This window comes from Streptomyces sp. NPDC079167 (assembly GCF_040686735.1).
GTDB lineage: Bacteria > Actinomycetota > Actinomycetes > Streptomycetales > Streptomycetaceae > Streptomyces.
The window spans coordinates 340,164-394,412 of sequence record NZ_JBFBLO010000005.1 but is presented as its reverse complement, the minus strand read 5'-3'; the positions used below and the strand labels follow the sequence as shown (position 1 = coordinate 394,412).

At 69.9% G+C, this 54,249-nt stretch carries 57 protein-coding genes and 2 pseudogenes (2 of these 59 running past the window's edge); 35 read left to right on the top strand and 24 right to left on the bottom strand.

The window, feature by feature from the left end; genetic code table 11:
- Positions 1-160, bottom strand: partial view of a recombinase family protein gene (locus AB0P41_RS13800; RefSeq protein WP_365932012.1) — the 5' end (the start) only. Its footprint begins 341 nt before the window's first position; the window shows 160 of its 501 coding nt (coding positions 1-160); the start codon lies at positions 158-160; the stop codon falls past the left edge of the window.
- Between the two features lie 348 nt (positions 161-508).
- Positions 509-1,414 carry a LysR family transcriptional regulator gene (locus tag AB0P41_RS13795; protein ID WP_365932010.1) on the bottom strand — a complete coding sequence of 302 codons (906 nt, stop codon included), beginning with the start codon at positions 1,412-1,414 and terminating at the stop codon, positions 509-511.
- Positions 1,415-1,540: 126 nt separating this feature from the next.
- Here AB0P41_RS13795 and AB0P41_RS13790 point away from each other — a divergent pair, with 126 nt between their 5' ends.
- The 3 genes from AB0P41_RS13790 (at position 1,541) to AB0P41_RS13780 (ending at position 3,042) form a co-directional block, all read left to right on the top strand.
- A complete protein-coding gene (locus AB0P41_RS13790; protein ID WP_365932007.1) occupies positions 1,541-2,047 on the top strand; it encodes a nuclear transport factor 2 family protein in 507 nt (168 codons plus the stop codon).
- A gap of 99 nt (positions 2,048-2,146) precedes the next feature.
- Positions 2,147-2,647 carry a cupin domain-containing protein gene (locus AB0P41_RS13785; RefSeq protein WP_365932005.1) on the top strand — a complete coding sequence of 167 codons (501 nt, stop codon included), beginning with the start codon at positions 2,147-2,149 and terminating at the stop codon, positions 2,645-2,647.
- Positions 2,644-3,042: a VOC family protein gene (locus AB0P41_RS13780; protein ID WP_356706804.1), complete on the top strand. Its 399-nt coding sequence runs from the start codon at positions 2,644-2,646 to the stop codon at positions 3,040-3,042. The genes AB0P41_RS13785 and AB0P41_RS13780 overlap by 4 nt, the downstream gene beginning before the upstream one ends.
- A 544-nt stretch (positions 3,043-3,586) precedes the next feature.
- On the opposite strand, the gene AB0P41_RS13775 is transcribed toward AB0P41_RS13780, so the two are convergent.
- Positions 3,587-4,270 carry a hypothetical protein gene (locus AB0P41_RS13775; RefSeq protein ID WP_365932003.1) on the bottom strand — a complete coding sequence of 228 codons (684 nt, stop codon included), beginning with the start codon at positions 4,268-4,270 and terminating at the stop codon, positions 3,587-3,589.
- A 269-nt stretch (positions 4,271-4,539) separates the two neighbouring features.
- Here AB0P41_RS13775 and AB0P41_RS13770 point away from each other — a divergent pair, with 269 nt between their 5' ends.
- On the top strand, positions 4,540-5,076 hold the full coding sequence (locus tag AB0P41_RS13770; protein WP_365932001.1) for a hypothetical protein: 537 nt from the start codon (positions 4,540-4,542) through the stop codon (positions 5,074-5,076).
- Between the two features lie 56 nt (positions 5,077-5,132).
- Here AB0P41_RS13770 and AB0P41_RS13765 read toward each other — a convergent pair whose 3' ends face one another.
- Complete coding sequence (locus AB0P41_RS13765) at positions 5,133-6,068, bottom strand: MBL fold metallo-hydrolase (protein ID WP_365932000.1); 936 nt, start codon at positions 6,066-6,068, stop codon at positions 5,133-5,135.
- A gap of 151 nt (positions 6,069-6,219) precedes the next feature.
- On the opposite strand from AB0P41_RS13765, the gene AB0P41_RS13760 reads away from it, so the two are divergent.
- The 4 genes from AB0P41_RS13760 to AB0P41_RS13745 all read left to right on the top strand — a co-directional run bounded on the left by AB0P41_RS13760 (position 6,220) and on the right by AB0P41_RS13745 (position 9,546).
- Positions 6,220-6,426 (top strand): hypothetical protein, encoded by a 207-nt coding sequence (locus AB0P41_RS13760; RefSeq protein WP_365931998.1) that lies wholly within the window; start codon positions 6,220-6,222, stop codon positions 6,424-6,426.
- Positions 6,413-7,804: an amidase gene (locus AB0P41_RS13755; protein ID WP_356706816.1), complete on the top strand. Its 1,392-nt coding sequence runs from the start codon at positions 6,413-6,415 to the stop codon at positions 7,802-7,804. Before AB0P41_RS13760 ends, AB0P41_RS13755 begins: the two co-directional genes overlap by 14 nt.
- Positions 7,805-7,971: 167 nt before the next feature.
- Positions 7,972-8,532 carry a TetR/AcrR family transcriptional regulator gene (locus AB0P41_RS13750; protein WP_356706818.1) on the top strand — a complete coding sequence of 187 codons (561 nt, stop codon included), beginning with the start codon at positions 7,972-7,974 and terminating at the stop codon, positions 8,530-8,532.
- Between the two features lie 279 nt (positions 8,533-8,811).
- Positions 8,812-9,546, top strand: a complete 735-nt coding sequence (locus AB0P41_RS13745) for an alpha/beta hydrolase (protein ID WP_356706820.1) — start codon at positions 8,812-8,814, stop codon at positions 9,544-9,546.
- Positions 9,547-9,771: 225 nt separating this feature from the next.
- Here AB0P41_RS13745 and AB0P41_RS13740 read toward each other — a convergent pair whose 3' ends face one another.
- Positions 9,772-10,518, bottom strand: coding sequence for a class I SAM-dependent methyltransferase (locus AB0P41_RS13740; RefSeq protein ID WP_356706822.1), 747 nt, complete (start codon positions 10,516-10,518; stop codon positions 9,772-9,774).
- Positions 10,519-10,703: 185 nt separating this feature from the next.
- Here AB0P41_RS13740 and AB0P41_RS13735 point away from each other — a divergent pair.
- From AB0P41_RS13735 to AB0P41_RS13725, 3 genes and pseudogenes are all read left to right on the top strand, one after another.
- A pseudogene (locus AB0P41_RS13735) lies at positions 10,704-11,261 on the top strand (IS701 family transposase); the annotation flags it as partial.
- A gap of 23 nt (positions 11,262-11,284) precedes the next feature.
- Positions 11,285-11,404 (top strand): annotated as a pseudogene (locus AB0P41_RS13730) (IS5/IS1182 family transposase); the annotation flags it as partial.
- A 144-nt stretch (positions 11,405-11,548) separates the two neighbouring features.
- Positions 11,549-11,695, top strand: coding sequence for a DUF6221 family protein (locus AB0P41_RS13725; protein WP_365931996.1), 147 nt, complete (start codon positions 11,549-11,551; stop codon positions 11,693-11,695).
- A 19-nt stretch (positions 11,696-11,714) separates the two neighbouring features.
- Here AB0P41_RS13725 and AB0P41_RS13720 read toward each other — a convergent pair whose 3' ends face one another.
- Both AB0P41_RS13720 and AB0P41_RS13715 read right to left on the bottom strand, forming a co-directional pair.
- Positions 11,715-12,071 (bottom strand): peptidoglycan-binding domain-containing protein, encoded by a 357-nt coding sequence (locus AB0P41_RS13720; protein ID WP_365931994.1) that lies wholly within the window; start codon positions 12,069-12,071, stop codon positions 11,715-11,717.
- A 248-nt stretch (positions 12,072-12,319) separates the two neighbouring features.
- Positions 12,320-12,661 carry a DUF5713 family protein gene (locus AB0P41_RS13715; RefSeq protein ID WP_365931992.1) on the bottom strand — a complete coding sequence of 114 codons (342 nt, stop codon included), beginning with the start codon at positions 12,659-12,661 and terminating at the stop codon, positions 12,320-12,322.
- A 210-nt stretch (positions 12,662-12,871) separates the two neighbouring features.
- On the opposite strand from AB0P41_RS13715, the gene AB0P41_RS13710 reads away from it, so the two are divergent.
- The 3 genes from AB0P41_RS13710 (at position 12,872) to AB0P41_RS13700 (ending at position 15,884) form a co-directional block, all read left to right on the top strand.
- The gene (locus AB0P41_RS13710; protein ID WP_365931990.1) at positions 12,872-14,347 is read left to right on the top strand and encodes a serine/threonine-protein kinase; all 1,476 of its coding nucleotides are present in this window, start codon (positions 12,872-12,874) and stop codon (positions 14,345-14,347) included.
- 235 nt (positions 14,348-14,582) lie between these two features.
- Positions 14,583-14,843: a hypothetical protein gene (locus tag AB0P41_RS13705; RefSeq protein WP_365931988.1), complete on the top strand. Its 261-nt coding sequence runs from the start codon at positions 14,583-14,585 to the stop codon at positions 14,841-14,843.
- Between the two features lie 558 nt (positions 14,844-15,401).
- Positions 15,402-15,884: a hypothetical protein gene (locus tag AB0P41_RS13700; RefSeq protein ID WP_365931987.1), complete on the top strand. Its 483-nt coding sequence runs from the start codon at positions 15,402-15,404 to the stop codon at positions 15,882-15,884.
- Between the two features lie 116 nt (positions 15,885-16,000).
- Here AB0P41_RS13700 and AB0P41_RS13695 read toward each other — a convergent pair whose 3' ends face one another.
- Positions 16,001-16,558 carry a DUF2165 domain-containing protein gene (locus AB0P41_RS13695; RefSeq protein WP_356706844.1) on the bottom strand — a complete coding sequence of 186 codons (558 nt, stop codon included), beginning with the start codon at positions 16,556-16,558 and terminating at the stop codon, positions 16,001-16,003.
- Positions 16,559-17,508: 950 nt separating this feature from the next.
- On the opposite strand from AB0P41_RS13695, the gene AB0P41_RS13690 reads away from it, so the two are divergent.
- From AB0P41_RS13690 to AB0P41_RS13680, 3 genes are all read left to right on the top strand, one after another.
- On the top strand, positions 17,509-20,097 hold the full coding sequence (locus tag AB0P41_RS13690) for a glycoside hydrolase family 9 protein (protein WP_365931985.1): 2,589 nt from the start codon (positions 17,509-17,511) through the stop codon (positions 20,095-20,097).
- A 186-nt stretch (positions 20,098-20,283) separates the two neighbouring features.
- The gene (locus tag AB0P41_RS13685; protein WP_365931983.1) at positions 20,284-21,864 is read left to right on the top strand and encodes a hypothetical protein; all 1,581 of its coding nucleotides are present in this window, start codon (positions 20,284-20,286) and stop codon (positions 21,862-21,864) included.
- A gap of 208 nt (positions 21,865-22,072) precedes the next feature.
- On the top strand, positions 22,073-22,288 hold the full coding sequence (locus AB0P41_RS13680) for a DUF6243 family protein (protein WP_356706850.1): 216 nt from the start codon (positions 22,073-22,075) through the stop codon (positions 22,286-22,288).
- Between the two features lie 234 nt (positions 22,289-22,522).
- Here the strand turns inward: AB0P41_RS13680 and aztA are convergent, their stop codons facing one another.
- A complete protein-coding gene (aztA, locus tag AB0P41_RS13675; RefSeq protein ID WP_356706852.1) occupies positions 22,523-23,263 on the bottom strand; it encodes a zinc ABC transporter ATP-binding protein AztA in 741 nt (246 codons plus the stop codon).
- A gap of 64 nt (positions 23,264-23,327) precedes the next feature.
- Here aztA and aztB point away from each other — a divergent pair, with 64 nt between their 5' ends.
- From aztB to AB0P41_RS13650, 5 genes are all read left to right on the top strand, one after another.
- Positions 23,328-24,209, top strand: coding sequence for a zinc ABC transporter permease AztB (gene aztB / locus AB0P41_RS13670; protein WP_365931981.1), 882 nt, complete (start codon positions 23,328-23,330; stop codon positions 24,207-24,209).
- Positions 24,206-25,426: a hypothetical protein gene (locus tag AB0P41_RS13665; RefSeq protein ID WP_356706856.1), complete on the top strand. Its 1,221-nt coding sequence runs from the start codon at positions 24,206-24,208 to the stop codon at positions 25,424-25,426. The genes aztB and AB0P41_RS13665 overlap by 4 nt, the downstream gene beginning before the upstream one ends.
- Positions 25,423-26,355, top strand: a complete 933-nt coding sequence (gene aztC / locus AB0P41_RS13660) for a zinc ABC transporter substrate-binding protein AztC (RefSeq protein ID WP_365931979.1) — start codon at positions 25,423-25,425, stop codon at positions 26,353-26,355. The genes AB0P41_RS13665 and aztC overlap by 4 nt, the downstream gene beginning before the upstream one ends.
- A gap of 49 nt (positions 26,356-26,404) precedes the next feature.
- Entirely contained in the window at positions 26,405-27,598 is a 1,194-nt protein-coding gene (gene aztD, locus AB0P41_RS13655; RefSeq protein ID WP_365932128.1) for a zinc metallochaperone AztD, read from the top strand.
- Positions 27,599-27,737: 139 nt separating this feature from the next.
- Entirely contained in the window at positions 27,738-28,346 is a 609-nt protein-coding gene (locus tag AB0P41_RS13650; protein ID WP_365931977.1) for a GNAT family N-acetyltransferase, read from the top strand.
- Positions 28,347-28,388: 42 nt separating this feature from the next.
- On the opposite strand, the gene AB0P41_RS13645 is transcribed toward AB0P41_RS13650, so the two are convergent.
- From AB0P41_RS13645 to AB0P41_RS13635, 3 genes are read right to left on the bottom strand one after another with little or no spacing between them, the layout of a single operon-like run.
- Positions 28,389-29,054: a response regulator transcription factor gene (locus tag AB0P41_RS13645; RefSeq protein WP_365931975.1), complete on the bottom strand. Its 666-nt coding sequence runs from the start codon at positions 29,052-29,054 to the stop codon at positions 28,389-28,391.
- Entirely contained in the window at positions 29,051-30,262 is a 1,212-nt protein-coding gene (locus AB0P41_RS13640) for a histidine kinase (protein ID WP_365931973.1), read from the bottom strand. The genes AB0P41_RS13645 and AB0P41_RS13640 overlap by 4 nt, the downstream gene beginning before the upstream one ends.
- Positions 30,263-30,264: 2 nt before the next feature.
- Positions 30,265-30,786: a hypothetical protein gene (locus tag AB0P41_RS13635; protein WP_365931970.1), complete on the bottom strand. Its 522-nt coding sequence runs from the start codon at positions 30,784-30,786 to the stop codon at positions 30,265-30,267.
- A 226-nt stretch (positions 30,787-31,012) separates the two neighbouring features.
- Between AB0P41_RS13635 and AB0P41_RS13630 the strand changes: the two genes are divergently transcribed.
- Both AB0P41_RS13630 and AB0P41_RS13625 read left to right on the top strand, forming a co-directional pair.
- Positions 31,013-32,383, top strand: coding sequence for a cytochrome P450 (locus AB0P41_RS13630; protein ID WP_356706867.1), 1,371 nt, complete (start codon positions 31,013-31,015; stop codon positions 32,381-32,383).
- A gap of 281 nt (positions 32,384-32,664) precedes the next feature.
- Positions 32,665-33,960: a GDSL-type esterase/lipase family protein gene (locus AB0P41_RS13625; protein WP_365931967.1), complete on the top strand. Its 1,296-nt coding sequence runs from the start codon at positions 32,665-32,667 to the stop codon at positions 33,958-33,960.
- Between the two features lie 337 nt (positions 33,961-34,297).
- Here the strand turns inward: AB0P41_RS13625 and AB0P41_RS13620 are convergent, their stop codons facing one another.
- The 3 genes from AB0P41_RS13620 to AB0P41_RS13610 form a co-directional block, all read right to left on the bottom strand.
- Positions 34,298-34,606: a hypothetical protein gene (locus AB0P41_RS13620; RefSeq protein WP_356706871.1), complete on the bottom strand. Its 309-nt coding sequence runs from the start codon at positions 34,604-34,606 to the stop codon at positions 34,298-34,300.
- A 62-nt stretch (positions 34,607-34,668) separates the two neighbouring features.
- Positions 34,669-35,994 carry a geranylgeranyl reductase family protein gene (locus tag AB0P41_RS13615; RefSeq protein ID WP_365931965.1) on the bottom strand — a complete coding sequence of 442 codons (1,326 nt, stop codon included), beginning with the start codon at positions 35,992-35,994 and terminating at the stop codon, positions 34,669-34,671.
- A 107-nt stretch (positions 35,995-36,101) separates the two neighbouring features.
- Positions 36,102-36,305: a cold-shock protein gene (locus AB0P41_RS13610; protein WP_014158060.1), complete on the bottom strand. Its 204-nt coding sequence runs from the start codon at positions 36,303-36,305 to the stop codon at positions 36,102-36,104.
- A gap of 519 nt (positions 36,306-36,824) precedes the next feature.
- Here AB0P41_RS13610 and AB0P41_RS13605 point away from each other — a divergent pair.
- A complete protein-coding gene (locus tag AB0P41_RS13605; RefSeq protein WP_356706875.1) occupies positions 36,825-37,433 on the top strand; it encodes a hypothetical protein in 609 nt (202 codons plus the stop codon).
- A gap of 261 nt (positions 37,434-37,694) precedes the next feature.
- Positions 37,695-38,924, top strand: coding sequence for an MFS transporter (locus AB0P41_RS13600; protein ID WP_365931962.1), 1,230 nt, complete (start codon positions 37,695-37,697; stop codon positions 38,922-38,924).
- 24 nt (positions 38,925-38,948) lie between these two features.
- On the opposite strand, the gene AB0P41_RS13595 is transcribed toward AB0P41_RS13600, so the two are convergent.
- Positions 38,949-40,022, bottom strand: a complete 1,074-nt coding sequence (locus tag AB0P41_RS13595; RefSeq protein ID WP_356706879.1) for a glycerophosphodiester phosphodiesterase family protein — start codon at positions 40,020-40,022, stop codon at positions 38,949-38,951.
- A 205-nt stretch (positions 40,023-40,227) separates the two neighbouring features.
- Here AB0P41_RS13595 and AB0P41_RS13590 point away from each other — a divergent pair, with 205 nt between their 5' ends.
- Positions 40,228-41,118 carry an LLM class F420-dependent oxidoreductase gene (locus AB0P41_RS13590; RefSeq protein ID WP_365931960.1) on the top strand — a complete coding sequence of 297 codons (891 nt, stop codon included), beginning with the start codon at positions 40,228-40,230 and terminating at the stop codon, positions 41,116-41,118.
- Between the two features lie 35 nt (positions 41,119-41,153).
- On the opposite strand, the gene AB0P41_RS13585 is transcribed toward AB0P41_RS13590, so the two are convergent.
- Together AB0P41_RS13585 and AB0P41_RS13580 are read right to left on the bottom strand one after the other, a co-directional pair.
- The gene (locus AB0P41_RS13585) at positions 41,154-41,660 is read right to left on the bottom strand and encodes a GNAT family N-acetyltransferase (RefSeq protein ID WP_365931957.1); all 507 of its coding nucleotides are present in this window, start codon (positions 41,658-41,660) and stop codon (positions 41,154-41,156) included.
- A gap of 80 nt (positions 41,661-41,740) precedes the next feature.
- Positions 41,741-41,911, bottom strand: coding sequence for a hypothetical protein (locus AB0P41_RS13580; protein WP_356706885.1), 171 nt, complete (start codon positions 41,909-41,911; stop codon positions 41,741-41,743).
- Positions 41,912-42,132: 221 nt separating this feature from the next.
- On the opposite strand from AB0P41_RS13580, the gene AB0P41_RS13575 reads away from it, so the two are divergent.
- Complete coding sequence (locus AB0P41_RS13575) at positions 42,133-43,092, top strand: alpha/beta fold hydrolase (RefSeq protein WP_365931955.1); 960 nt, start codon at positions 42,133-42,135, stop codon at positions 43,090-43,092.
- A gap of 180 nt (positions 43,093-43,272) precedes the next feature.
- Here AB0P41_RS13575 and AB0P41_RS13570 read toward each other — a convergent pair whose 3' ends face one another.
- Together AB0P41_RS13570 and AB0P41_RS13565 are read right to left on the bottom strand one after the other, a co-directional pair.
- Positions 43,273-43,854, bottom strand: coding sequence for a DUF1707 domain-containing protein (locus AB0P41_RS13570; protein WP_365931954.1), 582 nt, complete (start codon positions 43,852-43,854; stop codon positions 43,273-43,275).
- Positions 43,855-43,967: 113 nt separating this feature from the next.
- On the bottom strand, positions 43,968-44,234 hold the full coding sequence (locus AB0P41_RS13565) for a hypothetical protein (protein WP_356706891.1): 267 nt from the start codon (positions 44,232-44,234) through the stop codon (positions 43,968-43,970).
- 231 nt (positions 44,235-44,465) lie between these two features.
- Between AB0P41_RS13565 and AB0P41_RS13560 the strand changes: the two genes are divergently transcribed.
- Together AB0P41_RS13560 and AB0P41_RS13555 are read left to right on the top strand one after the other, a co-directional pair.
- A complete protein-coding gene (locus AB0P41_RS13560) occupies positions 44,466-44,888 on the top strand; it encodes a PPOX class F420-dependent oxidoreductase (protein ID WP_356706893.1) in 423 nt (140 codons plus the stop codon).
- 173 nt (positions 44,889-45,061) lie between these two features.
- Positions 45,062-45,493 carry a VOC family protein gene (locus tag AB0P41_RS13555; RefSeq protein ID WP_356706895.1) on the top strand — a complete coding sequence of 144 codons (432 nt, stop codon included), beginning with the start codon at positions 45,062-45,064 and terminating at the stop codon, positions 45,491-45,493.
- A 76-nt stretch (positions 45,494-45,569) separates the two neighbouring features.
- Here AB0P41_RS13555 and AB0P41_RS13550 read toward each other — a convergent pair whose 3' ends face one another.
- On the bottom strand, positions 45,570-46,337 hold the full coding sequence (locus tag AB0P41_RS13550; RefSeq protein WP_365931951.1) for an NPP1 family protein: 768 nt from the start codon (positions 46,335-46,337) through the stop codon (positions 45,570-45,572).
- Between the two features lie 118 nt (positions 46,338-46,455).
- Positions 46,456-47,595, bottom strand: coding sequence for a hypothetical protein (locus AB0P41_RS13545; protein WP_356706899.1), 1,140 nt, complete (start codon positions 47,593-47,595; stop codon positions 46,456-46,458).
- 184 nt (positions 47,596-47,779) lie between these two features.
- On the opposite strand from AB0P41_RS13545, the gene AB0P41_RS13540 reads away from it, so the two are divergent.
- On the top strand, positions 47,780-49,210 hold the full coding sequence (locus tag AB0P41_RS13540; RefSeq protein ID WP_365931949.1) for a hypothetical protein: 1,431 nt from the start codon (positions 47,780-47,782) through the stop codon (positions 49,208-49,210).
- 116 nt (positions 49,211-49,326) lie between these two features.
- Here AB0P41_RS13540 and AB0P41_RS13535 read toward each other — a convergent pair whose 3' ends face one another.
- Positions 49,327-50,190, bottom strand: coding sequence for a PepSY domain-containing protein (locus AB0P41_RS13535; RefSeq protein WP_356706902.1), 864 nt, complete (start codon positions 50,188-50,190; stop codon positions 49,327-49,329).
- 178 nt (positions 50,191-50,368) lie between these two features.
- Positions 50,369-50,623: a DUF5133 domain-containing protein gene (locus tag AB0P41_RS13530; RefSeq protein ID WP_356706904.1), complete on the bottom strand. Its 255-nt coding sequence runs from the start codon at positions 50,621-50,623 to the stop codon at positions 50,369-50,371.
- Positions 50,624-50,899: 276 nt separating this feature from the next.
- Between AB0P41_RS13530 and AB0P41_RS13525 the strand changes: the two genes are divergently transcribed.
- The 4 genes from AB0P41_RS13525 to AB0P41_RS13510 all read left to right on the top strand — a co-directional run.
- Positions 50,900-51,154 carry a DUF6296 family protein gene (locus AB0P41_RS13525; protein ID WP_356706906.1) on the top strand — a complete coding sequence of 85 codons (255 nt, stop codon included), beginning with the start codon at positions 50,900-50,902 and terminating at the stop codon, positions 51,152-51,154.
- A gap of 139 nt (positions 51,155-51,293) precedes the next feature.
- Positions 51,294-52,055, top strand: a complete 762-nt coding sequence (locus AB0P41_RS13520) for a DeoR/GlpR family DNA-binding transcription regulator (protein WP_356707267.1) — start codon at positions 51,294-51,296, stop codon at positions 52,053-52,055.
- A complete protein-coding gene (gene pfkB / locus AB0P41_RS13515; protein ID WP_365931946.1) occupies positions 52,052-52,999 on the top strand; it encodes a 1-phosphofructokinase in 948 nt (315 codons plus the stop codon). The genes AB0P41_RS13520 and pfkB overlap by 4 nt, the downstream gene beginning before the upstream one ends.
- A gap of 82 nt (positions 53,000-53,081) precedes the next feature.
- A protein-coding gene (locus AB0P41_RS13510) for a fructose-specific PTS transporter subunit EIIC (protein ID WP_365931944.1) crosses the window boundary here: on the top strand, positions 53,082-54,249 show its 5' portion. 836 nt of this gene lie beyond the right edge of the window; only the first 1,168 of its 2,004 coding nucleotides appear in the window; it begins with the start codon at positions 53,082-53,084; the stop codon falls past the right edge of the window.

Here is a 54,249-nt window from a genome sequence, read left to right as displayed (position 1 = left end):
CGCGGGTGCTGATCTTCTCGGAGAAAACCGGATCGCAGTCCGCTTCTTGAAGCGCGTCGAGCTGGCTCTGGAGCTCGTGCTGGGCGGTACTGCAACGTACGTACCCGACCCTGGTGGGCTTGGTCGCGGCCTTCCAGGTCGGCGCGGAGTTGGGGGACAAGCATGAGGCGCGGGGTGTGGTACTTCGGGGCGACCTTGCCGCCGCGGGTGCGGCAGGTGCTTCCGGCGGGCGCTTCACAGGTGGGGCAGTCGAACTGTGCGACGACGGCGGCCAGTTCGGCGGGCTCTGACATGTTGCAGAAGCTATCGCGAGGGTCGTTGTGCGAAAGCTGTTTTGTGAGGGGTTGTGAGAACGAGGATCAGGGGCAAACCGGACATGGTCCGGCGGGGGCCTGTGGCCTCTGCGAGCACGAAGCCTGGTCGGCTTCGCCGAGAGCGTTCGGGCTGCAGGTGGTCGATCCGGTGCTCGCGCGACCTGCCCGGATGGCATCCGGGCCGTCGATGACGGTCAAGGGTTTGGTGCAGGTGCCTGCACCAGGTTGAGCGCTGCCTCGCTGAAGGCGCGAACGCGGGCTGTCGCACCGTCGGCGGGCCATACCAGGCCCCAGTCCACTGGCGCGGCGTCCTCGAAGGGGACATAGACGACATCGGGGCGGGGCAAGTAGCGCCTTGTGTGGGCACCGACGGCGAAGACCCCCTCCCCGGCTCCCACGAGCGTCAGCGTCTCGTTGAACGTCATGGCCGACGGACCGAGTGCGATCGGTCTCCCCGTGGGGGTTCGGCGCGGCGCGCGGTCCTCGCGCAGGGATTCCGGCAGCGCCTCGGGCATCTGCAGCACGGTCACGCGAGCCAGATCTTCGACGGAGACGCTTGCGCGGCGGGCGAACGGATGCCCTGTGGGCACGGCTAGCATGCGTGCCTCCCGTACCAAGACCGGCCCCATGACGATGCCCTCCTTGTGCATCGGATGACAGGTCAGTGCGATGTCCACCTCGCCGCTGCGCAGCCATGGCAGGACTTCCGGCAGGTGTGCCTCTTTGATCTCGACCTGGCAGTCGGGGTGCCGGGTGCGGAACGCCTGGGTGGCCCCGACCAGCAGCTGACCCGCCGCCAGCCCGGTGAAGGCGACCCGCAACAGCCCGGTCAGCCCCCGCCCGGCGTCCACTGCCCGCTCGAACGCGTCGGTGATCCGGGACCAGGCGGGGCGTGTCTCTTCGTACAGCTGTCGTCCCACCAGGGAAAGCTCCACTCGGCGGCTGGTGCGGTTGAACAGCGGGACGCCGATGCGGCGCTCCAGTTTGGCGATGGTCTGGCTGACCCGGGCCGTGGAGACGTGCAGCCGCTCGGCGGTGCGACCGAAGTGCAGTTCCTCGGCGAGCGTCAGGAACGCCTCCAGTTCGTGCCGCTCCAGCATCCCCGTACCCTTCCCATCGTTAATCGAGGCTTCACGATCGTTGCGCAGGTGCGCATTGATGCCCTATCCGGACCGCAGCAGGATCAGAGGCGTTGAAAGGCCGACTCACCTGCAATGGAGAACATCATGTACGTCACCCGCGACCGCGCCTTGACCACCCCCGCTCACGAGACCGCCGCGGCCGTCGCGGAACTCAGGGACCGGGCGGAGATCACCGACGCGCTCTACCGCTTCGGCCTGGGCCAGGACCTCAAGGACAAGGAGCTGTTCGCCTCGGCCTTCGCCGACGACGCCGAGCTGGACTTCCGCCCGGCCGCCTCCAAGTGGGGGGCCAGACCGCCGCTGATTTCCGGGCGCGACACCATCGTCACCACCATTCTGGCCATGTTCACCGGTCGGGTGGACACCACACACCAGGTCACCAACACGCGGATCACGATCGATGGCGACACCGCTCGGCTCACTGCCCTGGTGGAAGCCCAGCACCTGCTCATCGCCGACTCCGTCACACACGCGCTGTTGAAGAACCCCTACGACGTCGACCTGGTCCGCGACGGCGACCGCTGGGTCATCCGTCGGCTTCGCATCGACAACACTTGGTACACCGGCGAACCCACCGTGATCTTCGGTTGACGCCCGCCCTGCAGAACCGCACCAGGGCCTCCCTGATCCGGAGAGCTCATTACCCTCTCGACTCCCTGCACAATTCCCCGATCCCCTGGAAGGCACGACATGAAGATCGCAGTGACCGGCGGACGGCCGGTACTGACCCGTCACGCCGAGGCCGAGACCTGTGCCGATCCCAGCAGTGTAATGACGCTGCTCGCCGACTCGGACGGCACTGCTGACGGCTTCACCAGCTATCGGTCCACGTTCGCCAAGGGGGCCGTGGGGGCACCCGCCCACTTCCACACCAAGGCGACAGAGCTATTCTTCGTGATCAGCGGGTCCCTCCAGGTACTGGTGGGTGAGGAGGTCACCGTCCTGGAGGCGGGGGACTTCCTGGCCGTGCCGCCCCACACTCCGCACGCCTTCGCCGCGGCGCCCGGCTGTGAAGCGGACGTGCTGTTCGTGTTCACGCCGGGCATGGGGCGGTTCGACTACCTGCGCCTGCTCGGCCGGGTGATGCGTGGCGAGGCCGACGCGAAGGAGATCGCCGCCTCCGCGGAGCGGTTCGACAATCACTACGTCGACAGCCCCGTCTGGCGGGCTGCCCTGGAGGTCTCGGCGTGATCGACTCCACCGCCCCAGTCCGGGTCGCCCGGCCCTCGCGGGGCCTCGCCGCCGCCGAACGTTTCTACGTGGACGGCCTCGGCCTGGCCGTCCTGTGGCGCACGACCGAGCGTGTTCCGGGCGAGCACGACTTGCTGATGGTCGGCCCGCCCGGCGCCGCCTGGCATTTCGAGCTGACGCACGCCCCGGAGCGGCCGCTGGAGCCGACCCCGACGGTGAATGACCTGTTCGTCGTCTACCTCGGCAAGCCGGCGGACGAGTCCCTGATCGACCGCCTGGTCGCGGCCGGCGGCACCCGCGTTCCGGCACACAACCCATACTGGGACGAGCACGGTGTGTCGATCGCCGACCCGGACGGCTACCGCCTGGTGCTGTGCTCCCGCACCTGGGCCTGAGCAGCGTCGGGCGGGTCATGAACTGAAGTCAGAGCCGGATCGAGGCGACGGTGCTGGTGCTCCGCTCAGCGAACCAAGATCATCCCGTGGCGGCTTTTGGGCTCACTTTGGCTGGACTGCAACTCGGCGCGTGTGCTGTCCTCGGCCTCCATGATGCTGACCTCTAGCGGCAGTCGACTCAGGCAACCGTGCCGAGTCCGGCCGCGGTCCTGCTCGCGCAGCGGGGTGAAGTTCACGTCCAGCTTCGGGTGGTACGCCTCGGGCTGGATGCCGAGCTCGCGCGTGCTGTACTCGCCGAACCGGCTGATGTGTGTTCGCTCAGGTACGGCGAGATGTGGGCCAGGTTCTCCGGCTCGATCGTCGCATTGCCCCTTGACCCGTATCTCGGCAATACCTCTACGAGGCACTCGGCTGCACGTCTCTCCCCCTCGCCGTCTACTTCCGTCAGCTCTGACACGCCCGGACGGGCGTCCTCAGGCGCCCGTCCGGCCCCTCCCGGTCCTCGCCGCGCGCCGTCTTCGCGACAGGCCCGGCGACGCCCCGTTCACGGCTTCTCGCCACGTGCGTACGGACCGAGAACTCTCCGGAACGCGGCGTCGCCGGGAGGCTGGAACTCCTCGGTGTCCGCGCCGCCTTCGACGAACGGTGTGCAGGTGGCGGAGGTGCGGCCCGCCATACGGTGGGTTCCCAGCAGACGGCCGGTACGAGCCTCCAGGACCCGTATCCCGTACCTCCCCTCGTAATGAGAGATCTTCCGGCCCGCTTCGACGGGCGCCTCGTACCGGCACACCTTCAGGAGCTTGCCCAGCCCTTCGTACCGGACACAGGCGACGAGCTGCACCTGTTCGGGCAGCGGTGCGAACGGGTCCGTGCGGTCGTAGCCGCCGCTGCCCTCGAACTGGTGCAGCAGCCCGTTGACATGGACGACCACAGCGTGGGGTCCGGACGCCGATACGTGGGCCGCTCGGGGCACCGGCCGGCTCCCCTTCTCCTGGCACAGGCCACCGAACGAGAAGAGGCTGAGACGGGTCTCCGCCGTGCTTTCCGGCACCGGGGTCGTCGGGGTGACCGGCCGCCCGGAGGACCCAGGTGCGACCGAGAAGGCCGGGGTCGCGGCGGATCCGCCGGTATCGCCGTCGTCGGCAGAGGGCCGTCCCAGCAGACCGATCAGAACAGCGGCCCCCGCCAAGGCCACCACCCCGGCCCCGTAGCGCGCCCGTACAGCCACTCGTCCGCCCCCCTTCCCGGCCTCACCGTAGGCGGTCACCGCCGTACGACACAGGGGCCCGTACCCGTGAGCCGGCCGGGTAGCCCGCCGGCAGCGGGACGACGACTGGAGAACGCGAGACCTGGGCAGCGATTGCGAGGCGTGGTGGCCGGGCAGCCCCCAGGGAGGCACGGCTTTCCGCGCAGGCGGCGTGAGCTGCAGAAAGGCCTCGGATGTTCAGAATACGGCCGGCGATCCTTGCTCCTCTGGTCATCATTCCGGCAGCAACCATGGTCGTTCTGCTGGTGGACGGCAGGGCCTTCGAAACCGACCCGCCGGATCTGCCCGACGACCCCTGCCCTACGTCGTCCGCCTCCGAGCGAGGCAGGTATCCCACCGACTTCACCGGCACAGCACAGCCCTACGAGGGCCCTGGCCCTCACTTGGTCACGACTGACGCAGGGCTCGTCGACTCACGCATGCCCGCCGACTGGAAGGTCGCACCACGCCAGGACCGCCGGGTCTCCGAGCTGGTGTTGTGCGAGTACCGGACGGACACCGGCGTGTCCTTGGACGAGTGCCGTTACCTGGGCGGCGCTTCGGTGACGCTGAAACAGTCCCACGCCCTCTACCGGTTGTACGAGGCCAAGACCTCGGAGCTGGTCACGAGCTTCCATGTCGACGGGAGCGGCGGCTGCCCTCCCTCGATCCGGTACCCCGAGGGGAAACCGCCCCCGTTGACGATGCCGCAGTCCATCGACGCGTCCGATGTGATCGCCGCGCTGCGCCCCTATGCCGAAGGTCCGAGACCGCGGACGCAGGACTGACGCCGTCGGGATCCCGCAGCCCGCGCCTTCCGGCAGACGCGACACCGGTCCTCCGTTCATCCGCGGACCGTGGCGCCCTCGGGCGCGGTCGGTGCCAGCCGGTACGCATCGCCTTCGCGCCGCACGCGACCGGCGGTCGGAGGCGGGAAGTGGCTGCCGAGCAGCAGGGTGGAGGTGCCGGCCAGCGAGTCGAGCATCCGGCGCCGGGTCCTGGCGGCGATTTCCGGTGCGATGTCCACGCAGCTGCAGAGGTCCGGATGCCCCATCTGGACCGGGTGGTGGATGCTGTCGCCGCTGATGAGCGCGCGCTCACCCTGGCTGCTCAGCTCCACCGTCACCTGGCCCGGGGTGTGGCCGGGGGCGGGAAGCAGGCGGACGCCCGGCGCGATGCCCGTACCGTCGTCCGCGACGTCGACGAGGTCGAAGAGGCCCGCGTCCCGGACGGGGTGCACCGAGTCCTGGAACATCTGTCGCCGTGCCGCCTCCATCTCGACACCGGCCCAGTAGTCCCATTCGGTCCGCGAGGTGAGATAGCGCGCGTTGGGGAAGGTGGGCACCCAACTCTCACCCTCCAAGCGGGTGTTCCAGCCCACGTGATCGGTGTGGATGTGGGTCAGGACGACGAGGTCCACGGTCTCCGGTGCGATGCCCGCCGCTGTCAGACGCGCGACGTAGTCGCTGTTCAGGTTGTGCCAGGCGGGGTTGGCGCGCTGCTTTCCGTTTCCGATGCCGGTGTCGACCAGTATCCGCAGCCCGTCCGCCTCGACCGCGAAACTGTGGCTTGCCAGCCGGAGGACTCCGGCCTCGTCGGCGAAGTCGGGGCGCAGCCAAGGGGTCCGGGTGACGACATCCGTGGTCGCCCCGGGCAGCAGCCATGGGCCGGTCGCGGCGGGAAGGGCTGTTTCGTCGATACGTCGCACGGTGTGGCCGCCCACGGACCACGAGAGGGCCCGTACGGCGGCGGGGGCACTGGGCTGAGAGATCGCGGGCATGGTGATCTTCCTTTACGTCAACTAAAAGCAACTAGTTTGCTTTAAGGCACCGTAGGCCCTACCTTCACCTAAGGCAAACGATTCGCTTTTAGGTGTTCCGGTCGTGGACAGTTCCCGGCCCGACTCATCGCACAGAGCTGGAAGGACCCTCATGACCAGCGAACTCACTCCCCAGGAAGCAGCTCGAGGCGCGCTGCGGGCGGGCCTCGACCTCCGGGGCGACCGTCACGAAGGGGTGGCGGCGACCGCCAACCACATACACTCCGTCATCACCACGCTGCGGGAACTCGACTTCGCCGACACGCCCCCCGCGATCGCGTACAGGGCCGGACAGGAGACCGCCGATGCAGCCCTTTGAGCTGTCCCTCACCGAGGCGGCCCGCGCGGTACGCGCACGGGAACTCTCCCCGGTCGAGCTCACAGAATCCGTACTGGCCCGCATCGGCGCGGTCGACGGGCACCTCCGCGCCTACGTCACCGTCGCGGCGGACGCAGCTCTGGCCGCGGCGGCCCGTGCCGAGCGGGAGGTCTCCGACACCGGCCCGCGCGGCCCGCTGCACGGGATCCCCATGGGGATCAAGGACCTGATCGACACCGCCGGTCTGCCCACCACGGCGAGCTCGGACGTCCGGGCCGGGCACGTCGCGGACCACGACAGCGCGGTGGCCGCCCGGCTGAAGGCCGCCGGGGCCGTTCTCCTGGGCAAGACGCACACCCATGAGTTCGCCTACGGCCTGACCACTCCCCAGACCAGCAACGCCTGGGACCGGAGCCGCGTCGCCGGAGGGTCGAGCGGCGGCTCGGCGGTGGCGGTCGCCGCGGGCGGGGCGACGTTCGCCCTCGGCACCGATACGGGGGGCTCCATCCGGGTCCCCGCCGCACTCAACGGCGTGGTGGGCCTCAAGCCGACCTACGGCCTCGTATCCCGTTCCGGTGTGACCTCGCTGTCCTGGTCCCTGGACCATGTCGGCCCCCTCACCCGCAGCGCTCGGGACGCGGGCCTGGTGCTGGCCGCGACAGCCGGGTACGACCCCCGTGACCCGGCGAGTGTGTCCGGTCCCACGGTGGACCTGACCGGCGGCGGGGATCTGAAGGGGCTCCGGGTCGGCGTCCCCCGCAACCACTACTTCGACAGGGTCTCGCCCGAGGTCGAGGAGGCGGTGCGCCGGGCGATCGAGCGGCTGGCGGAGCTCGGCGCGGAGCTCGTCGACGTGGAGATCCCGATGGCGCGGTACATCCAGGCCGTCCAGTGGGGGCTGATGGTTCCCGAGGCCACGGCCTACCACGAGCAGTCGTTGCGTGCCGTCCCCGACCTGTACAGCCCGGACGTACGCATCCTGCTCGAGGCGGGCGAACTCACATCGGCCGGCGACTACCTTCGTGCCCAGCGGGCCCGCACCATGATGCGCGACGGCTGGGCCCGGATGTTCGACGGGATCGACGTCCTCGCCGCCCCGACAGTGCCGATGACGGCCGCGAAGTCCGGCCAGGACACGGTCGAATGGGCCGACGGGTCCGTGGAAGCGGTGTCCGACAGCTATGTCCGCCTCTCCGCCCCGGCCAACATCACCGGCGTTCCGGCCCTCACCCTTCCGGTCGGGCACGACCACGCCGGACTGCCGATCGGTATGCAGCTGATGGCGCGTCCCTTCCGGGACGCGACGGTGCTGCGCGTCGGGCGGGTGTACGAGGACGCGGTGGCCGACGTGGGGCGCATCGCCCCGGTGGCGGCCTGAGAACGACGGAAGCCGCCGACGACTCGTGCGGCCGACCCGTCGGCCGCCGGTTTCGGTGGACGCGGTGCCCAGGACGGTTCCCAGGGCGGTGGCGGCACCCGGGCGCCTGGCGCGGAGAACGGGACTGGTGCTGCTAGAAGCAACATATTCGCATTAAGGTGGAACGCATGAGTCCCAAGCCCATGACGCGCCCGGGCGGACGCAGCGCCCGTGTGCAGGAGTCCGTGCACGCCGCGGTCCGCGAACTCGTCGGCGAGACGGGCCGCGAAGCACTGACCGTTCCGCTGGTGGCGGCCCGGGCCGGTGTGACCCCTTCCACGATCTACCGCCGCTGGGGCGACCTGCAGGAACTCCTGTCCGACGTCGCGGTCGAACGGCTGCGGCCGGAGACCGACCCCGTCGATCTCGGCAGCCTGCGGGCCGACCTCGACGCATGGGCGGAGCAGTTCCTCGACGAGATGGCCTCTCCGCCCGGGCGTGCGTACATCAGGGACGCGCTCCTCGGCGATCCGGACGGCACCAACGCCGGCCAGTGCTCCGCCTACGCGGCAGAGCAGATCGACGCCGTCCTGAACCGCGCGGCGCGGCGCGGCGAGGCCGTGCCCGACACGGAACGAGTGATCGACCGGGTCGTGGCGCCGATGATGTACCGCATCCTCTTCCGGCCCGGCCGGCTGGACGCCACGTACGCGCGCGAACTCGTGACGAACGCCCTCGACCGGCCCTGACGGCGAAAAGGGACTCGCGCAAGGCGGCGTTCGGCCCGGCCCATGGCTCGGACGTCGTTGTGGGGCCGGCACGGCGTGACTGCCGGTGACCGCTGCTCCGTAAAAACCCGTTGGCGGACGAGGCCGACCACCGCTACATTACCGGGGACCGTGCGAAGGATCGAGGAGGTGGTTCCCGTGAACGCAGTATCGACATGGGTGCTCCCCTCCGGGGTCACGGTCGGGCGATAGGCAGGTCGTCCGGGAGCGCCGTTCCAGTGCACTCCGAAAGGCACGACCATGCATTTCACTTCTGAGCAGCGCCTTGACGACGGCGTCCTCGAACGTGCATTCACCCTCGGTGAGATCCCCGGCATCCTGTGGACACCCGCACCGGCATCCGCCCCGGCGCCGCTGATCCTGCTCGGCCACCCTCCCCTCGGGCTGCGCACGATGTACCCCCGGCTGGCGGCCCGGGCCCGGCACTCCGCGGCGGAGGGCTTCGCCACGGCCACCATCGAGCTCCCCGGAAGCGGCGACCGGCCCCGTCTGCCGGCCGCCGACCAGGCCCGCGCCGACCTGCGCCGGGCGATGGAGGCCGGCGAGCCGGTCAGCGACGAGATCATCGACGCCCTCATCCTTCCGCTGGTCGACAAGGCCGTCCCGGAATGGCAGGCCGCCCTGGACGCCCTTCTCCCGCTGCCCGAGATCAGCGGCCCGGTCGGGTACTCGGGCGGAGTGATCTCCATCGGCGTCCGCCTTGCGCTGGTCGAGCCGCGCATCTCGGCCGCCGTTCTGTTCGCCGGGAGTTTCATTCCTCGTGCCATCTTCGAGGAGGCCCGCCAGGTCACCATTCCGCTGCACGTCCTGCTGCAGTGGGACGACGAAGGGAACGACCGGCAGGCCGCCCTGGACCTGTTCGACGCCTTCGGCTCCGAGGAGAAGTCCCTGCACGCCAATACGGGCGGGCACACCGGCGTCCCGCAGTTCGCGGCGGACGCCGCGGGCCAGTTTCTCACCCGACATCTGAAATGAGGCCGGTCCGCCGGGCCGGGAGCAGACGGTAGTTGATGTCGGCCGGCATGCCGCTCATCGAGGACGGGTCCCGGCCCTCCGCAGCTCTCCGCACCGTGGGCCCCTGCTGAACTCTCGGCAGGGGCCCGTGCTGCCTGCCCTTCGGGGCTCGTTGACGGATCCGTACGGATCATGAAACGTGCGGGCCCGGGCAGCATGCTGCCCGGACCCGCACTGCCCGGAGTGTCAGCGGCTCATCAGCGCGAAGACGCCCCAGCCGAGGTACTCACGGGTGTACCGCACGTAGCGGGCGGGCTCGGTGGCGAGTTCGGTCCGCAACTCGGCGGCCAGCTCGTCATCGGGGTTCTGTTCGAGCCAGTGGCGGAGGTTGAGCCACTGCGCCGCCTGGTACCGGTCCCAGTTGTCCTGATCGGCCAGCACCATCTCCACGACGTCGTACCCGAGATCGCCGAAGTGCTCGATCAGCTCCGGCAGCATCCGGAAGTCGGCTCTGCTGCCGGCGTGGCAGCCTTCGACGACGTCCTGGGTCGGCGGTGCCTGACGCCAGTACGGCTCGCCGATCAGCATGAGGCCGCCTGGGCGGAGGCTGCGGCCCAGCAGCTCGACGGTGCCGGCCACGCCGTCGCCGATCCAGGTGGCGCCGATGCACGCGGCGAGATCGACCGGCTCGTCCGCGACGTAGCCGGAGGCATTGCCGTGGACGAAGTCGACCTGGTCGGCGACTCCGAGTTCGGCGGCGCGGACCCGGGCCTTCTCGGTGAACACCGTGCTGATGTCCACCCCCGTCCCCGTGACGCGGTGGTCACGTGCCCAGGTGCACAGCATTTCGCCCGATCCGCTGGCGAGGTCGAGCACCCGCGTGCCAGGTGCCAGATGGAGCGCCCGGCCCAGCGCGGCGAGCTTGTCAGCGGAGAACGGGTTGTGAATGCGGTGGCTGCTTTCGCGAATGGTGAAGCTGCGTGGAAGATCCACAGGAGGGATTCCTTAGATTCGATGAGGTTCTGGCGTTCCTGGAAGGCAGCCGTCCGCAGTCGGCCACCACTGCTGGAACCGTCATCAAATGCACCCCGCTCAAACGTGTCGATCTTGGACTCGTGCAACCTAGAGCCCTCCCGAGCGACGTGTCCACCGATTTAGGGCGGCCAACCACGCGCGAACGGGGGCTGATGCTGGACGGACGGGGTAAGTCGATCCATCCGATGGCCGAACGGTTGCCGGACGGGAACATGCAGGCCCTGCAGCAGTTCGTGAACCAGTCGCCATGGGATCCGATGCCAGTGCGGCGCCGGATCGCCGAACGGCTGAGCCGGGCAGTCCGTCCTGAGGTGTGGGTGATCGACGACGTGTCGTTCCCCAACTGCGGCACCGCCTCGGCCGGGGTGGCCCGGCAGTACTGCGGAGCCCTCGGGAAGCGGGCGAACTGCCAGGTCGCGGTCAGCGTCCACACCGCCACCGACATCGCGTCCTGCCCGCTGGACGGGCAGTTGTATCTGCCGCGGGAGTGGACCGATGATCCGGACCGCTGGCGCAGGGCAGGAGCGCCGGACGAGGCCGCTGCCCATCAGGAGAAGTGGCGCCTGGCTCTCGGCATGCTCGACACGCTCACCGGCTGGGAACTGAAGGCGCCGGTGGTGGTTGCCGACGCGGGCTACGGCGTCAGCACCCCGTTCCGGGCCGGCCTGGAGGAACGCGGGCTGTCCTATGTTCTCGCGCTGACCGGCAAGGAAGTCGCCCATGCGAGCGATGCTTCAACCGGCTCAAGCAGTGGCGCGGCCTGGCCATGCGAACGGACAAGCTCGCCATCGCCTACCAGGCCGCACTCCACCTCGCTGCCATCCTCATCTGGACAGCCGCTTGACCGCCGAAGCACCTTGCCCGAGAGGGTTGGTCACATGGACGATCTTGCGAAGTTCCTCGTCGCACGCATCATGGCGATAACCATGCCTACGCCTACGTGGCCAGCACGCTGGGCGGCGAGGCTCTTCTCGACAGCCACCTCCGCATGCTCGATCTGATTGAGCAACTGGCAAACGACTGCGCAGCCATGGACGCCTCGGACTCCCGCTCGACCGGCCTGGCATACGCGCTGCGAGTCCTTGGCCAGTCATACGCCGAACACCCCGGCTACGAGCAGCAATGGTGCCCATAGCGTCTCAAGGAGACAGTCCCTAGGCCCGGAGCCACGCCCAGGTGTTCGCGCCGACAATGCCGTCGGGAGTGATCTCATTCGCCGTCTGGAAGCGCTTCACGGCAGACTCCGTGCCGGCACCGAAGTAGCCGTCTACTCTGCCGGAACCTACCGAGTAGCCATGGTGGATCAGCAGTGCCTGAAGCTCCTTCACCTTTGCACCCGAGTCACCGCGGTCCGTGTAGGCGTCGCTGCGGTCGTAGCCGCAGTAAGTCCCGTCGACGGATTCCCGGCAGCTCGCTGCCACGGCGGCAGGAGCGGCCAGAGCGACACCGGCAGAGCCGATCGGAATCAGGACCGCGGCGAGTACGGCGGAAGCGAGCAGAGAAAGTCTCATGCGCTGAGGCAACGGAGAGCCCTTCGAGACGGGGCGGGTCAGCCGCCCGGTGGATCGGTTGAGCGGAACATATCCCCTGTATCGGCCGTCACGGCAGAGCGCGCTACGCCGTACGGGGGAGCGTGCGAAGCCCGGTCAGAAGCACCTGGCGCGCGAAGCGCCTGGGACGACTGACTCTCGGTCAGACACGGAAATCTTTGCGAGAACGCGTCGCGGCGATGCGACTGGCTCAGCCTTCCCGTCTTTGTTCACCAGTCCCGGCCGGAGGTCAACTCGTCCACGTCCGCGTCCGCGAATCCGTATGCCGACGCCACGAAGTAGAACTCGTCGCAGATCCACTCCCCCGCAACCGTCTCGATTTCGCTCCCGGCTGCAACGAACTCCCTGTCCAGCAGGTTGCACTCATCCGTCGCAGCCTGAGTGAGCGCATACAGGCTCTCCAGACCCGATGGCCGATCAGCCTCAACGCGTTCGCACAGCCGCAGCAGGATCGCCTCTCCCTGATCGACCACGTGATCAGGGAAGTACGAGTCCTCGTACATCTGCCGTAGGAACGCGTGGCCCGTTACCTGCTGGCTTGTGATCGGCATGGCACTTCCCCACCTCGGCGAAAAGCTGACGCGTCGGTCATGCACAGCACCACTGACAACGACGCCGCCATTGATGCCAGACCCCCGCGTGACCAGGACTTTCGCGGCAGGCCCTAACCCGTGTGTGCGCCGAGGAGACTGGAGAGACGGTGCGGGGGCCGCCGCACCCGCCGTCTTCGCAGGTGTAGAGGCGTCTCGTATGCTGCCCCCGTGGAGCGGGGAAAGCTGATGGCGGACCGTTACGAGCTGATCGGCCGTCTGGGCCGGGGCGGCATGGGCGATGTGTGGGCCGCGCGGGATCGCGTGCTCCACCGTGAGGTCGCGCTCAAGCTGCTGGATCTCGACGGCATTGCCCAGGCTGACCTGCCCCGGCGGTTCGAGCGCGAGGCCATCGCCGCTGCCCAGATCGTCCACCCCAACGTCGCCGCCCTGTACGACCGGGGTATCCACGAGGACGTGTTGTTCCTGGTCATGGAGAAGGTCGAGGGCCAGACACTCACGGCGCATCTCCAGGCTGAGAGCCATTTCCCCCTGATGCGTGCCGTGGCCATCGCCAGCAGCGTCTGCGCCGCGCTGGAGGCCGCCCACCGGGCCCAGGTCATCCATTACGACATCAAGCCTCACAACGTCATCGTCACCGGCGACGGGCTGGTGAAGGTCATCGACTTCGGCATCGCCGGGTTCGTCCAGGCCGCGTTCACCGTGGCGCGCTCCTCCCAACTGGCCCCGGCCGGAACGCCGGAGTTCGGCGCACCGGAGCAGTTCCTCACGGAACGCGGCGACGAACGTTCCGACCTGTACGCACTCGGTGGGATGCTCTTCGCGATGCTCGCCGGCCGGCCGCCCTTCACAGGGCACAACAGCATCGCGGTCGTGCGGCGCAAACTCGACGAGGAGGCACCGCCCCTCGACGCGTTCCGCCCCGGCCTGCCGCCGGAGGTGACCGCGCTCGTCGCCGAACTACTGGAGCGCGAGCCCGACCGGCGCCCGCAGTCGGCACAGCAGGTTCAGCAGCGGCTTCAGGCACTCCTGGTGTCGTGGGAGGCAGCGGAAGCTCCCACCGCGGTGATGCCCCCGCCTCCGCGTACCCGCCTGATGGACGACACGCAGCGCGCGCCCCGGCGACCCTCTCCCGACTCCTGGAACCGCGCCTCCACCGACGAGACGCCGTTCATTGCGGACGCCCTGCTGCCGCGGCGGTTCACCAACGACATGGACATCGAGTTCGCCCGGATCGCTGAGGGCACCCGCCTCTCCCGTGAAGCGGGCCCCAGCGACCTGGCCAGGGAACTCGCGCGCCGCGACTGTACCGGAATGGTCGTCGGCGTCTACGTGGAGCAGCCCGGTCCCCATGCCACGCCCGAGAACCCTGTCTACGTCTGCGTCCAGGTCTTCGCGTTCCCCGACTGGGCGATGGCCCGGGACGCGCACGGGTACCTGGGCGACGGGGGCGGGGCCTGGCGCCTCACCATCTGGAGCGCCGGCGACGGGGGTGGCCTCGCCCCCTGTCCCGAAAAGGTCCACCGCAGCCACCGACGGCGATACAGCTGGAGAGAAAACCGCTACCTGAGGGTGGCGGTGGCCTATCGCGCCGACCTCACCAACGACGGCTCCATCCGGCCCTGGCTCGACTCAGCCGCCCGCAGGGCCGCGCTCTCCGCCGGGCCTCAGAACCACCACGGTTAGGCTCGTTCGAATTATCCGATCGCCAGGTTGGGTGTGCCGTTGACCGAAGCGCAGTGGGCGCGGAATCCGCCGTTGTTGTGGACCGGAGGCGCGAGGCGGCCATGGCCTGGTCGAAGCCGCGTACCTCGCGGCGATAGCCGTACTCGCGGAGGCTTCAGGGCGTCGATCGGTGAGGGTCCGCCGGTTCGCCCGGGAACAGGCGTGCCCTGCGGGAGGCCGACGCGTTGTACCGGCCATGAATGGATACCGAACCTTCTCCGTCGCCGCGGCCGGATGCTTTCTGCTGGCCGCGGCCCCCACTGCCCACGCCGACGATTTCGCTCCGGCACTGACCAACACCGTTCTCACCGTCGGCACCGCCGGAGAGCGGACCGGCACAGCCGCCCATGGAGTCGCGGAACAGACCGGAGCCGCGAAGGAGGTTCCGGCGGTCATGGGCCTCGTGCAAGAGGGGACCGACGCGGTGGCGGCGCGCGACCGGTCGGCCGGCAGCTGATCGCCACGCGTCCTCGAAGCCGTAGTGCTGTGACCGGGAAGTTACGCCGAGGGGCGGGGGCGGACAAGCAATTGGAATTGGCCATGTCACCTGCGAGGCGCGCATCTGCGATCTCACCGAGCAGTACGGGCCGTCCTCCGAACGCGACGACTACTGACCGCTTCCGCACCGACCGGGCCCCGGACCTCTTGGTTCGGGGCCGGTCCATCGTCGGCCGAACAGAAGCGCGCCCTTTGCAGCACGGAGTGGAACGCCCTCCTTTGCGGGCGTTCCAGCAGTGCGGAGGAGTAACCCGACCTCCGTGTCACTCCCGCGCTTCAGCGCCGTGTTGCAGTCACCGGGGAACAGGGCGGGTGGCTCTGGATGCATGCTCGGCCGGCCTGGTGCCGATTCCCGGAACCGACCGCCCAGCACCCGGTGCCGCACGGGCTGGTCGGATGACACAGCCCCACGGCCCGTGACACCGAGCACGACAGCCCTGCGACCGGGCCGCAGCCGGCCACACGTATCGCGAGCTGACCGGCGGTCCGCTGGACGGCCAGGAGAGACAATGCTTCCGTGGCGACCAATCTTGAGCTCTTCGCGGACTACTTCCAGATGCACCTCATGGACGAGGGCTCCGAAGGCGATTTCAGCGACGTGTGGACCGAACAGACCGTTCTGGACGGGCTCGGCATCACCGAAGATGCCCTGGCCATCGGCACGGCCGTCAACGACACCGTGGCGGTCAGTGTGCATGTCCTCACAGATCAGCCGGACGACGACAGCGACGACTTCGACCACGTCGTCGAGGCGAGCCTCCACACGCCCTCGGGACGGTTCATCCTGATGGGCTGCACCGACTACCTCGACCACGCGCCACGATTCGATGTGCCCGCAGGCTGGACCCGGGCCCGAGCCTCTCGACGGAACCTCGCCGCTGCCGTCCGCCGGCTCGAGTCGGACGAGGAGCCCGAGGCGACGGAGGAAGTCCGACTGCAGACCTGGCCCGCTCCGTTTTCCGCCCCGCACATCATCAAGCGATGGGCCCGACCGCAATAGCCTCAGCCGCGGGCCGGCTCTTTACGTCCACGGTGCCGTCGCACACACCAAGTGCCAAGTACACCCGAGACACCTGGCCCCTCCCACGGACGGCTCCACTGTGGCGGTCGTGGAGGTCACGGAGCGGGGGCGCCACGGTCCCGCTGGCCGGCCCCCAGCACCACCAGCAGAGCGAATCCGCTGAGGACCACATTGCGCGTGGCCGCGTCCAGACCGTTCCAGTCGTCCGACTGCCACATCGCAAACCACTCGCCGCCGATCGCGAGGAACCCCATACCGAACAGGAGCAACACCATCATCAGGCCGGCGGTGGAGACTTGCCGTGCCCGCGGGCTCCGGCGGGCCCAGAGCCAGGTGCCGGCGAGCAGGACGAGGGCGGCCACGGCCTCCCAGGCGATGATCGCGACGTATGCCGCGTCCTGCAGGGTGCGCGAGGTGACCGCTCGCCACATGAGGTCCTCGTCCTGGAAGGTGGTGTCCATCGCGAGCACGTGACGCACGAAGTCCCGGTTCGTGCCGAAGTCCGTGATGTTGCCGAAGGCGACAAGAGTGATGAGAATTGCGACCGTCGCGGTCAGCAAGGCGGCGGCGACCTCGTGCGGTCCGAACAGGCGTGTAGGTGGTGGTGCCGTTCCCACGGACGAGACGGGCGGCGCATCCGGTGAATGGTTCATGATCCGACTATGGTCCGTACGTAGCCCGGTGGGAAGAGCTTATGGCGACAATGCCGTGCGCACCCGCTCGATAGGCAGAGGCGACCTCCCGGCGCACTGTCGGGCAGCGGGCAGACGTGACCAACGAGCGCGTGCATGGTCAGCGGTGAGACGGCGAGCTGGGCTTGATCCGCTTTGACGGACATTCGGGATCCGGGTCCAGCTCAGGGCGGATGTGGAGAGCATGAGGAAGAAGATGCCTCGCCACCCTCGTCGTTCGTTCACGCCGGAGTTCAAGGCGGAGATCGTCGGGTTGCGCAGATGAGGCGACCGCTCGGTCGGACGGGTTGCCGAAGACTTCGAACTGACGGAGACCGCGGTGTGGGACCGGGTGAAGCAGGCTGAGGCCGACGCGGGTGAGCGTAAAGGGCGGACCAGCATGAGCGCGAGGAACTGGCCGCACTGGGGTGCTGCTTGAGCATGTCGACGTCCTCAAGCGGGCCACAGCCTTCATCGTGGAGGAGACCCCGGTGACGGAGCACCCGTTCATCGAGGCGGAGAAGCAACCAGGCCATGGCGTCAGAAGTGTGTCAGCTGATGAAGGTCTCCCGGACCGCTTTCTATACCCCTCGCTGTGCCCGTCGCCCGACGAGAAGGCTGGACCGGCGAGCACTCCTCGCCGGTCCGGCACGGTGTCTCGGCCGGTCGCCGGGCCGTCACCACCGCTCGCACCACTCACCCAGTTCGCCAGGCGAACGCAACTGGCTGAAGTTGCACGAGTCAAGGCTGTCATGACCCTGGCGGAATGAGGAGCCCACCCCCACAATGCGGATGGGAGCGCTCCCATATCTGGTGGCCCGCTCCCCCACGTCCACCGCCCCTGTCGACGAAAGGCCTTCCCGGTGAATGCCTCACCACTCTCCGCACGGCCCGTGCGCATCCGTCCCCGGCGCGGGAGACGCCTGTTCGGGATGTCAGCTGCCGCCTTACTGTTCGCGGTGGCGCCGGCGGTGCCCGGCGCGGCCGGTGCCCTGGCAGCCGAACCCGGTCCCGAACAGATCACCAACGGCGACTTCGCCGCCGGTACCGCCCCCTGGTGGTGGACGGCGAACGCGCCGGCGGCCGTGTCGGACGGCCGACTCTGCGCGGAGGTGCCCGCCGGTACGGCCAACGCCTGGGACGTCATCGTCGGCCAGAACGATGTCCCGATCGTCGCGGGCGAGAGCTACGAGCTGTCCTACACGGCCAGTTCGACTGCCCCCCTGACCGTCCAGACGCGGGTCCAGGAGGCGGCGGAGCCCTACACCACGGTGCTCGCCACCGCGGACCCGGTGAGTACGGAGGTCACACAGGTGACCCGTACGTTCACCGCCTCGGTGGACCTGCCCGCCGCGTCGGTGCAGCTGCAGATCGGCGGTGGTGAGCGGGCGACCCGGTTCTGTCTGGACGACGTGTCGTTGCGGGGCGGGGCCGAACCGCCCGTCTACGTACCGGACACCGGCTCGCCGGTACGTGTCAACCAGGTCGGGTACCTGCCCCACGGTCCCAAGAGCGGCACCGTGGTCACCGACGCCGACGCGCCGCTGACGTGGACGGTGAAGGCCGGTGACGGCTCGACGGCCGCCACCGGCAGGACCGTTCCGCAGGGCGAGGACCCGAGCTCACGTCAGCGGGTCCACACCTTCGACTTCGACGGCGTCACCACGGTGGGCGACGGCTACACCGTGGAGGTCGACGGTGAGGTGAGCGAGCCGTTCTCGATCCGTGGCGACCTGTACGACGGACTGCGCTCCGACGCGCTGGCGTACTTCTACCACAACCGCAGTGGCACGCCCATCGAGGCGGACCTCGTCGGTGAGGAGTACGCCCGCCCTGCCGGGCACATCGGCGTCGCACCCAACAAGGGCGACACGGACGTCCCCTGCCGGGCGGGCGAATGCGGCTACCGGCTGGATGTGTCTGGCGGCTGGTACGACGCGGGCGACCACGGCAAGTACGTCGTCAACGGCGGTATCTCGGTGGCCCAGTTGATGGCAACGTACGAGCGCACCCTGACCGCCCCGAACGCCGAGTCGGCGGAGCTCGGCGACGGGGAGCTGCGGGTGCCCGAACGCGACAACGGGGTGCCGGACATCCTGGACGAGGCGCGCTGGGAGATGGACTTCCTGATCAGGATGCAGGTCCCGGCCGGCGAGCCGCTGGCGGGGATGGCGCACCACAAGATGCATGACGCCGAGTGGACCGGGCTGCCCATGAAGCCGCATCTCGACCCCCAGCAGCGTGAGTTGCATCCTCCGTCGACGGCGGCCACGCTGAACCTCGCCGCCACGGCCGCCCAGTGCGCGCGGCTCTACGCCCCCTTCGACGAGGACTTCGCGGACCGCTGCCTGCGGGCCGCGGAGACCGCATGGGCCGCAGCGAAGCAGCACCCGGACGTCCTCGCCGACCCGAACGACGGCATCGGCGGTGGCGCGTACAGCGACAACGACGTCTCGGACGAGTTCTACTGGGCCGCCGCCGAGCTGTTCACCACGACGGGCAAGGACGCCTACCGCCAGGCGGTGCTCTCCTCCGGCCTGCACGGTGACACGGACGCGGTCTTCCCGGCCGGCGGCGGCATCTCGTGGGGATCCACCGGCGGACTGGGCGTGCTCACCCTGGCCACCGTGCCGAACGGTCTGACGTCGGCGCAGCTCGGCGAGGTCCGCTCGGTGGTCACCGCGGCCGCCGACCGCTACGCCGCGCAGTCCGGCGCGCAGGTGTACGGGCTTCCGTACGCCCCCAAGGGTGAGGACTACGTCTGGGGATCCAACAGTCAGGTCCTGAACAACATGACCGTGCTGGCCACGGCACACGACCTGACCGGTGACACCGTCTATCAGGACGCCGTGCTGCGGGGCGCCGACTACCTGCTCGGCCGCAACCCCCTCAACCAGTCCTACGTCACCGGCTACGGCGAGCGCGACTCCCGGAACCAGCACCACCGTTTCTGGGCGCATCAGAACGATCCCGCTCTGCCTCACCCGGCGCCCGGTTCCGTCGCCGGTGGGCCCAACCTGACCGCGGGAGCATCCGGTGATCCCGTGGCGGCGGAGAAGCTGAGCGGCTGCGCTCCGGCCATGTGCTATGTCGACGACATCGGTTCCTGGGCGACCAACGAGATCACCATCAACTGGAACGCGCCGCTGGCCTTCATCGCCTCCTACCTGGACGACGCGGGCGACGGGCAGGCCGACCCGGCCCGTACCTGCGAGGTCTCGTACTCCTCGCACCCGTGGAGCAGCGGCTCCACGGTGACGGTCCGCGTGGAGAACACGGGCCAGGAACCGGTCTCGCCGTGGTCGCTGACGTGGCTGTTGTCCGGGGATCAGCGTCTGAGCCACACGTGGAGCGCGGAGTTCGAGCAGTCCGGCCGGACGGTCAGTGCCAGGCCGCTCCCGTGGAACCGGGTCCTGGCTCCGGGCGAATCGGTCGACTTCGGTTTCAACACCTCGGCCGCCGGCCCGGCGCCGGATCCGGGGTCGTTCAAGCTGAACGGCCGGGCCTGTCGGTCGGACTGATCGCGACGCAGGTCGGTACGAGCCCGGGTGCGGTCGTCCTTGGCCGGACGCCGCTCCCGGGCCGGTGCCCTGGGGGGTCTGGACGGCGCTGCCCGGCGCTCGGCCTGGCGCTGCGCACGGCGGATAAGCTTGTGGATCTGGATCAGGTCTTCATGTGGCCGTTCGACACCCCGGGGGGTACGACGCATGCCTACGCCTGAGCAGATCTGGGCGGACGCCGATCTCCCCACCCGTCGGCTCGCCGGGCTGGCTCTCAACCCGTCCGCGCCGGAGAGTGTCCTCCTGCGTCTGCTCTCCGACGCTCCGCTTGCCGCGCGGATGGTGCTGTGCAGGGACCGGAGTCTGCCCGACGCCGTCGTCGACGCGGTGATCGAGCACCCCGACCGGTACACCCGCAGCTTCTTCGCCCGCAATCCTCATGTCGATCCGGCCCAGCGGGTCAGGCTGCTGGATGATCCCGAGTGGTTCGTCCGCGCCCACCTGGCCGAGGGGCCGCGGATGGCTGTCCTCGCCCGGCCCATGCCCCTGCCCGACGAGGCCGTCGTCCACATGATCAGCACGTACGACGACGAGCTCCTGGGCGGTCCCTTCTACCGGCAGATCTCCATCGGACTGCGCCGGTCCATGCCCACCCATCCGATCGCGAAGGTCCGCCGCTGGGGGGTCGGGTGGACATCACCGTCCGCGGACCTGCTGGCCGCCCTCCTGACGGACCCCGACGCCAAGGTCCGGGAGACGGCTCAGCGGTACGCGCGCCATCAGGATCCGGCGTGGGTGGAGAGCGAGCTCCCTGACCGGCCGTGCCACGCCCGCACCGACCTGCTGCTCCACGCCCCCCTCACCAGAGCTGTGGTGGAGGGCGTCCTCGCCAGGCCCGTCGGCAAGGAGGAGAAGGCGATGATCGCCGTCAATCCCTCCCTCCCCCCCGACACGGTGGCCCTCCTGGCCGCCGACTCCGATCCGGGGATACGGGGCCGGATCGCGCAACGCACAGACCTCGGACCCGCCGAGCGCCGCGCACTCGTCGCCGATCCGGACCCGGACGTGCGCACGCGGGTCGCGTACCGCGCGGACCTGGGACCGGCCGAGCGCCGCACGCTCATGACGGACCCCCACCCCGACGTCCGGCTGGCCGTGTCCGTCCACCCCGCACTGAGCGAGGAGGAACGGGCCCGGATCGGCTACCAGGTCCCCATGGACCATCCCTTCGTCTTCCACCCTGCGCCCGAGGAGCCCCGGGATCCCGGGACCGTGCGCCGAAACGCACTCTCCGACCACCCACTGCTGCGTCGGCAGGCGGCCGAGGACCACCTGCTGCCACCGGACCTCGTCGCACGACTGACCGTTGACGACGACCTGGGCGTACGCGTCCTGCTGGCCCAGAACCACCCGGACGCCCCCGCGCCGCTTCTGCTGCGCAGTTTCCTCGAGTACACCGGGCCCGAGCGCGGTCATCTCACCACCCGGCCGAACTTCCCGACCACCGGACTGGCCGCCTTCGCCGACCACGAGGACCCCGAGGTCCGGGCCTTGGCCGCACGCGACGCCGAAACCGAGCCGTCAGTCGTGGAGCGGCTCACCCAGGATCCGGACCACGCCGTGAGGGCTGCGGCGACACGCCACCCGAATCTCCCGCGGTCCCGGCTGGCAGTACTCCTCGACGACGAGGAGTTGGCCCATGACGCGGCTGCGAACGCGGCGCTGGACGAGGACACGGTCCGCCGGCTGTTGCACACGGGCGGCCGCCAGGTGAGGCCGCCTGCGTAGGCGCGGGTGCCGGCGGCCTTTCCGGCGTCGTCGGAGTGACGGGCTGGTGTGCGGTGCCGACGGAAGCGGGTAACGTGTTTGTCATGTTCTTCCAGACTCCGATTCACGAGTGAGCGCGTGATGAGCCCCTGCTGACGTCCTTCGACGTCGCCGCCCGTCCCCCACCGATGAATCCGTAGATCACTTCACATCATTACCGGGAGAACCCATGACCGTGAGCAAGAACATCAACAACCCCGTGGGGATGGGCGGCGGCCAGCGCAAGAGGCTGTCGCGCGCCGAACGGCAGAACAACGGTCCGCACCGCAACCTCGATCGCCGAAGCGCTGCCGACCAGAAGGCCGAGCTCGTGCGCAAGATGCGCGAGAAGGCAGGCGCAGCCGAGGGTGCCGGGCAGGCGGACGACGGCACCGCGCAGAGCTGACGCACCGCCGCCGCACGGGGCGGCGCCGCACGGGGCAGGGCCGGGACCGCGATGCGCGGCCCCGGCCCTGCCGCTGTAACGGGCCGGGGGTCGCTCATCGCGGTCCGGCCGTCGGGGATCCCGGCCCGGTGGGCACGGCTTTCGAGACGCCGAAGAGAGCTGTCGGCCGACGCATCGCCGAGTTGATACGCCAGGGCGTTTCGACCCGTACGACCCGGCCCCTGGGACGGCCGGTCACGGGGCCTCGCAGCGGGCTGCGGCCCGCCCTGCGCCTTGCGTCCTCGGGGGCAGCTGCCAGATCTCGTCGATGGTGTCGCCGGTCAGTACCTCCCCGGGGTCGCCCGCTCCCCGCAGCCGGCCGTCCTGGAGCAGCAGGAGATGGCCTGCGGATCTGGCCACCTCGAGGTCATGGGTCGCCTGGACCACCGTCACTCCTTCCTCTGTCACTTCGGCCAGCACGTCGGCGATGAGCCGCTGGGCCGTGGCGTCGAGTCCGGTCGTGGGCTCGTCGAGCAGGAGCAGATCCGCTTCCTGGGCCAATCCCTGCGCGACGAGCGCGCGCTGGCGCTGTCCGCCCGACAGCTCTCCCAGTTGCCGATGGGCGAGGGCGCCGATGCCGAGCCTGTTCATGCTCGCCTCCACGGCGTCCCAGTCCCGCCGGGTCAGCCTCCGCCACGGGCCGCGGTGGCTCCACCTCCCCATCGCCACCGCGTCCCGGACCGTCAGTGGCAGCACATCGGCCGCCGTGCTGCGCTGCGTCACGAACGCCGCGCGCCTGTCCGTGCGGTGCTTCACCTCGCCTGCTGTTACCTGGATCACTCCGGCGATCACCCCGAGCAGTGTGGACTTGCCCGAGCCGTTCGGCCCGACCACCGCCGTGGTCTTCAACGCTGGTATGTCCAGGGTTAGTTGATGGAGTACTGCACGGTTCGGGTATCCGGCCGACACGTCGGCGAGCCCTACCTGTCGCTGCATCTTCCGAGCCTCTTCCCGTCACTTCTTTGTAGTGATAATCATTTTCATTGTAGTGTCCGGCAGCATGGAATGGTTGATGGGCCCCTTCGAGGTGACCTTTGTCCAACGGGCCCTGTGGGGCGGCGTACTCGTGTCGTCGATCTGCGCCCTGGCCGGCACGTGGGTCGTCCTGCGCGGTATGGCGTTCTTCGGGGACGCGATGTCGCACGGCATGCTTCCCGGGATCGCGCTCGCCTCGCTGCTGGGAGGCAACCTGCTCGTCGGCGCCGCTGTGAGCGCGGCCGTCATGGCGCTCGGCGTCAGCGTCGTCGGCCGGTCGCCCCGGTTGTCCCAGGACACCAGCATCGGCCTGCTCTTCGTGGGGATGCTGTCGCTGGGCGTGATCATCGTCTCGCGCTCGGAGTCGTTCGCGGTCGACCTGACCGGCTTCCTCTTCGGCGACGTGCTCGCCGTGCGTCCGGCGGACCTGGCCTACCTCGGAGGCGCACTGGTCATCGCGCTGGTGGTCTCCGTGCTCGGCTACCGGCCGTTCGTGGCGCTGGCGTTCGACGAGCGCAAGGCGCACACACTGGGGCTCCGGCCGCGCCTCGCGCAGGCGGCTCTGCTGGCCCTGCTCACCCTCGCCGTCGTCGCGTCGTTCCACGTGGTGGGGACTCTGCTGGTCTTCGGCCTGCTGATCGCGCCGCCCGCGGCCATGCTGCCGTGGGCACGCCGAATCCCGGTGATCATGGCCGGTGCCGCCTGCCTCGGGGCGAGCGCGACGTTCATCGGCCTGTTGCTCTCGTGGCACCTGCGCACGGCTGCGGGGGCGAGCATCGCCGCCACGGCAGTCGTCCAGTTCCTGATCTCCACCGCGGTCTCCGGCTTTCACCGCCGGTGGTCGCGGTCCACTCCCCCGGCCTCCACGACCGACCGCCCGCACATGGAATACGGACATCCGTCATGACACCCAGGAAAACCCGAACCGCCGCAGCTCTCTTCTGCGCCGCCCTCGTCAGCTCCGGGCTGCTCGTCGGCTGCCAGAGCGGCGGCGACGCGAAGTCACCCGCGAAGGCCTCTGCCTCCGCGGCGAAACCCCACGGGTACGTCGAGGGAGCCGAAGAGGCCTCCGAACAGCAGTCCCGGCTCGTTCTCGCAGACGCGGGCACGGGGGCGGTCAAGGTCCTGGACCTGGTCACCGAGGACATCACAGCACTCGGGGACAGAGAAGGCGTACAAGGTGTGCGCTCCGACGGGAGGTTCGCCTATCTGAGCTCAGGAGGCAGCACTCACGTCGTCGACACCGGTGCCTGGACGGTTGATCACGGCGACCACGTCCACTACTACCGTGCCGCGATCCGCGACGTCGCGGGGACCGTCGCGGCGACGGCCTCCGCCCGTGTCCACAGCGATCAGGCCGTCACGGCGGTCTCCTCCCCCGGGGACGGCACCCTGCTGTTCGACCGCAAACAGCTGGAGGGAGGCACCGTCCCCGGTGGCAGCGAGCTGACCGGTGCGGGCGGCGGGGCGGCCGTCCCCTTCAAGGAACATCTGCTGGTCGCCTCAGCGGGCGCCGGGGAGGAATCCGTCGAGGTGCACGCCCGCGACGGTTCGCGGGTCACCACGCTCAAGGAGCCGTGTGCCCAGGCCCGAGGCGAGGCGGTCACCCGCCGGGGTGTGGTGTTCGGCTGTGCCGACGGCGCGTTGCTGGTCAGCGAGAGCAAGGGCGTGTTCGACGCGGAGAAGATCCCGTACGGCACAGCGGTGACGGCCTCGGATCGGGCGGTCGAGTTCCGCCACCGGGCGGGCAGCACCACGCTCGCTGCCAGGTCGGGCGATGACGCCGCCTGGGTCCTGGACGTCACCGACCGCTCCTGGACACGCATCGCCACCGGCCCGGTCGTGGCCGCCAACACCGCGGGAGAGGGCTCTCCGCTGCTCGCGCTCGGCAAGGACGGTGCGCTCACCGCGTACGACATCGCCACCGGGAAGAGGCTCGCCCGCAAGGAACTCCTCCCGAAGGGGGCCGGGTCCGCCGTCATCGAGGTCGACACCACCCGGGCGTACGTCAACGACGCAGCGGCACGGAAGGTCTACGAGATCGACTACAACGACCGGCTCCGGCTCGCCCGGACCTTCCCGCTCGACTTCGCCCCGACATACATGGTGGAGACCGGCCGATGAAGACAGGTTCAACGACCGCGCGCCTCCTTGTGGCCTCCCTGGCCGGCGTACTGCTCCTCGGGGCGAGCGGCTGCTCGGGAGGTGGACAGGACCGCCCCTCGGTGGTCGTCACCACGAACATCCTCGGTGACATCACCCGCAACGTCGTCGGCGACGAGGCGGAGGTGACCGTGCTGATGCAGGCCGGCGCCGATCCCCACTCGTTCGGTGTCTCGGCCCAGCAGGCGGCGTCCATCGAACAGGCCGATCTGGTCGTCCACAACGGTCTCGGCCTGGAGGAGAACGTCCTGCGCCATGTGGAGGCCGCCGAGGAGGCCGGTGTCTCCACCCTTGCGGTCGGGGAATCCGTCGACCCGATCGCCTACACGGCGGGCGAGTCGGCCGACGAGGCGGACCCGCACTTCTGGACCGATCCCGAGCGGGTCCGCGAAGCCGTCGGGCTCATCGCGGACCAGGTCACCGAGCACGTACGGGGCGTCGACAGCACCGTCGTCGAGAAGAACGCGACCGCCTACGCTGCGCAGCTCACCGGACTGACCCGGTGGATGCGCGGACAGTTCGACGAAATCCCGCCCCGGCATCGCCAGTTGGTGACCAACCACCATGTCTTCGGATATCTGGCGCAGCGTTTCGGCTTCCGGATCGTGGGTGCGGTGATCCCGAGCGGGACCACGCTCGCCTCGCCGAGCGCCTCCGACCTCAAGTCCCTTGACACGGCGATCGAGACGGCGGGTGTGAAGGCGATCTTCGCGGACTCGTCGCAGCCCGACCGGCTGGCCCAGGTCCTGAAACGCGAAAGCGGCATCGAGGTCGATGTCGTGCCGCTGTTCTCCGAATCCCTCACCGCGAAGGGAAAGGGGGCGGCCACCTACCTGGAGATGATGCGCGCCAATACCAGGGCCATATCCAAGGGCCTGGGAGCCGAATAGCCACCTGTCGCCGTTCGTGGGCGACAGCTGAAAAGAGGAAAAGCACATGATGAAGCACGCAGTACGCCCGAGGGCAGCGGCTGCCGTGAGCGCCCTTGTGGGTGTCTCCGTCGCGCTCACCGGTTGCGGGGGCGGCGACGAGGGGTCCGCTGCCAGGACGACGGGCAAGGCGTCGGGTTCACCGGCGGCCCAGGTCGCGGAACCGGTCGTTGCGACGTACGACGGGGGCCTGTACGTCCTGGACGGGAAGACGCTGAAGCTCGCCGAGGACATACCGCTGGAGGGGTTCAACCGGGTCAACCCGGCGGGCGACGACCGCCATGTGATGGTCTCGACCGCGACCGGCTTCCGGGTACTGGACGCGGCGGGGCGAAAGCTCACCGACGTCGAGTTCGAAGGCAGCAAGCCGGGCCACGTCGTCCGGCACGCGGGCAAAACCATCCTTTTCGCCGACGGCACCGGCGTGGTCACGGTCTTCGATCCCGAGGATCTGGGCGGGACGAAGCCGAAGGCCGAGACGTACACCTCCGCCGCCCCGCACCACGGTGTCGCCATCCAGCTGGCCGACGGCAGGCTGGTGACCACGCTCGGCACGGAGGAGAAGCGTGTCGGCATCACCGTGTTGGACAAGGACCGCAAGGAGATCACCCGCAGCGAGGAGTGCCCCGGTGTCCACGGGGAGGCGGCCGCGCAGGGCGAGGCGGTCGTCATCGGCTGCGAGGACGGTGTCCTGGTGTACAGGGACGGCGCCATCAAGAAGGTGAAGAGCCCTGCTGAGTACGGCCGGATCGGCAACCAGGCCGGGTCCGACGAGTCGCCCGTGGTCCTCGGGGACTACAAGACGGACAAGGAAGCCGAGCTGGAGCGCCCGGAGCAGGTGTCCCTCATCAACACGGAGACGGGCAGGATGCAGCTCGTCGACATCGGTACGAGCTACACGTTCCGTTCGCTGGCACGAGGTCCGCACGGTGAGGCGCTCGTCCTGGGGACCGACGGCAGGATTCATGTCATCGACCCGGAGACCGGCAAGGTGACCAAGAGGATCTCCGTCCTGAACCCGTGGCAGGAGCCGCTGGACTGGCAGCAGTCCAGGCCGGCGCTGTTCGTGCGCGATCACACGGCGTACGTCACGGACCCGTCGAGCAGGAAGCTGCTGGCCATCGACATCGAGTCGGGCAAGCAGCTGGCCGCGACGGAACTGCCGAAGGCCCCCAACGAGCTGAGCGGTGTCAAGGGGCACTGACCTCCCGGCCTGCGAGGAGCGCGTTCCCGCCTGACGGCGGGGGCGCGCTCCGGTTCGCGCAGCGGGCCGAGCGGAGCGTGGACGAATCCTGGTCGCTGGTAGATTCGGTCCGACAATCCGTGCCGTCGAGGGGGCCGAGTTGCTCACACTGGCGGAGATCGCCGAGGAACCGCTGGTTCTCACTCACCACCTGGACCTGAGCTCCGGTGCGAGGGTCGTCTTCCGCCCTCTCACCCACGCCGACTGCGAGCGTCTGGCGTGCTTCCTCGAGGGCCTGTCACCTGAATCCAGGCGGCTCAGCACGTTCGGCGGTTACGGCATCGTGGCGGCCCGGGAACTGTGTGACGCCATCGCGCGGTACGACAAGCTCAGGCTGGTGCTCGAGGAAGTGCCGTCCTCCAGGATCGTCGGCCTTCTCGAACTCGGTCTCGCCCTCACCCCCTCCGACATCGCGCGCTACGGAGAAGCGGGCATCGATCTCACCGAGCTCACCGACTGCCGCTTCGGTCCCACCCTGGCCGACGACTACCAGGGACGAGGGGTGGGAACGCTCGCCCTGCCGCTCATCAGGGACGTCGCGCGGAAGCTCGGCAGGACGAGGATCATCCTGTGGGGAGGCGTCCTCGCCGACAACGCCCGCGCCATTCGCTATTACGAGAAGAACGGCTTCCGGCCGGTCGGGGCCTTCGTCGGCACGAACGGTTCGCTGTCGCTCGACATGATGCTGGATCTCCGCCCGATGCCGTGAGCCGGCCCGCCCGTCCGTCTCCGGCGCCTCAGCCGGGTCAGGTCAGGTCAGGCCTGACTCGATGGCGCGACGGACGGCGTCGGCCCGGTCACGGATTCCCGCTTTGGCGAACAGGTTGTTGATGTGGGTCTTGACCGTGGCCTCGCTGATGAACAGTTCCTCGGCGATCCCCCGGTTGGGAAGGCCCTGGCCGATCAGAGCCAGTACCTCGCGTTCGCGGGGTGTGAGGGTGCCGGGCAGTGACTGTCCCACCGCCGGCGTACCGGGCCTGACGGTGGCGAGCAGCCGGTCCTGGACCTCGCGGTCGAGCACGGACTGCCCGGCGGCGGCGGCCCTGATCGCCCGGGTGATGTCCCGGCGTCCCGCGTTCTTCGTCAGGTAGCCGCTCGCCCCGGCGCCCAGCGCGCCCAGGATCGAGTCGTCGTCGGCGAACGTGGTCAGCACGACCACGGCCACGTGCGGGTACTCCTCGCTCAGCCGGCGGGTTGCCTCGATCCCGTCCATCACGGGCATCCTCAGGTCCATCAGCACCACGTCCACCGGCCCGGCGGCGACCGCGGTCAGCACCTCGCTGCCGTCCGCGGCGGCCGCGACGACCTCGATGTCGTCGGACAGCCCCAGCACCGCGGCGAGCGGCTCCCGGACGGCGGCCTGATCGTCGGCCACCACCACTTTCAACGTCTGCGACTCGTCAACCGGTTCGCTCATCCCGGGATCACCGCCTCCACCTGCCAGCCGCCCTCGTCCGGTCCCTCGGTGACGGGGCGCGCCGTGAGGCTTCCGCCCAGCAGCGCGACCCGTTCACGCATTCCGATCAGCCCCATCCCGCTGCCGATTCCCGCGTTCACGGCACGGGTGGCGGGGCCGTTACGGATCCTCAGTGCGGTCGACGAAGCGTCGAAGGTCAGCGTCATGCCGACTTCTGCCCCGGGGGCGTGCCGGGCGGCGTTGGTCAGCGCCTCCTGTGCGATCCGCAGCAGATTCCGGGTCACCTGGACGGGCACCTCGCGGACGGCCCCGGTGACGGTGAGGACGTCACGGTGACCCGACGACTCGAGCAGCGCGGTCAGGCTCTCCAGCAGCGGCAGCGAGTCCTCGCGCAGGGCGTGGACGGTCCACTGGGCCTGTTCGAGGCTCTTCCTGACCAGACTGTGGGCCTTGTCGTTGGCTTCCCGGACCCTGTCGAGGTCACCGGTGTCGATCAGGGCGTCGGCCAGTTCCAACTGCATGTTGATCCCGGCCAGCGAGTGCGCCAGGACGTCATGCACGTCCCGGGCGATCCTGCCGCGCTCGGTCAGCACGGCGGTCGTGGCCTCGGCACGAGCGGCGCGTTCTGCTGATTCGGCCGCCGCGATCGCGGCCAGTACGGCCCGGCGCTGACTGCGGCTGACGATGCCGGCCAGGACCGGGACACCTGTGGCGAGACCGACGGCCCAGGGCAGCTCGTGGTAGCCGGGCCCGAGCCGGAAGTAGAGGAGTCCGCCGCAGAGCAGGCTGCAGATCCCCGCGAGAACGAGGGCCGGCCTGGTCTCGAGGCGGTATCCGATGTGGCCGGCGAGGAAGAACGCGAAGAGGTAGCTCGTCCCGCTGCTGCTGACACCGATGAGGGCGGCCGCGGCAACGATGCCGAGCGCCAGCCATACGAGAGCGAGGTGCCTGGAAACCTTGCTCTCGGGCAGGTGCCGGGCCGACAGCGCCACACAGTTGATCACGAAGAGGAGGGCGACGGCCAGACCTCGGCCGCTGAGTCCCATGGGCCGGATCGTCAGGATTCCGGCCACGACGACCGCGAGGGTGAGCAGCCATTGCACCCGCGGGTCCCGCGCGGGGATCCGCTGCGGGCCCGCCGCCCGCGCCGTGGCCTCTCCATGGGGCGGGACGCTCTCGGTTGCGGACACGGGCAGAACATATCGCATGGTCAGGCCGTACGTTCGAAGGCGGGCGCGGGGCGGGTGACCGTCCGGGACCGGCTCCGGAGGAAGATCGTGGCCAGGCGTGTGACCACTTCGGTGAGTGCCATCAGGACGAAGGCGGCCACCCATGCCTGGTCGCCGGTGATGTGGTGGGTGACGCTGAACCGTCCGACGTCGTCGGCGCCGCCGTGCTCGATCCAGAGCTGGAAGACCATTCGCGCTCCCATGCCGAGGACCCACAGGGTCGCCGACACCGCTCCCGCCTTGATCAGTACGTGCTCGCCGGCGGTCCGGAGCCGGGTGTGGATGCCGCCCGCTGTGCCGAGGGCGGCGCCCACCGCCATCAGGATGCCGATCAGCACGAGGTCGTTGCCCGCGGTGGGAATGGTGTCCAGGTACGCGTAGGCGACGAACGCCACGATCCCCAGGGGGATCAGGAAGGACTTGAGGTCGAGTCGGCCTTCCCTCAGTTGTCGGAAGACGACGAGGATGAGGACGATGTCGGTGATCCACTCGGTCGTTGTCATGCGTTCAAGAGTCCCGGGGCGGGGCTCGTAGCGCCTGGACCCACGGGTGGAACCGTGGGTGGAGTTCAGCCGCTCGGCGATGTCCACCCCACCGGGTTGTCCCTCGGCGGCAGGGGCCAAACGTCGTTCTCCGTGGCGTATACCACTTCACCGGGTGGATTGCCCGGAGGACCGCTCAGGGAAGCCATATGACGCCCAAGATCAGCTCGAAAGGTGGCATGCTCTCGTGACGCTCGTAGCGCCTCCCCCCATACCCAGAGCGGCGGGCTCCGTCCCGCTGCTGGGTCACGCGGTACAGCTCGTACGCGACAACCTCGGCTTCATCTCCTCACTCCGTGACGACTACGGCCCGCTGGTCGAGATCACGCTCCAGCCCGGCACCCGCACTGTGATCGTCCAGGACCCCGGCCTCATCCGCACCATGCTGACCGACCTCGGTCCCGGGCTCGACAAGGGACGCTTCTTCGAGAAGATGGGTCAGCTGCTGGGCGACTCCGTGGTCACCGCGTCGGGCCAGGAGCATGTCCGCAAGCGACGCCAGCTCCAACCCGCCTTCGCCCGGCCTGAGATCGCCCGCTACGTCGACATCATGCGTGGTGCGACGGCCACCGCCGTCGGCTCGTGGGCCCCTGGCCGTCAGCTCGACGTCCGTGAGGCCATGGTGGAGCTCTCCCTCGAGATGCTCGCGAAGACCGTCTTCGCCGGCAGTCTGGACGACGCGACGTTCCGTCAGTTGCGCAAAGACCTCTCGGTCGTCATGAACGGTGTCGGGGCGCGCGTCATGCTGCCCGACTGGGTGGAGAGACTTCCCCTGCCCTTCAACCGCCGGTTCACGGCCGCCAGGGACGCGGTTCGGGCCACCATCGACCACGCCGTGGCCGGACTCCAGGAATCGGGGCAGGAAACCGGTGACATGCTGTCCCTGCTGCTCCGCACCACGGACGAGGAGACAGGCCTTCCGCTGTCAGGTCACCAGATCAGTTCGGAGATCCTCACGCTGGCCGTGGCGGGCACCGAGACCACCGCCTCGGTCCTGGCCTGGGCGCTCTACGAGATCGCCCGGGACGCCGATGTCGAGGGAAGGGTTCTCGGCGAGCTCGACGCAGTCCTCGACGGCCGGCCGGTCACCTTCGAGGACCTCCCGCGTCTGCCCTACCTCGGGCGGGTCATCCGGGAGACGCTGCGGTTGCACCACACCGGCTGGCTCGTCACCCGCCGTACCGTCACCCGGACGCAACTGGGGCCTTGGTCCGTTCCCGCCGGCACCGAACTCGCCTACTGTCAGCACGCCTTGCATCGCGACCCGGCGCTCTTCCCCGACCCGCTCACGTTCGATCCGGACCGCTGGCTGGAAGAAGCGCAGGCCGAGGCCTTCACGCCGGGGGCGTTCCTGCCCTTCGGTGCCGGCAAGCACAAGTGCATCGGCGACCGGTTCGCCCTCACCGAGCTGGTCACCGCCATCGCGACGATCATCAGGCGAGTGCGGTTCGAGATCCCGGCGGACCGGACCGTCCGGCCCGTGGCACGGGCCACCGTGCGGCCCAGCACCCTGCTGATGACCGTGCACCGGCGAACCGGCTCCCCCGACCGGGACTGACCAGGCCGGCAGCTGTCCGAGCCGGCCGGGTCCGGGAACTTCCCGGGCCCGGCCGGCCGGGGCGCACGGTCTCCCGCGTGACGCCCGCACGCACGAGGCGGAGGTCCCCCAGCACCGGACGGTGCCGGTCCGCCGCCGCCCATGACGAGGCCGCAGCCGCCGGCCTACAGGGACGGCCGACGACAGCGATGCACCAAACGGGCCCTCAGTTCCATTAGCGCTGGCGATCTGTTACGGTTCCCGAGGAAGTTAACGGAACCATTTTCCCATTAGGAGTCGTCGTGGGCACCACATACGTACGTCGCGTCGCCGCACCCCTCATCGCCGGATCCCTCGCCTTCGGCATCCTGGCCGCCCCGGCCGAGGCCGCGCCCGTCACCTGGGCCGCAGCCTGGGGCGCCTCCCCTCAACTGCCCAGCACCGGCTTCACGCCCAACTGGTCCCAGGAAGGCTTCTCCCACCAGTCCGTACGCCAGGTCGTGCGTGTCACCAAGGGCGGCGACCTGGCCAGGATCAGGCTCTCCAACGCGTACGGGACCTCGCCACTGCACCTCACGGGGGCGGTGATCGCACGCACCGCCCGGGGCGCGGCGGTCGAGCAGGGTTCCGTCCGCCACCTCACCTTCAACGGGGAACGGTCGACGTGGATACCGGCTCATGGGGGACTCCGTAGCGATGCGGCCGAACTGAGCCTGGAGAGCCTGGAGTCGGTAACCATCACGCTCTACTTCGCGGGCACCACGGGCCCAGCGACCTTTCACTCCCAGGGCTGGGCCGACACATACCGGGCAGAAGGTGATCACCGGGCCGACACGACGGGCACCGCCTACACCGGCAGGACCCAGTCCTGGTACTACCTCTCCGGCGTCGAGGTCGGCGGCGCGGCGGACGCGCGCCCATCAGGGGCGGCCCGGAAGTACGCCCGAGGCGCGGGCGACGGGGGCGGTGTCGCCGTCTTCGGCGACTCCATCACCGACGGCTTCGGCTCCACGCCCAACACGGACCGGCGCTACTCCGACGCACTCGCCGAACTGACAGGGCGGCCCGTAGTCAACCAGGGCATCGGCGGCAACCTTCTGCTCAACGACTCCGCCTGGTTCGGTGAGCGTTCCACGGCCCGCTTCGGGCGTGACGTCCTGGACCAGCCGGGCATCTCCACGGTCGTCATCCTCGAAGGGGTCAACGACATCGGCTTCAGTGAAGCCGCCAAGGGGCCGAATCCGCCCGCCACCTACAAGCCCGCACCCGTGGTGTCGTCCCGCCAGCTCATCCGCGCCTACCGCATGCTGATCGCCGCCGCGCACGACAAGGGCCTCGAAGTCGTCGGGGCCACTCTGCTGCCCTTCAAGGGCTCGGACCACTGGGGCCCGCACGCGGCACAGGTCAGCAACGAGGTCAACGACTGGATCCGGCGCTCGGGCGAGTTCGACGCGTACGTCGATCTCGACCGGGCACTCGCCTCGCCCTCGGACCCGGACCGTCTCGATTCCGCCTACGCCTACAAGGACGCGCTGCACCCCAACGACGCGGGCTACCGGGCGATGGCGAACGAGGTGGCCGCCGTCCTGGAGAGGTGACACCGCGGTGCTGGGCCGGGTCCTCGCGCACCGTCTCGGCCCACAGGCGACCGGTCACCGGGGACGGAGCCTGGAGTCTTCGAGGAGACGGGCCAGGCGCTGGCCGCCGGCCGAGTTGGGCGGCCCCCGGCTGCGGGCCGGTGGACCATCGCCGCCGGCCAAGAAACCACCTCCTCGTACGCCCCGGGCCCTCGACGGCGGTGAGTGTCCCGGCACACAGTGCCCGGCGCGGAGCGTACGGACGAGAGGGCACGCGAGTGGCCCGTGCCCTCCTCGGCGGCCGGGGCACGGCCGCCGGCGACATCGGGGGTGAGCCGCCCGACGCCGTGACGGGTGATCAGAGGTCGCTGTCGATCCCGGTGACGGCGGGCGGACCCAGCGGCGCGTCCTCTGCGGAGTAGCCCGCCTCCCGCAGGGCCGCCGACACGAGGCGCACCGCGTCCATTTCCGCCTCGTACCGGTCCGGTGCATCGACTTCCAGCCGAATGGAGAAGGTGGCGTCATCACCGAGGCTGAGCAGGTCGAGGCCTTCCCTCTCGCTCACGTCCGTGTGCCGGGCACTCAGTTTGTGCTCCAGGGAAGCACGGCGGGATTCCGTGATGTCCGTGACGAATGTGCCGGGCACGGTGATCACAAATGTGGTCATGACAGCTCCTCAAGGATCGCGATCGTTCCACGTCCCTTGCGGATACCCGTGATGTGCCGCGGTCACCGGGGACGCCGAGCACCCAGCGCTCGCGTGCGCCTGCCGGGCGACGGGACCATCCGTACGATGCCGCGGACGAGTGTGTCGGTCAGGTCGTCGGACGGTGCGTCGCTTCCGTGTGTCAGCAGCCGGGCGAGGGTGTGCACCAGAGCGGGCGACGCCATGACACGGCGGCTGAGGAGCGGCCGGTATCCGTAGCGTGCGAGCACCAGTTCGGCGACGGTGTTGCCGAGCCGGTAGTAGCGTCCCCAGCGGCGGTTCACCTCGCTCGCGTACTGATCCAGAGCCTGTTCGCGCCCGGGGCCGGCCGGCCGGTGCAGGGCGAGAGCGACGGTTTCGGCCGCGACCTCGCCCGCTTCCATGGCCTGGACGATGCCCTCACCGCTCCATGGACTGACCATGCCCGCGCTGTCACCGACCAGGAGCAGCCCACGACGGTACTGAGGTCTGCGGTTGAACCCCATGGGCAGCGCGGCGCTGCGCAGCGGCGAATCGGCGTGCTCCTCCCGCAGATCCCAGTGCTGGGGCACCCGGGTCAGCCAGCGGTCCATGGTGGCCCGCAGGTCCACGGATCCGTGGCCGCGGTGCGGGAGGGCGCCCAGGCCGACGTTCACGCGGCCGTCGCCGAGCGGGAAGATCCATCCGTATCCCGGCAGGTCGCGGCCGGTACGGGAGCAGAGCAGGTCGGCCCAGAGCTCCAGGTAGGGGTCATGGGTGCGGGCCTCGCTGCGGTAGTAGCGGCGAGCGGCGGTGGCCATCGGCCTGTTCGGGTCGCGCTCCAGCCCCATGGCGAGGGCGGTCCGGGCGGAGGCGCCGTCCGCGGCGATCACCACGGGCGCGTGGTAGTTCGTCGGCTGCTTGTCGGCTCCCGCGACCGTACTCACCCCGATGATCCGGCCCGCACGGTCGGTCAAGGGGCCCGTCGCCTTGGTCTCCAGGCACAACCGCGCGCCGGCGGCCACGGCCTGCCGGGCGAGGATGTCGTCGAAGTCGTGGCGGGAGCGGGTGAGACCGAAGTCCGGGTGGCTGCCGGAGCGAGGCCAGTCGATGTGTACCTGGCGCCCTCCGCAGACCCATCGCATGCCTTTGGTGCGCATCCAGCCGGGAGCGTCGATGTCGACGCCCATGCGCACCAGCTGCTGCACCCCTCGCGGTGTGAGACCGTCACCGCACACCTTGTCCCGGGGGAAGCGGCCCTTCTCGAGCAGCAGTACGTCGACGCCGGCCCGTGCCAGGTGGAGCGCCGCGGCCGATCCCGCGGGTCCCGCGCCCACCACGATCACCTGTGCCCGGTGATCGCCGCCCGTCACACCGTCGTCTGACTCCACGTGCTGACTCCTCCATGAGCGGGGCGGTGCCGGCGAGTTGGGCGTGTGCGAGACACCAGGCCCCCGGATCGTGCTGTCCGGGGGCCTGGGCGATCTCGACCTGCGCGTCAGGCAGTCGTGATGTTCTCCGCCTGCGGGCCCTTCTGGCCCTGGGTGACGTCGAAGGTGACGGCCTGGCCTTCCTGGAGCTCACGGAAGCCGGTCGCGTTGATGGCGGAGTAGTGAGCGAAGACGTCCGGCCCGCCGCCGTCCTGCTGGATGAAGCCGAAACCCTTTTCGGCGTTGAACCACTTGACGGTTCCGCTGGCCATGCTGGTGCCTTCCCTTTGATATCCGGATCCGCACCTCGCGGTCCCGGGGGTGTCGTGGGTCCGCACCGATACAGCGAAGCGCCCGCACCGAAGCGCGGGCTGGTACGGCGAACCACGACATCTGGCGATGACGCTACATGGCGAAACCGGCCCCCACCAGAGAGCAACGGCGCTATGTGTGCGTCCGGCTGGCTACGCTCACTCCTACGGAGCGTTCTGGGCGTGCACCGTGGACGTGTGTGTCACCGGACGGCTCACGGCGACGCGCCACGCACGATGCACGTCCGGCGCCTCGTGGTCGCTTTCCCCGAGGCACGACTTCGGGCCAACATCGCGGGGACACCGCAGGCGCGGAAGGCCGCACACCTACGGCCCGGCGCCCCGGCCTTCCGCGTTCCAGCCCACGGACGAGCCCCGTATTTGTGGCAGTTCGGTATCCGCTGAGGGGTTACCTACGTCGATGTCGGTAGCATCAGCCGCCATAGGTATTCGAGACACCCAGCGAAGGACGAGGACTGCATGTCCGAAAACACTCCTACATCCGGCATCAGCGCGGACTACGCCCAGCGGATCACCGACGATCTCGCGGCGAACCGGAACGAGCAGGACCGGACGCGCGCCGAACTGACCCGACTGCAGGACGAGCTCGTCCAGTTGGAGGAGGGTGAGCGCATCCTGGTCAAGATGCAAGAGGTGCTCGGCGGCGCCGGGGAGCCCGCCGCACGCAAGTCCAAGGCGGGCAAGGAGGCGGCTTCCGTCCCGGCCGCGCGGCGCTCCAAGGGGAAGGCCGCGGTGAAGAAGAGCGGCAGCGGTTCGAAGCCTCGGGCTGAACAGAAGCCGGTCGCCTCCGACCGGAGCGCGGCGCCCAAGAAAGCCGGGGAGCCGACGTGGCGCGAGTTGGTCACGGGGTATCTCGCGGATCAGCGGGAGCCGAGGTCCGCGGCAGAGGTGGCAGCCGCCCTGAGCGAGGCGCATCCCCAGCGGACGACCCAGGTCACCGTGGTGCGCAACACGCTTGAGCAGGGGGTCGCGCACGGGCTGCTGGAGCGCTCCAAGCAGGGCCGCTCCGTCTACTACAGCCCTGTCTCCGCCGCGGCCGTCAGCGGCGCCGGCGCTGCTGCCGAGTAACCGCGGGTCAAGGGCTGGGGGCCCGCGGGGTCCAGCACGTGCATCCACGGCGTTGTCGTCGAAGCGGCGGCCGGAGAGGCGCGCCTCACCCCCGCCTCCCGGCTGCCCCGTCCCCGAGTGACTCCCAGGCCGTCGCTGCGGAGAGGCCGTCGCCGCGGAGAAACAGAAGCCTCGCCCGGATACGGCCGGCCCGACCCGGGAAACGTGTACCGCACAGATTAGGGAGTGTACGTTCGTACGCTTGGGCTGTAGGGTCCCCGTATGACTGTCGACGCGCCGAGCCGGCCCGCCCTGGCCGAGCGGCAGGCCCGGGTAGCCGTTGCCGTGCTGTTCTTCACCAACGGGGCCCTCTTCGCCAACCTGCTGCCGCGATATCCGCAGATCAAAGCCGACCTGGACATGAGCAACGCCGTGTACGGGCTGGCCGTCGCGGCGTTCCCGGCGGGGGCCATCGCCGCCGGTCTCGCGGCGGGCGCCGCCATCCGCAGGCTGGGTTCGGCGCGGGCGGCGGTGCTGGGCACCCTGCTGACGGGTGCGGGCATTCTCGCCGCAGGGCTGGCCGACTCGGTCGTACTCTTGGCTGGAGCGCTGTTCCTGGCCGGCGCCATGGACGCCGTCACCGATGTCGCGCAGAACGCCCATGGGCTGCGGGTGCAGCGCCGGTACGGGCGCTCCATCATCAATTCCTTCCACGCGATCTGGTCGATCGGCGCCGTCACCGGAGGGTCCATGGCCGCCGCCGCGATCGCGCTCGGTCTCTCGAGGGGCCAGCACCTGACGATCTCCGCTGTGGTGTTCGCGGTCGCGGCGTGCGTCGCCCTGCGGTACTGCTTGTCCGGCCCGGAGAGTGAGCCGGCTCCTGCTCCGGAGGCCGGCGGCCGTGTGGACCGCGCGCCGGGCCATGAGGCGACGGCCCGGCGGCGCACCGTCTACGTGCTGGCTGCCCTCGTGCTCATCGCGACGGCAGGAACCCTCGTCGAGGACGCGGGCAGTTCCTGGGCGACGCTCTACCTCTCCGGGTCCCTGCACGCCTCGGTCACTCTGGCCGCCTTCGGCTACATCGCCCTGGTGGGGGCCCAGTTCATCGGCCGCATCGTCGGCGACCGGCTTGTCGACCGGTTCGGCCAGCGCACCGTGGCGCGGGCAGGCGGTCTGATCGCGGCAGCCGGCATGGGCCTCGCGCTTGCGGTGCCCTCGGTGTCCGGCACCATCCTGGGTTTCGCCGCGGCCGGGTTCGGGGTGGCGACACTCGTACCCGCGGCCATGCACGAGGCCGACGAACTGCCGGGCCTCAAGCCCGGATCGGGGCTGGCGATCGTCTCCTGGCTGATGCGTCTGGGCTTCCTGGCCTCGCCCCCGGTCGTCGGGCTGGTCACCGACGCCACGAGTCTCCGTGTCGGCCTCCTGGTGGTGCCACTCGCCGGGCTGCTCGCGCTCCTCTGCGCCGGTGTGCTGCGGAACGGGCATGCGAGCAGCCGGTCCCGCACGTAGCCGGTCCGCCTCCGACCGGCGTCGTCAGTGACGCGGCGCCGGGTACGCCCTGGGCAGAGGCATGCCACGAGCGGCCATGATGTCCCGTACGCGGTCGGGATAGTCGGTGATGATTCCGTCGACGCCCATGTCCATGAGCGCCTCGACGGTGGCCGGGTCGTCACAGGTCCAGGGGATGACCTCCAGTCCGCGCCGGTGCGCGTCCCGGATCATCTTCCTGTCGGGGTAGAACCGGAAACCGGGATCCGCGACTGTCCCGTTCTGCGGGAATCCGTAGTTCGGGGACAGCGCGGTCACACCGGGGACTGACGCGGCTGCCCGCACGAAGTCACCGTCGTAGTCGTCGGCGTCGATGCCGCCGAGCCAGGGGGAGGCGCCGGGCTTCCCCACTTCGAGGAAGTCGTGGTTCGTCAGCGCCACCAGAGGGTAGGCGGGCGCGATCTCGTGCATCTCCTTGAGCGCCCCCCAGTCGAAGGACTGGACGGACACCTGCCCGCCGATGCCGGAACGGCGGATCTCCTCGTGAACGCGGCGCACGAACAGCTTGCGCGGGGCGGTCTGCTCCGGCGCTCCGGCCTCCACCTTCGTCTCGATGTTCAGCTTGAGCCGCTTCGCGCCGTAACTCTTCACCAGGTCGAGGACATCCTTCAGTTCCACCATGCGGTGGCCCTTGATCTGTTCCTGCTCAGGGAAGCCGGGCAACTGCTGGAAGCCGCAGTCCATGCTCCTGATCTGCGCGAGTGTCAGGTCCTTGATGTACTTGCCGACATACGGGTACATCGGGTCACCGGGTGTGAGCGGACCGGTGTCCTCGCACTTCTGGGCGCTTACCTGTCGGTCGTGAGTCACCACCACCTTCCGGTCCTTGGTGACCTGGGTGTCCAGCTCCAGAGTGCTGACACCCATGCGTATCGCTTTGGCGAAACCCTCGATGGATGCCTCCGTGGTCAGACCGAGGCCTCCCCGGTGGGCCTGCAGGTCGAAGGCGGCCCTGTGAACCGGTTCGTGCTTGTGGGGGGCCGTGGCCGCCTGCGCGGTCGCCGGGACGGCGAGCGCGGGCAGAAGGGCCAGGCCGGCGACTGCGTGCCTCAGGGACATGTGTGCCTCGTCTGTTGCGTCGGACCGGACGCCGCGAAGCCAATCCTGGGGATCCGGCCCGCACAAGGCCCCACAGCATGGAAATCATGAACGTACGCGTAACGGTCCCTTCCGGGGAAGCCTCGGGCTGCTCTTCACGGCGCCGCCGTCCGGGTGATTCCTGACCTGCGGGGAATAGCGGGTACAGGTGGGTGTTGGCATCACCATGACTTCTGAGACGCATGAGACATTCGGCCGGGTCGGCATCTGGAGCGGTGCGCTGCACGCGTCACGTACGGACGACGCGGGCAGGGGCGCGATCACGGAAGCGGTCGCCGAGCTCGAAGAGCTGAAGTACGGCACTCTCTGGATCGGGGGCAGTCCCTCGGTCGACGACGCCGCGGCTGTTGTCGCCGCCTCCCGCACGGTCACCGTGGCCACCGGCATCCTGAGCATCTGGGACCACTCCGCCGAGGAGGTGGCTGCCGGCATCGCCGAGATCGAAGCGAGCGCGCCCGGACGGCTGGTGCTCGGCCTGGGCGTCAGCCACGGCCCGATGGTGCCGCAGTACACGAAGCCGTACAGCGCGATGGTCGCCTATCTCGACGCGCTCGACGCCGCGAACCCACCGGTGGGCCCGCGGCGCCGGGTCCTCGCCGCGCTCGGCCCGAAGATGCTGAAGCTCGCCACCGAGCGCGCGCTGGGAGCACACCCCTACCTCGTCACCGCGGAGCACACCGCGGAGGCGCGTACGGCACTCGGACCCGACGCGTTGCTCGCCCCGGAACTCTCGGTGGTCCTCGACACCGACACCGACCGGGCCCGCACCACCGCACGGAACATGCTGGCGATGTATCTCCAGCTGCCCAACTACACGGACAACCTGCTGCGCCTGGGATTCGCGGAGAGCGACTTCGACGGCGGCGGCAGCGTACGTCTCCTCGACGCGCTCTTCGCCCTGGGTGACGCCGGGCGTGTGAAGGCCCGTACCCAGGAGTACCTCGACGCCGGCGCCGACCACGTCGCACTCCAGGTCCTCACCGCGGACGGGGGTGGCAGCGGCCTGCCGCGGGCCGAATGGCGTGAGCTGGCAGAGGCGTTCGGCGACGAGCTGTAGGGGCCGCCTTCGCGAGAGACACCGCGCGCACGGGGTCACAGGTCCCGGCGCATGCAGACCCTTGGCCATCGGTCCAGGCCGTGAGCGGCCTCCTCCCGTCGGATTTCCCGCAGGCCGGGGCCGATCTGGCTGTCGTCGAGCGGGTGGAAGCCGCAGCGCGCGTAATAGGGCGCGTTCCAGGGGACCTCGGCGAACGTGGTGAGGGTGAGGGCAGGCGCGCCGTCGGCCGAGGCGTGACGGGCCAGGTGGGCCAGCAGCCCGCGGCCGACGGCGCGACGCGCCTGATCCGGGTGGACCGACACCTGCTCGACGTGGAGGTTCCCGTCCACGCGTTCAGCGATGAGGTAGGCCACTGGAGCGTCCGCCTCATCGACGGCGACCCAGGCCGTCCCGTTCCTCAGGTAGCGCGCCAGTTCACCGACCGGTAGTGGCTCGTCCTCGGCGATCTCGGGCATGCCGATGTCACGGAAGCACTGTCCGGCGGCTCGCTCGATGTCCTGGAGCAGCGGAAGCTCGTCGATGTTCACGGGGCGGATACGCATGAGGACATCGTCCTCGCCTGCCCGGGGCGGCCCCCGCGTGGGCCGCCCCGGGCAGGCGAGAACACCGGGCGGCCCGGCCCTCATCGTCGGCCGGCACGCCGGCCGTTTCCGATGCCCGCGACGTGCAGGGCCAGCGCGATGAGGCCGATGAGCATGACGTTCGTCGAGGCGAAGATGTCATTCGTCGCGATGTCGGCGGCGTTGATCAGAAAGGCGATGAAGAACAAGACCGCCGCGGCTATACCCAGCATGATGTTGCCCCTTCCGTTGTTGGAACACATGTGCCCCCGCATCCCTGGATCAGGCGGGGGTGGAGGCGAGGTAATCGTTGACAAAACGGAACGTCGCTCCATATTGTGAACGGAACGACGCTCCGGTTCAGCAGCGCTGAGCCGGACGCCTCAGCCCGCCCACGCCCGGCCGAACCGAACCCGCGGCGGGGACGTTGTGTCGATATCGAATGGACATGCAGATGAGTGATTCAGCCCGAGCCGCGGACGCATTCGGCTCCCCCGCCCCCGTCCTGTCGGTCAGTCCGGTGACGCTGCCGGCTCCGGGACGCGCCGTGGACCTGGAGGTGCGGGTCTCCGTACCCGTGACCGGGAGTGGCCTGCCGGTCGTCCTCCTCTCACACGGGCAGGGCCCGTCGAACCACCTCTCCTCACTGAACGGTTACGCCCCTCTGGCCAACTTCTGGGCGGCGCACGGGTTCGCCGTGATTCAGCCGACGCATCTGAGTTCGAGGACACTGAGCCTGGATCCGGAGACCCCCGGCGCACCCCTGCACTGGCGTTCGCGGGCCGAGGACATGAGCAGCGTCCTCGACCAGCTCGACGCGATCGAGACCGCCGTCCCGCAACTCCTCGGACGACTGGACCGGACCAGGGTCGCCGTGGTCGGGCACTCGATGGGCGGGCATACCGCGAGCGTGCTGCTGGGAGCCCGGATCACCGACCCCGAAGACGGAGCGGAAGTGGCTCTGGCAGATCCCCGGATCAGGGCGGGAGTACTGCTGGCGGCACCCGGCAGGGGCGGGGACGCCCTGACCGATTACGCGGCCGAGAACCTCCCCTTCGTTTCGACCACGGACTTCTCCACGATGACGACGCCTACACTCGTGGTCGCGGGTGAGAAGGACTCTTCGCCGCATCTGACCGTCCGGGGCCCGGAATGGCACACAGATGCGTACGCCCACTCATCGGGTCCCAAGGCACTGCTCACTCTGTTCGACGCGGAGCACGCGCTCGGCGGGGTCTCCGGATATGACGTCGCCGAGACCACGGACGAGAGCCCGGAGCGGGTGTCCGCGGTCCAGCGGCTCACCTGGGCCTACCTCCGCACCCAGCTCTACGCCGGGGACCCGGCGTGGCAGGCGGCGTGTGAAGCGCTGACGACCGGCCCTCACGCGTTCGGACGGGTCGAAACCAAATAGGACCCGGGCCTGCCCTTCCGGGGCGACCGGCCGGCGGAGGCTGAGGACCGTCGCTCTCGCCCAGCAACACACCCCGGGACATCAGGAGTTACGGCGATCGCCGCCCTAGCCGCCTCCGGGCAACGACCGGCTGAGGGTGTCTGGAGGGCCGCGTCGGCCGATGCCCACGCATGGCTCTGCTCAGCCGGTCTCCCGCAGCAGCTTGCGGCGTTCGCCGCGCTTGGGATGACGGACAGTCACTCCGCCCATCCCACATGTGCCGGTCAGCCGGATCAGGGGTGTGCCCGGGAGCTTCCGGTCCGTCGTCCTGTTCCGCAGGCCGGCCAGACCGGGGTCCAGCTCCCCCACCTCGACCACCCAGCCGTCAGGGACCACGATCTCGACGCCACCGGCCTGCCCGTCCACCTCGATCTCCACCACGCGCAGCCGGCACTCGACCCGGGTGAAGTCGATCTTGACGCTGCCCATGCCGCCGTACGCCTTGATCTGCCCGGGTACACGCCACGCCCCCTCCCGCACGGCGCCGGCGACGCCACCTTTCAGCAGCAGCGGCTGAGCCGGCGCCAGGGCGGGCAGCAGATCGGCGGTGAGCGGCGCCAGCTCGTCGTGCGTCCTGGCGGCCAGGGCCACTTCCAGCCGCGCCCCCAGCTCGTCGAGGTCGATGCGGCCGTCGGCCGCCGCATCCTGCAACTCCGCCACCACGGCTTCGCGGTCCGCGTCGGAAGCGCGCAGGGGGACGGGATGTGAGGGCTCAGCGCTCATGCTGCCGATGATAACGAGTGCATGACCGGTGAGGTACTGCGGGCGCACACGAGCAGGGCCGAGGCGGGAAGTCGAACCGGCGCCCGCCCTCACCGCGATGGGAGGCGTCCGGCTCAAGGACTGTCCGCCTCCCAGGCCCAGCGTCCGGGATCGCCGGTCACGGGCCCGTACACCGCGCGTCCTCCCGCACCGAACTTCCCGAGCTCCGTGCCCAGCGCGGCCCCCACGGCGAGACGCTCCTCGGACCAGCCGGTCACATCCAGGAGCAGCCCGTCCAGCGGGCCGCCGATCAGTTCCACGTAGACGTGCCCGGGCCGCGGCCCCGGGTCGGGGTCGTCGTGGTCGGCACCGTAGACGCGGCGTCTCATCAGTTCGTCCATGGCTCCAGCATCACAGCCACCACCGACAATTCCCCCCGGCACGGGACCGACCGCGGCGCACCGGTCTCATGCGGAAGCCGTGGGCAGCGGGCCGTGTGCTGCTGGGCGCGGACGCGCAGCGTGGGGCGGTACCGGCCGCCGCTCACGTCGTGTGGCAGCGTGGAGGCGCGCCCTTTGGATCATGGGGTTCACCGTCACGGGGAGGGCGCAGCACGAGACAGAGGAGAGAACATGTCGAAACCTCCGCTTCCCGAGGCCGCGGTGGCAATGCTCCGTAAGCCGAACCCGGCTGTGATCGCCACCCTTCGCTCTGACGGGCAGCCGGTGTCCACGGCCACCTGGTACCTCTGGGAGGACGGCCGGGTGCTGGTCAACATGGACGAGGGGCGCAAGCGCCTCGACCACGTACGCCGGGATCCCCGTGTCACCCTGACGGTGCTCGACGACTCCGACTGGTACACCCATGTGACCCTGATCGGGCGCGTCGTCGAGATGAGCGACGACGAGGGCCTGGCCGGCATCGACCGGCTGTCCCGGCAGTACCTCGGCCAGCCGTACGCGGACCGCGAGCGTGCTCGGGTCAACGCCTGGATCGAGATCGACCGCTGGCACGGCTGGGGCGGCTTCCGGGACAGCTCCCAGGCTGCTACCTAGGATCTTCGCCCGGGGCGTCAGGGCCCGGGCCGGGAGTCGCTCCGGGTACCGGCGCCGGGGCCCCGGCGGAGTAAATGGTCGAAGTGCGGGCCTTGCTGGCGTTTCGGCGTGCGATGCGGCTGCCTCGTGGGTGACGGTGGACCTCCAGGCACACAGGCTGCTGAGGAGGCTCCATGAACTGGACACTCGAGGTCGTCCCGATCCCTGTCACCGACATGGACCGGGCGAAGGCGTTCTACTCGGAGAAGGCCGGCTTCACCTTGGACCTGGACGACGAGGTCGCCCCCGGTATGCGCATCATCCAGATGACGCCGCCGGGTTCGCGGTGTTCGATCGCCATGCTCCAGGGGATGCCCGCCTTCCCCGGGGAGAAGGTGATGGCTCCCGGAACTCTGCAGGGTCTCCAGGTCTGCGTGACGGACATCGAGGCGGCACGTGAGGAGTTGGTGGGCCGGGGCGTGGATGTCTCCCCCATCCGGCATGTCGGTGCGACGGGCTGGGAGGAGGGCAAGGGGGACACCTGGAATTCGTTCATGTCCTTCGCCGATCCGGACGGCAACGGATGGGTGGTCCAGGAGGCGCCCTCCGAACTGTCGGCCCGCTAGGCACCTCGCCGGGGCGACCGCGTGTCCGTCCGCCCCGCACCGGAGCGGGTTCGCGACGTCGCCCGCCTCGCCCACGTCAGGCGTAGGGATCGAAGGGGATGCCGGCCGGTAGGGCCTTTTGCAGATGGGCGGCGAAATTCCCGTCCTTGAGGCCGAGGACCGCGCTCCCGAAGTCCGCCTGGACCAGCTTGTCCCGCAGGCCGGCCGGGTAGCCGTCCCAGCCGACGAGGGCCGGGAACCGCCACTCGCCGTAGTGGTTCTCCGGCGGCTCGTCGTTGGCGTTCGCGGGGCGGAAGCAGTGGGTGCTCGCCCCGTCCTTGTGATAGACGATCTTCGGATGGGTTCCGTCCCACCGGATCCGGTCACCGGCGTGGACGTCGAAGTCGCCGTGGGCGGAGGTTGACACGTAGCGGGCCTCGTTGTTCCGGACCCACACCACGACGTGCTCCCAGTCGTGCCGGTGTCCGCCGAGCCCGCTGCCGGCCACTGCCTGGTCCTTCTCGAAGTAGAGCCCGTACATGACGGCGCACCACCCGTTGTTGCACATGGAGCGGGCGTAGCCGTTGGTGTTGTCCAGATCCACGGCGTCACGGCAACTTCCGTTGACCGCGCCGGTGGTGTTGAGACCGGGGGCGATCGTTCCGTCGGGGCCGATCGCCGGTGTGGGGTAGCAGCCGTCGGTGTCGTAGTCGTACGCCGGCTGGAACGCCTGCTCCATCGCGGCCGCGTTCGCGGGCAGCGCGGCCGGCGGTGCGGCGAGCGCACTGCTCGCGGAGGTGATGACCAACGCGACGGCACTGGTCAGGACAAGTGCTGCTTCACGGATCGGTGCGCTGCTTCTCACTGCGTCCTCCCGGTCGGCGCGTGAACGTGGGGGGCACGCGCGCACTACGCATGACATGCCCATCACAAGCACATCGAACCCTGGGGGTTCACCGGGTCATGCGTCGAAGGGCGACGCCTCAGCTCCTGCGCCCACCACGGGCGGCCGTCGCCCCGGGTGTGCCGGCCTGGGCGGCCTTGCCCGGGCGCAGGGTCCACGGCACCGGATCGGTGTTCATCAGCCAGCCCTCGGCGATCAACCGGCGGATGACGTAAATGCGAAGCTCCCGTGACATCTTCCCCCAGCCCATCGCTCCGCAGAGTTGTTTGACGGAGGGTCCGTGACCGTGCGCGGCACGGAAGGCTGCGGCGAACTCCGCGGCGGCCGGCCCCTGGTCGGGGTACTTGGCCTCCCAGGCCGCGTAGGCCGCGCGTACCTTCTCCTCGAACTGGGCGGGAACCGCCGTGCGCATGAAGGCCTCCGAGACCCTGGCCGTGGTCAGGGAGCACTCGGGGCAGGCCTCAACCGCTTCTACGTGCCGCCGCAGGGCCACGCTCGCCCGGTCCTTCCACGCGTCCCAGCTCAGCCGCTCCGCCTCCGGCTCCTCGCGGGCCCTGGGCGGGGTGTCGGACGGAGGGCGCATTCCGGACGTGTGCCGGACGGCTTCGGAGAGCAGATACCGCTCACCGTCCAACTCGCACAGGAACCCCTTGGCGAGCAGTTCGGGCAGGGCGGCCCGGCAGTCCTCGGGCAGGTGGGCCGGCAGCGTGCCGTGCTCGTCGGCCGGACCGTGGGCGGCCAGGAACAGTGCGGCCAGTCGTGCGGCGGTCGAGGTCTTCTTGACCGGTTTGACCGCCATGGTCCGGGCCGTCCAGCCCGACACCCTGGACCGCATCACCTTGCCGAAGGGCAGCCGGGTGTCCGGCCGGTCCGTGAGGTCCGGCACCGCTACGGCCACGGGTGTGACCATGTCCTCGCCGAGCAGGGCCTCCTGCCCCCGCCAGCCCAGTGCGGCCAAGGAGGTGACGGCGCCCTCGGGGTCGGAGAGCCGCAGCGAACGCAGGTCCTGCCCGGTGAGGTTGCCGATTCCACGCCGGACCGCCCGGATGGAGACGACGACCGCGAGAAGCTGCGCATCGGCTCCCCGCAGCGGCAGCGAGCCCACATAGGCCATGAGCGCGCGGGCGGCTTCTCCCTGTCGGGGCGTCAGCAGGAAGGGCTTCGGCTTCACCACCGGCGCGGCAGGGACGTTGGGCGGGCTGGAGAAAGATGCGGGCACGCCCTGTACAACGCGCGCGAACGGCCGAAGTCACCGTTCGCACTGAAGTACGTGCCCAGCTGTCCACCGGTAAACGATATGAACGCAATCGCGGGGCCCCTGGCGGATCTCCGGGGCGTGGCTAGCATCGGCCGGCATGCAGCGGAGCGAAGAGCCAGGAGGCAGTACCGTGTTCGCCTTTCCCATGAAGCGGCTGAAGCCGCGTTCCCGCAGGGTGCTGTCCGCGGTGACGGCGGGCTGTGTCGCGGGGATGCTCGCCGCGGGCGTCATCGGCCCGGCCCGGCCGGCGGCCGCGACGCCCGGCACGGTCGCCTGCCCGGCGGACCTGGCGGCGAAGGCCACGTGCTACGCCGGCCAGGACTCCCACGGCGCCCACTACACCGTCGCCATCCCCCACACCTGGAACGGAACGCTGGTCATACACGCCCACGGCGGGCCCGGGCTGGGCGACGAGTCGGACCCGCAGCGCAGCGGTGACGACCTCGAGCGCTGGTCGGTCATGGTCGACGAGGGCTACGCCTGGGCCGGTTCGGCCTACCGTCGCGGCGGATACGGGACGAGGATGGCGGCCGCGGACACGGAGAGTCTGCGCCGGCTGTTCACGGAGCGGTTCGGACGCCCGAGCACCACGCTGATCCACGGGCAGTCCTGGGGCGGGAACGTGGCGGCGAAGACCATCGAGATGTACGGCGGCTCCCGCTCGCCCTACGACGGCGCGCTGCTCACGAACGGTGTCCTCGCGGGCGGCTCCCGCGGCTACGACTACCGGGTGGACCTCCGTGTCGTCTACCAGTACTACTGCCAGAACCACCCACGCCCGTCCGAGCCCTCGTACCCCCTCTGGATGGGGCTCCGCGAGGACTCGGCCATGACCGGGGCGGGCCTGCGAGCCAGGCTTCAGGAGTGCACGGGTCACGCCTCGCAGCCCGCGGACCGGACTCCCCTCCAGCAGCGGAACCTGGACGACATCCTCGCGGTCACGAAGATTCCCGAACGGACCCTCGAATCGCACCTCTCCTTCGCGACCTTCACCTTCCGCGACATCGTCCGGCGAGTCGGTCTGCGCAGCCCTTTCGGTAACCAGCACGTGCGCTACAGCGGCTCGCACGACGACGCGGCACTGAACGCCGGGGTCGAACGGTTCTCCGCCGACGCCTCGGCGCGGCGCGACCTGTCGTACGACAGTGATGTGACCGGGGCGGTGTCCGTCCCGGTGCTGACCATGCACGCCATCGACGACCCCACCGCCTTCGTCGAGCACGAGGCGGCGTACCGCGACAGTCTGGAGGGCGCTCACCGCGACCGTCACCTCGTGCAGACGTTCACCCAGGAGGGCGAGCACAGCGGTCTCAGCGCGTCGGAGTACGCCACGGCGGTCTCAGCGCTGTCCGGGTGGGTACGGACGGGCCGTAAGCCGACTCCGTCGTCCGTCGCGGCCTCCTGCCCCGCCTTCGACGCCGAGCACGGGACCGGATGCTACTTCCGGCCTGACCATCGTCCCGCCTCCTATGCCTCGCGGGTTGCTCCCCGTGCGGGGGCGACCCACTGGCCGGCGATGACGAGGGCGCAGGAGAGGAGGTGGAGCCGCCTCGGAGACGTGGGGATCGCACCCTGAGCCCGTGAGGCGGGACGTTCGCGGGGCGCCCTCCCCCAGAGCCCGGCGGGTCCGGAACGCACATCGGTGGCGCACCGCGATGCGGCACGCCACCGGTGAGTCCGTCGGTGCTGTGGTCAGTCGTTGTCGACCTGCTCGTCCGTGATCGTGCCCTTGGCCGCGTCCACGTCGAAGGTCGTCTTCTTCCAGTCCTTGGAGACCACGTCGACCTGCCAGACCAGAACATTGCTGTCGTTCTCGTCGAGAGCGATCGAGGTGACCTTGCCGGGCTTCTTGTCCGTGGCGACCTTGGCGGCCTGCTGGGGCGTCTGCGTCGCCTTGGAGAGCTGGTCGGCCAGCTCCTGCTTGTCGGAGGCGCTCTGATCGGCGTCCGGCGCGGAATCGATGACGGCTCCGGACACCGCGTCGATGGTCACGTTGTGGGCGGTGCCGTCCTCCTCCACGACCTCCGCGACCCACTTCGGGCTGGCGGCGCTGCCGCTCGGGCTCGGGCTGCCGCTGGGACTGGGGCTGCCGGTCCCGCCCGGGCTGGCGCTGCCTTCGGGACTCGGGCTGGTGCCTCCGGTCGGGCTGCCGGTCGGGCTCGGGCTGCCGGTCGCGTCGTCGTCGTCCTCGTCGTCGACACCCTCAAGGTCCAGATCGGTCAGCTTGCCACCGGACACCTCACCGACGGCCGTCGTTGCGGCCTTGTCGAAGGTGACCTTGACGGTCGACAGCAGTTCCTTGCGCTCGGCCTGGTCCTGGGTCAACTGGGCCGTCTCGGAGGGACTCCCCGAAACGCTCCCGGAAGGGCTGGTCGTCTGGTTCGGAAGGACCTTCGCGGCCTCGGAGGTCGCCGCGGCGGTCTCGTCGCCGCTGTCCTGACCACAGCCGGTCACGAGGGTGGCGGCAAGAGCGGCGGCGCACAGGGCGCCGCCGGTGACGCGGAGCCGGCGGGTGCGCGGGGAAACGGTCTTGTTTCGGCGGGGCTCAAATCTCATGCTTGCATGCCTAGCCGTCGGCGCCGACAGTCATGTTGTCCGACCGCTGGGTGTCACCCGATCGACGGCGCCGTCCGCCCATTCGGCGTGTCGTGCGAGCCCCTGCCGGTGGTTTCCGGGCAGACGAACGGCGCCGGTCCCACGGAACCGGCGCCGTTCCCGCGGGCGCTGTGCGGCGTCAGGCGGTCAGCTGGACCTGGGCCGGCCCGGGTGCGGGGCCCAGCGATCCCGCCGTCGGGACGGCGCGCAACTGGGCCGCCGCGGCAGCCAGCGCGTCGGGCACGGTCCTGGTTCCGGTGGTGACGCAGAGGGTGTAGGAGACGTCCTCGAGTCGACGGCTGCTCTCGGAAGTGCCCAGCCGCGCATGGGAGCTTCGCAGTGTCTCGTAGCGCTTGACGAGATTCCGCAGCGTTGCGGGATTGGCCATCAGCACGGCAGTTCCTCTCCACAGGGCGGCCGGGAGCCCGTGGGCCCCGCGCCGACGAAGTCCGATCGCGCCGGCGGTACCGCCTGGCGTCACGGGCGGCCGTGCGAAGCTGACAGCACGCGTCCGGTCCCTTGCAGATGATGGTCGCCCCGCCTCACCCTTTCCGCATCCGCAGTCACGGAGGGTCAGCCGTGCGTGCTCCCGGAGCGCCGTGAGCTCCGGTGCGAAACAATGGAGATGACGGGCGAGCGGCTGCTGCCGGGCCCGGTCAGGAGGTGGGTCATGGATTACCCGGAGAGTTACGAGCTCATATTCCAGGCGGGCGGCGCCGAGGACGACGTGGTCGTCGTCCGCCTCACGGACCGTTACGGCGCGGGTGGCTATCCGGTCTACGCCGATGAGACCGGCATCGTGCGTGCCGAGATCAGCGAGCGCGGCGAGGTGCGCATGCAGGCGAGCGGCGGCCATCAGGTCCTGGGGGCGCCACTGCTGGCCCGGCCGCTGAGCCCGCGACCCGCCGCCCACGGCACCGGCTGAGGAGTGCAGGAGCGCCGCATCGCTGTTTCATGAGTCCGTTCATGCCCACTCTTCGCCCGAATGTGTTTACTTTCCCGAGGTGCGACCGTAGTCTGCCGGTGAAACAACAGACTCGGGCATGAAACGGAAACGTAACCACATGTACGCACCGGAGCGGCAGCAAGAAATTCTCCGCATCGCCGGCCAGAGCGGGCGCGTCGATGTGCTGTCCCTGGCCGAGGAGTTCCAGGTGACGGCGGAGACGATCCGGCGTGACCTCAGGACGCTCGACCGGGCGGGGCTCCTCCGCCGGGTGCACGGCGGCGCGATTCCTGCCGGGCGGCTCGGCTTCGAGCCGGATCTCGCCGAGCGCGACACCGTGGCGGCGGACGAGAAGGACCGCATCGCCGCCGCGGCCCTGGGCGAACTGCCGGCCGAGGGCAACATCATCATCGATGCCGGGACGACGACGGTCAGGCTGGCCGGCGCCGTCCCCCTCGACTCGTGCCTCACGGTGGTCACCCATGCCCTGCCCGTGGCCGCTCGTCTCTCCGACCACCCGGAGATCGCGCTGCACCTGGTCGGCGGCAGGGTGCGGCACCGCACCCGCGCGGCCGTCGACGCCTGGGCGCTGAGCGCGTACGCCGAGATCAACGCCGATGTCGTCTTCCTGGCCACCAACGGCTTCTCGCCCGACGGCGGCCTGACCACTCCTGATCTGGCCGAGGCCGCCGTGAAGCGTGCCGTGATCGCCGCGGCCCGCAGAGTGGTGCTCCTCGCCGACTCGGGCAAGTCCGGGCAGCAGCACTTCGCACGCTTCGGCGATCTCTCCCACGTCGACCTGCTGATCACGGACACGGGGCTGAGCCCCGAGGACGCCCGGGCCATCGAGAGCCGGGGCACGGAAGTGGTACGCGCATGATCCTGACCGTCACTCCCAATCCGAGCCTCGACCGCACGTACGAACTCCCCGGGCTCACCCGTGGCGCCGTCCTCCGGGCCACCGCGGACCGGGTCGATCCCGGCGGCAAGGGCGTCAACGTCTCCCGCGCGGTCGCCGCCGCCGGGCACCGTACGGTGGCTGTCGCACCGCTGGGCGGCCCCGAGGGAGCGCTGCTGGCCCGGCTGCTCGGAGAGCACGGCATCGAGTCCGCGGGGGTGCCGATCGCCGGCAGCACCCGCGTCAACGTCACCCTCGTCGAACCCGACGGCACGCTGACCAAGGTGAACGCGGCAGGCCCCGAGCTCGCCCCCGCCGAGGCCGAGCGCCTGCTGGAGACCGTCCGGACCCGGTCGGCGGGCGCGGACTGGATCGCCTGCTGCGGAAGTCTGCCGCGCGGACTGCCGCCCCGGTGGTACGCCGAACTGGTCGCCCGCAGCCACCGGGCCGGGGTGCGGATCGCGCTCGACACCTCCGGCGCCGCGCTCGTCGCCGCGTTGGGCGAGCGGCCGGACGTGATCAAGCCGAACGTCCAGGAACTCGCCGAGGCCGTGGGCCGTCCGCTCGCGACGGTCGGTGACGCGCTGAAGGCGGCGCAGGAGCTGTGCGAGCTCGGCGCACGTTCGGTGCTCGCCAGCCTGGGCGCCGTCGGTCAGCTGCTGGTGGAACCGTCGGGAGCACACTTCGCCGTGGCGCGGGTGGATGCCGTCCGCAGCGACGTCGGCGCGGGGGACGCCTCGCTCGCGGGGTTCCTGTCCGCCGGCGGAACGGGCCGGGCAGCGCTGTCGGCCGCGGTGGCGCACGGCGCCGCGGCCGTGCAGCTGCCCGGAAGCGCCATGCCCACGCCCGCCGACCTCGATCCGTCCGCGGTGGTCACCACCGCGGACATCCCCCTGGACCTGGCTCTCACCCAGCAGGCCGCATGACCGCCCTCGTCCTTGTCCAGACGTACGACGCCCCCGTCCCCCCGCCCCGTCCCCGGGCGGTCCACGAGCAAGGAGCCCCGCGATGAGTGAGCTCATCACCGCGGAACTGGTCGATCTCGATCTTTCCGCCGAGACGAAGAGCGCGGCCGCCCGTTCACTGGCCGGACGGATGGTCGAGGCCGGCCGCGTCACGGACCTCGACGGCTTCCTCGCCGACGTGGCGGCGCGCGAGGCCCAGATGCCGACCGGCCTGGACGGCGGCATCGGCATTCCGCACTGCCGGAGCGAGCACGTCACCGAGCCGACGCTGGCCTTCGGCCGCAGCGCCGGGGGCATCGACTTCGGTGCAGCGGACGGCCCCGCGGATCTCGTCTTCCTGATAGCCGCGCCCGCGGGTGCGGACGACGACCACCTCACCATCCTGTCGAGCCTGGCACGCCGGCTCATGGACCCGGGCTTCACCGGCGCCCTGCGGGCGGAGGGTGATCCCGCCGCCGCGGCGGCCCTGATCCGCGGCGAAGAGGTCCCCGCGGCGGTGGAGGATCCGCAGGACACCGCGGCGGTGGAGGATCCGCAGGACACCGCGGCGGTGGAGGAGACGGCCGAACCCTTCCGCATCGTCGCCGTCACGTCGTGTCCGACCGGGATCGCGCACACCTACATGGCCGCCGAGTCGCTGGAGGCGGCCGCGCGCGCCCAGGGTGTCGTCCTGGACGTCGAGACCCAGGGATCCGCCGGTTTCGAGCGGCTGGATCCGGCGGTGATCGCCGCCGCCGACGCCGTCATCTGGGCGCACGACGTCGACGTACGGGAGAAGGCCCGGTTCGGCGGAAAGCCGGTGGTCGACGCCGGAGTGAAGGCCGGGATCAACCGGCCTTCCGAGCTCATCGCCGAAGCCCGGCGCAAGGCCGGGCGCGGAGAGATCAGCGGGGTCGCCGAAGACCCCGACGAGCCGGGGGCCGGCACGGGCGGTCCAGCGGGGGCGTCCGGTCACTTCGGTGTCCGGCTCCGTACCTATCTGATGTCCGGCGTCAGCTACATGGTGCCGTTCGTCGCCGCCGGGGGGCTGCTCATCGCCCTCTCGTTCGCGATCGGCGGCTACGAGATCGCGAGCGCGAAGTCGGTGGCCGACCACTTCGTCTGGGGCGAGGCGGCCAGCTGGGCCGCCCTGCTGAACCAGATCGGAACCGCGGCCTTCGGCTTCCTGGTCCCGGTGCTGGCGGGGTACATCGCCTACGGGATGGCGGACC

Bases quoted from the DNA above. Each gene is read 5' to 3' on its own strand.
- AB0P41_RS13795 (WP_365932010.1), bottom strand. From the start codon at position 1,414: ATGCTGGAGCGGCACGAACTGGAGGCGTTCCTGACGCTCGCCGAGGAA.
- AB0P41_RS13790 (WP_365932007.1), top strand. From the start codon at position 1,541: ATGTACGTCACCCGCGACCGCGCCTTGACCACCCCCGCTCACGAGACC.
- AB0P41_RS13785 (WP_365932005.1), top strand. From the start codon at position 2,147: ATGAAGATCGCAGTGACCGGCGGACGGCCGGTACTGACCCGTCACGCC.
- AB0P41_RS13770 (WP_365932001.1), top strand. From the start codon at position 4,540: ATGGTCGTTCTGCTGGTGGACGGCAGGGCCTTCGAAACCGACCCGCCG.
- AB0P41_RS13765 (WP_365932000.1), bottom strand. From the start codon at position 6,068: ATGCCCGCGATCTCTCAGCCCAGTGCCCCCGCCGCCGTACGGGCCCTC.
- AB0P41_RS13760 (WP_365931998.1), top strand. From the start codon at position 6,220: ATGACCAGCGAACTCACTCCCCAGGAAGCAGCTCGAGGCGCGCTGCGG.
- AB0P41_RS13755 (WP_356706816.1), top strand. From the start codon at position 6,413: ATGCAGCCCTTTGAGCTGTCCCTCACCGAGGCGGCCCGCGCGGTACGC.
- AB0P41_RS13750 (WP_356706818.1), top strand. From the start codon at position 7,972: ATGAGTCCCAAGCCCATGACGCGCCCGGGCGGACGCAGCGCCCGTGTG.
- AB0P41_RS13745 (WP_356706820.1), top strand. From the start codon at position 8,812: ATGCATTTCACTTCTGAGCAGCGCCTTGACGACGGCGTCCTCGAACGT.
- AB0P41_RS13725 (WP_365931996.1), top strand. From the start codon at position 11,549: ATGCTCGATCTGATTGAGCAACTGGCAAACGACTGCGCAGCCATGGAC.
- AB0P41_RS13720 (WP_365931994.1), bottom strand. From the start codon at position 12,071: ATGAGACTTTCTCTGCTCGCTTCCGCCGTACTCGCCGCGGTCCTGATT.
- AB0P41_RS13715 (WP_365931992.1), bottom strand. From the start codon at position 12,661: ATGCCGATCACAAGCCAGCAGGTAACGGGCCACGCGTTCCTACGGCAG.
- AB0P41_RS13705 (WP_365931988.1), top strand. From the start codon at position 14,583: ATGAATGGATACCGAACCTTCTCCGTCGCCGCGGCCGGATGCTTTCTG.
- AB0P41_RS13695 (WP_356706844.1), bottom strand. From the start codon at position 16,558: ATGAACCATTCACCGGATGCGCCGCCCGTCTCGTCCGTGGGAACGGCA.
- AB0P41_RS13690 (WP_365931985.1), top strand. From the start codon at position 17,509: ATGTCAGCTGCCGCCTTACTGTTCGCGGTGGCGCCGGCGGTGCCCGGC.
- AB0P41_RS13685 (WP_365931983.1), top strand. From the start codon at position 20,284: ATGCCTACGCCTGAGCAGATCTGGGCGGACGCCGATCTCCCCACCCGT.
- AB0P41_RS13680 (WP_356706850.1), top strand. From the start codon at position 22,073: ATGACCGTGAGCAAGAACATCAACAACCCCGTGGGGATGGGCGGCGGC.
- aztA (WP_356706852.1), bottom strand. From the start codon at position 23,263: ATGCAGCGACAGGTAGGGCTCGCCGACGTGTCGGCCGGATACCCGAAC.
- aztB (WP_365931981.1), top strand. From the start codon at position 23,328: ATGGAATGGTTGATGGGCCCCTTCGAGGTGACCTTTGTCCAACGGGCC.
- AB0P41_RS13665 (WP_356706856.1), top strand. From the start codon at position 24,206: ATGACACCCAGGAAAACCCGAACCGCCGCAGCTCTCTTCTGCGCCGCC.
- aztC (WP_365931979.1), top strand. From the start codon at position 25,423: ATGAAGACAGGTTCAACGACCGCGCGCCTCCTTGTGGCCTCCCTGGCC.
- aztD (WP_365932128.1), top strand. From the start codon at position 26,405: ATGAAGCACGCAGTACGCCCGAGGGCAGCGGCTGCCGTGAGCGCCCTT.
- AB0P41_RS13645 (WP_365931975.1), bottom strand. From the start codon at position 29,054: ATGAGCGAACCGGTTGACGAGTCGCAGACGTTGAAAGTGGTGGTGGCC.
- AB0P41_RS13640 (WP_365931973.1), bottom strand. From the start codon at position 30,262: ATGCGATATGTTCTGCCCGTGTCCGCAACCGAGAGCGTCCCGCCCCAT.
- AB0P41_RS13635 (WP_365931970.1), bottom strand. From the start codon at position 30,786: ATGACAACGACCGAGTGGATCACCGACATCGTCCTCATCCTCGTCGTC.
- AB0P41_RS13620 (WP_356706871.1), bottom strand. From the start codon at position 34,606: ATGACCACATTTGTGATCACCGTGCCCGGCACATTCGTCACGGACATC.
- AB0P41_RS13610 (WP_014158060.1), bottom strand. From the start codon at position 36,305: ATGGCCAGCGGAACCGTCAAGTGGTTCAACGCCGAAAAGGGTTTCGGC.
- AB0P41_RS13605 (WP_356706875.1), top strand. From the start codon at position 36,825: ATGTCCGAAAACACTCCTACATCCGGCATCAGCGCGGACTACGCCCAG.
- AB0P41_RS13600 (WP_365931962.1), top strand. From the start codon at position 37,695: ATGACTGTCGACGCGCCGAGCCGGCCCGCCCTGGCCGAGCGGCAGGCC.
- AB0P41_RS13595 (WP_356706879.1), bottom strand. From the start codon at position 40,022: ATGTCCCTGAGGCACGCAGTCGCCGGCCTGGCCCTTCTGCCCGCGCTC.
- AB0P41_RS13590 (WP_365931960.1), top strand. From the start codon at position 40,228: ATGACTTCTGAGACGCATGAGACATTCGGCCGGGTCGGCATCTGGAGC.
- AB0P41_RS13585 (WP_365931957.1), bottom strand. From the start codon at position 41,660: ATGCGTATCCGCCCCGTGAACATCGACGAGCTTCCGCTGCTCCAGGAC.
- AB0P41_RS13580 (WP_356706885.1), bottom strand. From the start codon at position 41,911: ATGCTGGGTATAGCCGCGGCGGTCTTGTTCTTCATCGCCTTTCTGATC.
- AB0P41_RS13575 (WP_365931955.1), top strand. From the start codon at position 42,133: ATGAGTGATTCAGCCCGAGCCGCGGACGCATTCGGCTCCCCCGCCCCC.
- AB0P41_RS13570 (WP_365931954.1), bottom strand. From the start codon at position 43,854: ATGAGCGCTGAGCCCTCACATCCCGTCCCCCTGCGCGCTTCCGACGCG.
- AB0P41_RS13565 (WP_356706891.1), bottom strand. From the start codon at position 44,234: ATGGACGAACTGATGAGACGCCGCGTCTACGGTGCCGACCACGACGAC.
- AB0P41_RS13560 (WP_356706893.1), top strand. From the start codon at position 44,466: ATGTCGAAACCTCCGCTTCCCGAGGCCGCGGTGGCAATGCTCCGTAAG.
- AB0P41_RS13555 (WP_356706895.1), top strand. From the start codon at position 45,062: ATGAACTGGACACTCGAGGTCGTCCCGATCCCTGTCACCGACATGGAC.
- AB0P41_RS13540 (WP_365931949.1), top strand. From the start codon at position 47,780: ATGAAGCGGCTGAAGCCGCGTTCCCGCAGGGTGCTGTCCGCGGTGACG.
- AB0P41_RS13535 (WP_356706902.1), bottom strand. From the start codon at position 50,190: ATGAGATTTGAGCCCCGCCGAAACAAGACCGTTTCCCCGCGCACCCGC.
- AB0P41_RS13525 (WP_356706906.1), top strand. From the start codon at position 50,900: ATGGATTACCCGGAGAGTTACGAGCTCATATTCCAGGCGGGCGGCGCC.
- AB0P41_RS13520 (WP_356707267.1), top strand. From the start codon at position 51,294: ATGTACGCACCGGAGCGGCAGCAAGAAATTCTCCGCATCGCCGGCCAG.
- pfkB (WP_365931946.1), top strand. From the start codon at position 52,052: ATGATCCTGACCGTCACTCCCAATCCGAGCCTCGACCGCACGTACGAA.